The following is a 50,131-nucleotide window of genomic DNA, read 5'->3' on the forward strand; positions in this document are numbered from 1 at the left end:
CACCGATGGGCAGTTCTACTGGCCGTCAGTGGGCATTTTCGTGGCCGCCTATGGGCAGTTTTTCATGGCCGCTAACATCCGTAACGGCACAGTAAGCGCCGGCAAGATCTGCAGAGAGCGCGGGCATCGAGCCATTCTCTGAAAACCTGCCCTGGCGGCACCTTTGGATGATGTAGCGCCTCCTCATCACCTTCAACGATCTCGCCCAGTTCCGCGAGGTTCAGAGGATAACTTCACGCGTGATGCCGTACGGGACCTTCTCGGTAAGTTCAGCTGTATAGCTTCCTGGGCCATTGCGGGTAACGATGATTCCGAGCGTTCCCGACAGCTTTGCAACCGTCTGAAGGTCTCTAACGGCAGCGTTGAGCGTGTCGTCCAGGGAATTACGTTCCTGCACTTCTATGTTGATGTGCCTAAGCGTTGAGGGCATACATCATCCTTTTCTTGCCGGTACTTTAGCCATGGCGCTAACGTCTGAGAATCCTCACCTGTTAGTCCTGGCTCGTCGTAGCTCTTGAGGGAAGGGAAGCCCGTGTGGAGCGGGGCTCCGACTTTTGTGAGAGGCGCTCCAGATCTCGGGCAACCTCTGCGACCGCTAGGATCCGACGGTCTGCCCTCCGGGAGGTTGGCTTTGCGGCAGGTGGGGCTTCTGTCTTTGTCGCAACGGTACGTCTCGGAAGGGATCGCCAGGAGTCGGGACTGGCTGAGTTGGCCAGAGGATCGAAAAAGAGTGGAAAACGGGAGTCTATGCGTTCAGGCATGGGATCCTCTCCACTGGTAAAGCTATGGCGGCGTTGGTTGTTGGAGGAAGAGGCGGCGGGCAGGGGAACCGTCCCACCGGGGTGCGGGTGGGTTGTAGCCACAAGCCTCACTTCGGGGGCAGGCCTTGCTGGGATCCGCTAGTGGGCTGGCAGGTGGCCGCGGGAACGAGTTTCAGCCCAATGACGCAGGCTACGATACCGGCGAGAAATAGCACGCGAAGCACGGTCAATGTCTCGTTGCCGTGGAACATTGCCCAGCCCACTGTGAGCGCAGCCCCAATACCGGTCCAGACCGCATAGGCGGTGCTCATTGGAATTCGTTTCGACGCGTACCCCAGTCCGAGCATGCTTAGGACCAGGGCCAACGCGAATACCACTGTTGACAACGGGATGGTTAGGCCGCGGCTTTGACCAAGGGCTGTCGCCCAGACTGCTTCGAGCGCTGCGCTTGCAAGGAGGACTATCCAGTGCATTAGCTAACCACCTTCAATCCGACGACACATCCGACGAGGGCGGTCAGAAGCGCCGCACGACCGACAGAAAGTTGCTCCTGTTTGCGGACCACAGCCAGTGCTGCCGTTAACACCGCGCCGATGCCGACCCAAACTGCGTAAGACGTTCCGGTTGGAAGTTCGGTCATTGCGAAAGCAAGGCCCACCATACTGAGAGCCATCGAGGTGACGAAGATGAAGGCGGGACGTTTCCGCCTGAAGCCATTGGAGGCACCCAGCGCCGTGGCCCAAACGGCCTCCAGGACGCCGGACAGTATCAAGACGAGCCAAGCCATTGCGAGATCCCTGCTATGAGTGTTTACGGTGTTGCACACAAAGGGGCGTGCGTGCTCCTCCATAATGCAGTCTGTTGCACTAATAGTGCAACACTTTACTGATTCTTTCGCAAGCTATGTCTAGACCCTGCTTCGACGCTGGCTACTGCTGATGCCATTTCAGGCCGGCTCAGTCCAGAAGGCTAAGAAGGACATCAAGCGCTCTGGCGAGTTGAAGGTCCGTGACGGCACCGTAGCCGATCACCAAGCCATTGTCGGCCGCGCGATCCGCATAGTAGCCCGAGAGAGGCACTAGCTTCACTCCCTGCCGCAAGGCTTCCGCTGCGACTACCTCAGCGCTCGGCTGGGCAAACCGGCTCACCGCATGTAGGCCTCCGTCAAGCGCGGCGAGTTCAATATCAGGACGGTCGCCAAGTCTGGCAATCAAAAGTTCGCGCCGGTGAGCATACTCCCTTCGCGCACGGGAGATGTGTCTCGATAACCCACCTCCTTGGATGTAATGGGCCAGCGCGGACTGCAGAATGCCTGAAACTGGAGTATCAAGGGCTGCGCGGGCTTGCTTTAGGTTTTCTCCCGTTTGCCCCCTGACAACCACATACCCGCACCGCAGCCAGGGGCTGAGGTTTTTTGAAAATGTTCCAAGAAGCACGACATCGGCATTGGAGGGTAGAGAAGCGATCGCGGGAAGAGGCATCCTCTTATGCCGGAATTCGCTGTCGTAGTCGTCCTCCATAACGAGGACTCCATTTTCATCAGCCCAGCTCAACAGGCCGAGCCTTTCCTGGACCGTCATCCTTCCGCCAAGAGGATACTGGTGGCTCGGGGTGACCAGTACGGCATCAGGCATCCCGCTCAAGGAGTCGAGCTGGGAACTTCGGAGCCCGTCCTCATCCACCGGAACAGTCATCAATTCGGCACCAGCTGCCGCCAGAACCCGCCTGGCAGTGGGGTATCCAGGATCTTCAACCAGGACCCGGGGGCGGCCGTTTTGACCCTGACGCTCGCGCAGCATCGCCATTATCAGCTGTAGTCCGTCACTGGTACCGGCTGTAATAACGACGTCATCGCCATCAACGGCAACGCCCCGCGAGGCGGCGAGATGCTGAGCAACTGCCAACCTCAGTTCGTGCGTTCCTAAAACTGGCGGCAAATGTGTAGCCACGTCTGCGGAGACGGCGTTCTTCCACGCAGCGCGCCACTCGCGGTCCCGGAAGGGCGCTCCGGACGGCTGACCGGGGGCCAGATTGATGATACCGACAGCTTCCGAGGTCAGGCCCGGGAGCTTCGTTTTGACGGGCAGATTCTGGATATCCGGCCGGATCGCCACCTTGGTCCCGCCGGCACCGTTGCTCTCCAAGAAACCTTCTCCAGAAAGCTGCTCAAACGCCCGAACAACTACGCCGCGCGAGACGCCGATCTCGGCTGCCAGTCTTCGTGTGGCAGGAAGGTTTTGTTCGGGCTGCAAAATCCCTCCAAGCACCGCGCTTCGTAACTGATTTGCGAGCTGAGCGGACAACGAAGCGGGGCTCTTCCTATCGAGGGTGAAGGGAATCTCAGCCTCGCCCATTTGGACCTCCAAAATATTTGATTCTTGGATCTAGTGTAGGACCAAAGAATTGGGCAGCATAAACCTGTACGTCGTGCCCTTACTGCCTTTGGCTTTTGTAAGGGATTAGCCACATGAAAGAAGGACTTCCCGTGTTCAACGGACTCAGTGCATTCCCGCTAACGCCCATGAAGGGCGAGGACGTCGACCTGGAAGCCGTCGCCCTACTGGTTTCCCGAGCGGCCAGGGCAGGAGTGGACTCGCTGGGCATTTTGGGATCTACCGGAAATTATGCGTACTTGTCGCCCGCTGAGCGACGGGCCGTTCTCCACACTGCAGTCGACGCCGCAGATGGTGTTCCAGTTCTCGCGGGGATCGGCGCCGTGCGCACCAGGGATGTTCTGGGGATGGCTGCTGACGCCCAGACTGCCGGTGCGTCCGCGATGTTGCTGGCGCCAGTGTCTTACCAGCGCCTCAACGACGAGGAAGTTTTTGGGCTGTACGAGCGCGTCGCATCCGAATCCGAGATTCCGGTCGTTGTTTATGACAACCCTGGCACGACCGGCTTTACCTTCTCCGATGATTTCCATGCGCGAATCGCCAGGATTCCCCGCATCGCCTCCATCAAGATTCCTCCGCCCGCCCAAGGAGAAGTGTCTTCACGGATTCGTGGATTGCGTGCACAGCTTCCGCACGGAACGTCACTGGGTATCAGCGGTGACTGGGTCGCAGCCGAAGCCCTCATCGCCGGCAGTGACGTTTGGTACTCCGTACTTGGCGGTCTGCTTCCGGCGCACGCAAAGGCGATCGTTGACCATGTGCGGGCTGGCCGAAACGACCAAGCCCTCCAGGCCTCGGAAGAACTTGAGCCCCTGTGGACCCTGTTCCGAGCGTACGGCAGTCTTCGGGTCGTCTCAGCGCTGGCTGAGATTCTAGGGCTTGTCCCCGTGACGTCGTCTTTGCCACTTCCAGTGCGTGGGCTCGACAGGGAAGGACGTGAGCGTGTTGCCGGCGCGATACGCAGCATTGGCCTTGATGTCTAGGGCTGCCGGTGTTCCTAAGGCAAGGAGATTAGGGTGAGCGTGACGGAACGCTTCCCCCCAGCCTCCACCGCGTCTGGTGGTTTGGCCCGGTACGTTCTTGCCGCCACGTTGGCGCGGAGCGCAGATGGCGGTGCCGTTGTGGCGGTCGTTCTGCTGGCAACAACGAGCGGCGCTCCCGGGTGGTTGGCAGGATTGCTGGGGGCCTGTATCACGGCCCCGCATCTGTTTGGGCCCTTTATCGCCCGTTCCATGGATACAGCCCGTGATGGCCGCACCGTTATCGCGTGGGCCTGTGTCATACACGGGCTGACGCTGGCCGCAGCCGTTCTTCTCTACCGGGTGTCCTGGCCTGTCGTCCCAGCTTTGTTGCTCATCGTGTCCGGCTTGGTCGGACCGCTGCTGACAGGGGGGATCAGCAGCCGGCTGGCGGAAATTGTGGGTCGGGACAGAGCTAGCCAGCGGCGGGCTCAAGGTTGGGACGTTGCGACATACGGCATCGGTGGGACGATTGGGCCGTCACTGGTTGCAGCCGTTTCAGCATGGGCAGGCCCTGCTGTCGCTGCCCTGATTCTCGCCGCGACGACCTTCCTGGCAGCCGGTGTGGTCCGGCTGCTGCCGTTCGTGCCGCAGGCGGGAAACGCCGCAGGCATCCCACGCCCCATTCGAACCTTGACCATCATGGCTTCGAGCGGCCCCTTACGGCGAACGCTGTACATGACCGTTGTGGTCGCCCTCTCTGTGGCAGCCCTACCCATTGCAGCTGTTTCCTCGACACCCAGTCTTGGTGTGGAGTCCGCGGCGGCCGGCGTCCTGACCGCAGCCTACGGATTAGGTGGGCTTGCCGGGTCCGCAGGGGTTATGCTCCGGCCGATGCGCTCGGAAGCAGACCGCTTGATGTCCTGGTGTGCCGCAGCTGTCGGAGTTGCCCTGCTGGGCGCTGCCCTTGCAGGGGTCTTCCAGCTGGCCTTTGCCGCTTACGCTGTGGCAGGCGTCCTGAACTCGTACTTCTTCGCGGCCACCTTGGCGGCACGAAGCGAGTATGCGCCGGCCGAGGCGCGGGGACAGGTCTTTGTTTGGATAGGTGCGGTGAAGATTACTGCCGGTTCCGCAGGGACTGCGGCCGCGGGAGCCCTCGCTGCGTCCGCGGTTCAGCTCCCGCTTGTTCTGGGAGCCGGACTAATCGCAGCAACTGTCATCGTCTCGGTTCTTGAGCGGCGCTTTGTGGGGCTCGGCAGCTAGGTACCGACGGCAGTTTCCGGCTCCCATGGCTGCCGTGTCCCTGGGCCAGGGCGTCCGTGTCGCTCCCGGTTTGCGAAGAGGACTTTTCCGCTCTAGGACGGCAGCTGGTCCTGGAGAAGGGAGGCGGTGTCGCTGGTGGGGCGGAACCCATGTTCCGTTCCCAGCCCAAAGTAGTGCCGGAAGCTGTAGATAGTGGGCTGCCATGTATTCGGGTTGATGTAGTTGGTACCCGGGACAACAATCTCGGGGCTGGCGTGAACGCGGAGAACTTCAGCCTCCACCATGTAGTAGAAGTCGCCGGTGCCACGAGTTGCCTGCCGGACCTCGGCCTCGAATTGCAGGGCGCACTCCTTGATCCGGGGTGGGGATACCAGGTCGGACGCTTGAGGGGTGAGCCCAATGCGCCTGAATTTGTCCTTCTCGTGCACGTACCGCTTTGTCTTCGCTTCGGGGACGGGGCTAAGACCTGTTGTGTCTCCGATGGCTTCGATGTGCTGCCATTGGGATGGGTGGGGAAAGTTCACGGTCAGGCCCGGCCGCCTGCGAAGATTCGCGGCTGTATGACCATCCGCCAGAAGGCCCAGTACGATCATTTGATCCAGTGCCCAGTATGAGGAAGCCGGGGAGATGTTTGTGGAACCATCAGCATTTTCTGTGCAGAGCAACATGACCGGGTGCCGACGTATAGGACACTCGGTTGGATGGTGATGTGCGTTGTGGTGCTCATGATTCTTCCTGGGTGGCTGCCGGATCGGTGTTTGCTGTCATGGGTTTCCTGCTGACTTTGCTTGTGAGTGCAGTCAAGGCCTGGACGGGGGGCCCCGTTTAGGACTCCGTCCAGGCCTTGAAAGGTCTGCAGGTTCTACTTTGCGCCGAAAGTTTCGTCCAGGGCGTTGAGGATGTCGTCGATGAGGTCTTCGGGGTCTTCGAGCCCGATGGAGAGACGCAGGTGGCCGTATTTGTGGAACGAGGCGGGGTAGTTCTCGGAGCCACCGCGGGCGTCCGGGCCGACGTGGACGATGAGGGTTTCGTCGTGGCCCAGCGATACAGCTGAGGTGATGACGTTCAGGTTCTTGACGAAGCGGTTTTGGGTGTCCGAGTCGCCTTCAACAGCGAAGGCCATGACCCCGCCGTAGCCGCGGCCGCCGAACTGTTTGCCGGCCAGCTCGTGCTGCGGGTGCGAGGCCAGGCCCGGGTAAAGGACATAGGCGATGCGGGAGTCGGACTCGAGCACGGCGGCGACCTTCTCCGCGCTGGAGAATTGCTGCTTCAGGCGCAGGGGGAGGGTGACGGAGCCGCGCATGATCATCCAGGCGTTGAACGGCGAAATGACGCCGCCGGCATCGACGACAGCATCGTGTTTGATGTGCTGAACGAGCTCCCGCCGCCCGATGACGACCCCGCCCATCGCGTCGCCGTGGCCGTTGATGTACTTGGTCAGCGAATGGATGACCAGGTCGGCCCCGTCGTCAAGGGCCCGGTAGAACGGAGCGGGGGTGAATGTGGCGTCAACAGTCAGGAGGATGCCGGCTGCTTTGGCGATGCCAGCAAGGGCTGCCACGTTCGCGACTTTCGTGGTCGGGTTGGCGATGGTTTCGGCGTGGATGAGTTTGGTGGTGGGGCGGATCGCGGCCTTGACAGCTTCCAGGTCGTCGGCGTCGACGAACGTTGCCTCGATGCCGTACTTGTCTGGAAGGAGTTCACCGAACAACCGGTATACCGCTTCGTAGGTGACGTTTGAAACCACGACGTGGTCCCCGGATTTCAGAAGAGCGAAAAACACGCCGTGGAGTGCTGCAACGCCGGTGGCAAAGGCGGCGGCTGCCTCAGCACCTTCCATCGCGGCAAGTTTAGTCTCGAGAGCGACCTGGTTCGCGCCCGCGTTGCGGGTGTAAACCAGTCCGTCATCGACGCTTGACCAGTTCATGTCAGCGGGGTCGTCTGGAAGCAGGTAGGAGTTTGCCATGACCAAGGGGGTGCGCAGCGCGCCGGTGCCCTTGTCGATGGTGTTGCCGCCGTGTACGGCCCAGGTGCCGTGGTGGACCGAGGAATGGTCGTGCTTGTCAGGGGTGCGCTTCATGGTGGAGTTTCCTTTCCGAGGGCGTGATTGTCAGTACCGGATGCTGCGTGGCATGGGACGGTAGTTGAAAAGTGTTTGGGTTGTGGATGCTTCCAGTGACAGCACCGAGGACTGAACTTTGAAGAATGTGATGATTTTTTCAAGCCGCTCGTGGCTTGAGGCTTGGACCCTGATCATGATGCTGCGATCGGCTTCCAGGAGTTCGGCATTCGTAATCTCCGGTACGGATTCCATACTGCGGAGCAGGTCATGGCCGTTGCGTCCGGGCTGTTGGACTATCTTGATCAGAGCCGTGATGGGTCTCGCGGCTGGATCGGGGTAGCTACGAACGGCGGCATAGCCGGCGATGTGACCGGTCCGCTCGAGTCGTTGGATGCGCTCGGTGCATTCAGTTGCGCTGATGCCGGTCCGTTGGGCCAGGATCGTTGTCGAAAGCCGCCCTTCTTCTTCGAGGAAGCCCAGAATCAGAAAGTCGGTTTGGTCCGGGGAGAGCTCGGCCGGCGGGATGGCCTCCGTTGGGATGAGGGTCCTGCCGCGGGGTGTGGTTCCTTGCTTTGGGTTCCGGCAGACCGGGGTGTGGGGCGTCGCCGGTGGTGGGTGCAGCATGGAGCTAGCCTTTCCCTGACTCCCGATGACCCGACCCCACACCCCGTTCAAAGACGGCCAGCGAGAACCGTGCCGGTTTTTCATCGTCGTTTTGGTAGCAGTGAGGCATGTCGCCAGGAAAACTAACTGAGTCGCCGACTTGCAGCACGACCCTTTGATCAGCGGCGGTGACGATTACTACGCCTTCCTGAACCTGCAAGAGCTCCTTGGTTCCCGGGGTGTGCGCCTCGCTGGTGTGCTGGTCTCCCGGGCCCAATGTCCAGTCCCACAGCTCCACGATCTCCGGGGGTTCGGTCCCGGCGACAAGGACCCCGCGTCCGCCTGCATCACTTCGCCAGAGAACTGCTCCTTCACCCTTGCGGGTGACTTTCACCGCTTTGGGTTCGGGCGACTGCACGAGATCCGGCAGACCCACTCCCAGGGCGTCACTGATCCGAAGTAGAGTTCCAACGCTGGGATTGGCCGCCGCTTGTTCAACATTGATGATCATGCGACGGCTTACTCCAGCGGCGTCCGCAAGTTGGTCGAGCGTCCACCGCCGGCCCAAGCGCTCCTGTTTTACCCTGTCACCGATAGCGGAAGCCAGTGATGCGATGTTTTCCTCCATAAATGCATGATACTGCACCAGGAGTGCAATGTTCAAGGATTCATGGAGTGGATAACGGAGGGGGCGGGGGAAGCACTAGGAGCTCGGAACGACTACGGGCTCCTCCTTGGGCGCCGTCCGCAGCCTAGAGTGTCGCACGGAATAGGTGAAGTAGAACACGGTTGCCAACAGAATCCAGATGACGAATGCGATCAGGGTAACGGGGCGAAGATCCTTCACAATCCATAGGCAGCCCAGGATGGAAAGGATGGGCACCACCGGATAGAGCGGCACTTTGAACGGGGCCGGCTGGTGCGGGGCCCGGGAGCGTCGAATCATTACGGCCACTGACACCACGATGAAGGCGACCAGGGTTCCAATGCTGGTCATCTCGGCCAGGAAGTTAATCGGCAGCAGTCCCGCCAGCATGGCCACTGCCGCGCCGGTGATAATGGTGCCGGCGGCGGGTGTCCGGGTTTTGGTGTTGATACGGGAGAAGACTTTCGGCACGAGTCCGTCGGAACTCATCGCGAAGAAGATACGGGTCTGGCCGTACAGGACGACCAGCGTGACACTGAAGATGGAGACTATGGCCGCGAGGGCAAGCACTGTGCCAGGCCAGCTTGCATTGGTAACGGATTGCAGGATGGCCGCCAAGCCTGCTTCCTGCCCTTCAAAGGCCGCGGCATCCTGTGCGCCGATGGCGACGACGGCAACAGCAATGTACAGGGCGGTGACGACGGCAAGAGTGATGATGATGGCCAGAGGCATGGTGCGGGCAGGGTTTTTGGCCTCATCGCCTGCCGTGGAAACCGCGTCCAAGCCAATGTAGGAGAAGAAGATGATCCCGGCGGCTCCGGTGATCCCGGCGGCGCCCATCGGGGCGAAATTGGCAAAATGATCCTGGTTCCATCCGGTGACCCCGATCACGATGAACATGATCAGCACTGCGATCTTAACCAGTACCATCACCGCATTGGCCTTCGCTGACTCATTGACGCCCCGCACCAGCAGCGCGGTACACATGGCAATCAACACGATCGCTGGAACATTGACCACTCCACCAGCTTCTGGCGCGGCGGAAAGGGCCTCCGGGATACGGATCCCGAAAAGGTTGTCCAGAGCCTGATTGAGATATTCGGACCATCCAACGGCAACCGCCGCTCCCGAGACGCCATATTCCAACAGCAGACATGCCCCAACAGCCATCGCCGGCAATTCCCCCAACGTTGCATAGGCGTATGAGTACGAGGACCCTGAGGCCGGGATGACGCTGGCCATTTCCGCGTAGCACAGTGCAGTAAGCCCAGCGACAACAGCGGCGATGACAAAGGACCAGATCACTGCCGGGCCGGCGACAGGCACCGCTTGGGAAAGGACGATGAAGATGCCTGTCCCCACCGTTGCCCCAATACCGAGCATGGAGAGCTGGAAAGTGCCCATGGTGCGGGCGAGAGCCGGTTGGCCGGAGGACTGGGGCGCCCCTGGGACCGATCTGCGAAAGATTTGTTGAAGAAGTGAAGACATCTTTGTTTCCTAGCGTTTTGGCCCCGTGTTGATCAGCCATCCTCCCGGTTCGGCCGCGCCGCTGGAGGCATTGTTCTAGCCGTAAAAAATGAGTCAGGCCGATCAGTGGACGGTAATGGACTTGGCTCCAGCCCCCGACTCTTGGGACTTGTACCATGGTGCACTATTATGCCCTAATCGAGCATTAATGTGATCTTGGTCAATGCTAAGGATATTGGCTCGACAGTGCAACGTGATAGATCTTCAATATTGATTTAGGCTTGCCTTATGGATCCGTACCAGTTGAGTGTGTTGCGCGAACTAGGCGACCATGGGAGTGTGGCTGCGACGGCCCGCGCATTAGGGATAAGCCCCTCGGCAGTGTCGCAGTCCTTGGCAGTGCTTCAGCGGAAGTTCAAAGCACCGCTTACGCAGAAGCGCGGCCGAACGGTGGAGCTCACCGACGCCGGCCAGGCTCTGGCAGTTGCGGCCATTGCGGTTTCAGAGGCGATAACGCGGGCGGAGGCCACGGTTGATGAATTTGTTGGCGGCGTTGATCGTGTGGTTCGGGTCAGCGCCTTTCACAGTGCAGCCGTGACCTTCTTCCCGGAACTGGCTGCTCTGGAGCAGTCCGAAGGATTTCCTGTGGTGGAGTGCGTGGATGAGGATGTGGAGCGGGTCTCCTTTCCGGCTCTTACAGCAAGCTATGACATCGTCATCGGACACCGAATGAGTCACACACCCCCGTGGCCAAGGGACCGTCTGGCAGTCCTCTCGCTCCTGAGGGAACCCATGGACGTTGCGATGCACGCATCACATGAGCTGGCCGGCAGAAGTGTGCTCCGCCCCTCCGACCTGGTGGAGACGACGTGGATTTCTACCCATACCGGCTTTTCCCCCGCGGACACCCTGGATGCCGTGGCAGCAGCGGCGGGCCATCCGATGCGCGTCGTTCACCGAATCAATGACTTCAGCACGACGGCTGCGATGGTTTCAAAAGGGGGGCACCTGGCACTCCTGCCACGTCACACTGTTCATATTCCTGCCGCGGAGAATGTTGTCCTGCGCCCCTTGGAGGGACTGCAGACAGTCCGTCACGTAGATATGTTGATCCGCCCCGAACGGGTCGTCCACCGGGCCGTCGCTGTAGTTATCGATGCATTGCGCCGCATCGCTCAATCCCACGTCCATGAACCGACAGGCAGGAATATCAGTGTCTAAAAGTCCCCGCGATGATATTGACGCGCAGATTTTGGCGGAGCTGCGGCGTAATGCCCGGATCAGCTTGGCCCAATTGGGGGATCAGGTTCTGCTCTCGCGCAACGCGGTGCGTCAACGCATTGAGCGCCTCGAACGTGACGGGTTCATCAAGGGTTACACCATCAAGGAATCAACCGGCGATGGAAATCCCACCGTCAACGCAGTACTCCTGGTCCAGCGGCACGACAGGATGCGCGGCAGCGACGTCATAGCGGGACTGCGAGCCATTCCCGAGGTGGCAACATGCGATGTGGTCAGCGGAGAACTTGATCTTGTGGTCAGGGTGGAGGCGCCTGACGCTGCACGCATCCAGGCGATTTGGCGGCAAGTATCCGAGTTCCCCGGCGTCCGGGATATCACCACCGCACTATCGCTTTCCACCGTCATCGACAGGCACGTCCCGCGGACGGCAACGGGCCTCCCGCCGATTAGTCCACATCCAGGCGTTTAACGAGGTCCGGCCCTGGGGAACCGAATGGTTCCCCAGGGCCGGGTTGCTGCAAACACGTTGCAGGAAGAGGAGTCCGTGCTTGCAGCATGCCGGTGGTAGCTGGACCAGCTGAGGGAAGCAAGGTCAGTGCCGATCATCGCTTCTTCCCGGGCGGTCCCCTCCGGCGGTCTGGTTGCCTTGCGTCAGGTCAGGAGCAGCGCATCCACCTGGTCCTGCTGGAGCAGGCCTTCGCGCAAGGCCATATCAACGACGCTTTGGCCGGAGACCAAGGCCCGGTGAGCCAGGTCAGCCGCGGCAGAGTATCCCAGCAGGGGCAGCAACGCCGTGGCCTGCGCAGTCGAGGCACGGGACCGTGAGCGCAGCAGCGCCTCGTTCGCCTCAATCCCGTTGACGCAAAGTTCTCGCAGGACATCGCTGCCGTTGGTAAGCCATTGAACGGACTGCAGCAGCGCGTGGGCAATCACGGGTTCGAATGCGTTGAGTTGAAGTTGCCCGTTCTCCGCTGCCATGGTGACAGTGACATCGGCGCCTGCCACGAAAAAGGCAATCTGGTTCACCACTTCCGGGATCACCGGATTGACCTTTCCAGGCATAATCGACGACCCTGCCTGCCGCGAGGGAAGGCGGATTTCGGCAAGTCCTGTTTGAGGACCGCTGGAAAGTAGCCGAAGGTCGCTGCAGATTTTGGAGAGCTTAATAGCTGTCCGTTTCAAAGCACCCGAGAACGTCATGAACGCACCGGTATCCCAAGTGGCTTCAACGAAATCATGGGCCCTCGAAAAGCCAACCCCGCTGACCAGTGAAAGCTTGTCGATCACACGTTCGAGGTAGCGCGGATCCGCCGTGATGCCCGTTCCTATCGCCGTGGCCCCGAGGCTGCATTCCAGCAGCAGCGATGCAGCCTCGCGCAGCCGCCGCTGGTCCTCGTCAAGGGTCACGGAGAACGCCGTGAACTCCTGTCCCAAAGTCATCGGAACTGCATCCTGCAACTGCGTGCGTCCGACCTTCGGGACGGAGGCGAATGCATTGCCCCGTTCCGCAAAAGACGCAGAAAGGAGTGCCAGCCGGTCAAGGAGGTCCTCGAGCGCGAGGACGAGCGCCAGGCGGACCGCTGTCGGGTAGACATCATTGGTGGACTGACACTTGTTCACGTGGCCGATCGGGTCCACGACATCGTAGGCTCCCAGTGGTTGCCCCAGGGACTGCAGGGCCAGATTGGCGATAACCTCATTGGCGTTCATGTTGGTGGACGTCCCCGCACCGCCTTGGACGACGTCCACACGGAAGGCATGATCCACTTCCCCTGCGGCGACCGTGTCACAGGCGTCCGCGATGGCGCGTCCAACATCACCAGGGATAAGGCCCAGCTCCGCATTGGTCACGGCTGCGGCCTTCTTTACGTAGGCCAAGGCGCGCACGAGGTGCCGGTGCGTTCCCAGTTGAATCCCGCTGATCGGGAAATTAAGAATTGCTCGTTCGGTGTGGATGCCCCACAGCGCCGACTTGGGAACAGCGAGCGAGCCCAGACTGTCCCGCTCAATTCTTACCCCGTTCATGATGCGATAGCGATGACTTTGGGCTGGGTCATCTCCTCGTAAGCGAACCGGACACCCTCGCGCCCCATGCTGCCGTACTTCGACCCACCGAAGGGCATGGCATCGAGGCGGTAGTCCGAAGAGTCATTGATCATCACGCCTCCGGCATCGATGGCCTTGGCCGTTGCCAGGGCACGCTTCAGATCGTTAGTGAAAACGCCGGCCTGCAGCGCGTATTCACTGTCGTTCGCCAGTTCGATGGCTTCCGCTGCGGAGTCAAACGCCTCGATGAGGACAACGGGTGCGAAGAGTTCTTCACTCCATGCCTCGCAGCTGCGGGGGACACCGGTAAGGACCGTAGGAGTCATTACGGATCCGTCCACGGTGCCGCCGGTGAGAAGCCGTGCACCCGCAGCTACGGCCGCATCGATTTTGCGCTTTGCCTCGCCTGCGGCGCTTGCGCTGATCATCGGGCCGATATCAGTCTGCTCACTGCGGGGGTCACCCGTCTTCAGGTCTTTAGTCTGGGTCACGAACTCCTCAAGGAAAGCATCAAAGACCGGCCGATGAACGAGGATACGCTGTGCTCCGATGCAGTTTTGCCCTGCTGCCCAGAAGGAGCCGGACACGCTGGCTTCAACGGCGGTGGCAAGATCTGCGTCATCGAAGACGATAACCGGCGCATTTCCGCCCAGTTCCATGGAGAGCCGTTTGATGCCGGCGTTGGCGGCGATCGCCCGTCCTGTCGCGAAGCCGCCTGTAAAAGAGACCATTCGGACCAACCTGGATGAGATGATGCTTTGTGCCACGGTACGGTCGCCCAGCACTGTGATGACGAAATCGGCGGGAAGCCCTGCTTCCTTCAGCAGGTCAACGAGGAACATGGCCGTCAGCGGTGTCAGCTGGGACGGTTTGAGGATGACGGTGTTTCCACCGGCAATCGCAGGGCCCAGCTTGTGTGCCACGAGGTTAAGCGCGTCGTTGTAGGGAGTAATTGCGGCGATAAGCCCCAGGGGCTCCCGGGTAAACCAGCCCTGGCGCTTTTCCGAACCCGCAAACGAATCGAACGGGACGACTTCGCCCACGTTGCGTCGAGTCTCGGCTGCTGAGAGCTTCAGGGTGTTCACTGCCCTGGAAACTTCCTTGCGGGCCTGGGTTATGGTTTTTCCGGCTTCGGCAACGATGAGTTCAGCGGCTTTGTCCGTGCGCTGGAGCAGCAGCTCGGCGGCCGTGTCAAGGATGCGTCCGCGCTCATGCCTGGGCATGGCGGCGGCTGCCGGGGCCGCGGCAGCCGCCCGGATCAGCTCGAGTTGGACATCGGCCTCTATGCATTGGGGCAGGGTGGCCAGGACAGTCCCGTCGTACTTGTTGTGGACGACCAGTTCTCCGACTGAGGTAGCTGCTTGGGGCGTGGTGGTTGCTGTCTCAAGCACGGACGGCTCCCTTCACGAAAGCGTCGACGGCGATGATGTCAGAGACCAGGGCATAGGCGGTTTCAACGCGGCCGGCGCCAGGACCGGATACCGTCACAGGGCCAAGCAGGTCGGTATCGAAAGACACGGCGTTGGTGGCACCGCTGATTCCTGCGAGCGGGTGGTCGCCGAGAAGAGCCACGGGCTGAACGGTGGCCACGACACGGCCTTCCTCAGTGCGACGTGCTTCACCAATGAGCTTCCACCGCAGACCCTTGCCCAGTGCCTGTGCCACGTCGTCGCTGGTGATGTCCTGGATGCCTTTGGTGTCCACCTCGCTGGGCTGCAGGTTGGTGCCGAGCAGTTCGTTGGCGAGGATCGCGACCTTGAGGCGGACGTCGGATCCGCCGATGTCAGCGGTGGGGTCAGCCTCTGCGTACCCCCGTTCCTGGGCTTCGGCGATGGCTTCGTTGAGGCGCAGGCCATCTTCCATTCGGCCCAAGACGTAGTTGCTTGTCCCGTTCAGGATGCCCTGTACAGCGTTCAACTCGAGGCCTCCGAGCATCTTGTGTGCCAGGCGGATAACCGGCGTGCCGCTCATCACCGAACCTTCATATTCAAAGCGGACACCATTGCTGGCAGCCAACTGCGTCAGTTCCTGACCGTAAAGGGCAACGGGGCCCTTGTTGGTGGTTACGACGTGCTTCCCGGATTCCAAGGCCCAGCGGACATGGGATACGGCGGGTTCGCCGTCCACGGGGCTCGTGAAGGTCGCTTCGACAATAATGTCGGCAGGGCTGTTTTTGATGACTTCTTCATTGCGCGGATCGCTGCTGCCCCCGGGCAGGCCGTCGAAGGATGACCCGCGGGGCATCGCCAAGACGGCGGCGAGATCTATGCCATCGCCCTGAACCAGTGAGCCGAAGGCCAGATCCGTGATTGCGACGACGCGCAGCTCGAATCCCAGTGCGGCGAAGCGCTGCGGTTCGTCCCGAATCAATTCTGCGAGGGCACGGTTAACGCCACCGAAACCGATAAGGGCCAGGTTGTAGGTAGTCACGCAAATCTCCTTGGTTGAGCTAATAGATCCTGTCCCTTAAGCCTCGTTGCGGGCGGTGTCAGTTACCCAGAGGCAAACCGTCTGAGAAGACTGACGAAATCACCAAAAACTGGGACACAGCGCCCCAACTGTCAGTGCGGGGGATGGGGGGAGGTCCGCACGCCAAGGAGTAATGGCTGGTCACCGATTAAAGGAATGTGGCCGGTCACCCATAGAAGGGTGACCGGCCACATGTCACTGCCGAGGGTTGCGATTACCAGCCGCGTTGGGCGAGGCGGTGGGGTTGGGGGATTTCGTCGACGTTGATTCCCACCATGGCTTCGCCGAGCCCGCGGGAGGCCTTGGCGATGACGTCGGGGTCATCGTAGAAGGTGGTGGCCTTGACGACGGCGGCGGCGCGCTGGGCCGGGTTGCCGGACTTGAAGATGCCGGAGCCGACGAACACGCCGTCGGCGCCGAGCTGCATCATCATGGCAGCGTCAGCGGGGGTGGCGATGCCGCCGGCGGTGAACAACACCACCGGGAGCTTGCCGGCAGCGGCGACTTCCTTGACCAGTTCGTACGGGGCCTGCAGTTCCTTGGCGGCGACGTACAGTTCGTCCTCGGGCAGGGCGGAGAGCCTGGCGATCTCGGAGCGGATCTGGCGCATGTGCCCGGTAGCGTTAGAGACATCCCCGGTGCCTGCTTCACCCTTGGACCGGATCATTGCCGCGCCTTCGTTGATGCGGCGCAGGGCCTCACCAAGGTTGGTGGCGCCACAGACGAAGGGAACCTTGAAGTTCCACTTGTCGATGTGGTTGACGTAGTCGGCCGGGGTCAGCACCTCCGACTCGTCGATGTAATCGACACCGAGGGACTGCAGGACCTGGGCCTCGACGAAGTGGCCGATGCGGGCCTTCGCCATGACCGGGATGGACACGGCATCGATGATCTGGTCGATCATGTCCGGATCGGACATCCGGGACACGCCGCCCTGCGCGCGGATATCAGCCGGAACACGCTCCAGCGCCATCACAGCAACAGCACCGGCGTCTTCGGCGATGCGGGCCTGTTCGACGTTGACGACGTCCATGATGACGCCGCCCTTGAGCATCTCAGCCATGCCCCGCTTCACGCGGCTGCTGCCGGTTTGACCGGAAGTGGCCTGTGCCGGGGCTTCGGGGGAAGTATTCATGGTTGTTCCTTCAGTGCTGGGTTGGTATCGCCCGGCGCCATGTTTGCTACGACGGTGAACTCTTTGGTTTCGATGATTTTCCGGGTTCGTGATTGCTCATCGAAGATCCACAGCAGGGACATTTCCGGCAGGAGCTCGGTAATGGTGCCGGCATGGCAGAGCGTGTCGTCCCGCAAGGCCCGGATCCTGGTTCCCGGCGCCAGGTCAAAAATTCGGGCCGGCACGGTAAAGCCGTCGTTGGCGTGGGGTAGCAGGTGGGGAGGGATGAAGCCGCTGGGGGCGGGTTTTTTCGGGGTCATGTCAGTCCTTCTTCGCAGCATTGCTGGGGGAGGGAGGATGCAGTTTCGGGGCGGTGGTCACCCGCAAAATTTTCGATGGCCGGCGGGAAAGCGGCTTGCCTCGCCGGTGTGGATGTATGTGGTGATCTTTGTCCGCCGCGTTGGGCCGCGGCTCCTGCGGCAACAACCAGGAGCAGACCCAGCAGTTGCAGCGGTGATGGCAGCTGCTGGAGGACAATTGCCCCCAAGAGCAGTCCGATGGCTGGTTCCAGTGCCATCAGGGTGCCGAAAGCAGTGTGGTTCATCTGGCGCAGCGCGGTCATTTCCATGATGTACGGCAGGACAGGTATGAGGAGCGCCAGCCCAGCGGCGACACCGATAACGTTCCAACTGATGCTTCCCAGCGCCTGGGGCACGCCGAACGGGGCGACAGCCGCTGCAGCAATAGGAATTGTCAGCGCCAGGGCACCTATGCCGTTAAACCGGTCTCCAACCCGTTGGGTCAGCAGAATGTAGCTTGCCCATCCCACCGCTCCGAGCCCTGCATAGCCCACCCCGATCAGGTCGACGCTTCCCAACCAAGGCTCCGTCAGCAGAAGAACACCGGCAAGTGCTGTCCCGGGCAACACGAGGGAGCGGGCACCGCGTCCTCGGATGGCGGCAACGCTCAGGGGGCCGAGGAACTCAATAGCTACCGCTGTGCCCATGGGCAGCCGTTCCATGGCTGCCAGAAACGTCACCGACATGAGCCCGGTTGCGATGCCGAGGCCGACCACCGCCGGGATGTCACTCAGCCGCAGTGTTCTCAAAGGTGGACGCGCCAGAACCAGCAATATCAATGCGCCCATCGTGAGGCGCAGCCAGGCAGTGCCAATCGGGCCCAGCGTGGTCATCATCCCTGCAGAAAGAGCAGAGCCCAGCTGTATGGAGAACATGGCCGCGATCGTCAATACCCAGGGCGGGATGGTGGGCAGACGCAGAGCGGTCACAGGGAACTCCTCGTCGGCTGGACGCAGCCTCTTCGCGTTCGCGAAGAAATGCTCACAGTTGCCCGTTGCCTAAGAGGTGCTGCGCGATGGCAATGTCTGGTCCAAGGCCCGAGAGATGCGTGGAGAGTTCGTTGGCTGCTTCTCGCAGGGCTTCAGTGCTGAGCGGGTCCAGAGCATCAAGAATGAACAACGCGGTTGTCGTCTCGTCCTGAAGTTGCGTTCGCCGGCCCTGGCGCCAGTTCCACCGGCGGCACGTAACTCCTTCCTCGTCACACCAGACGACCTCGCCCGGTTCGGGGTGTTCGATGACAATTTCGCCGTTGGCTGCAGTGTCGAAGGGTTCTTGCCCGGTGGCACGGACCAGGCGGGGGGCACCACTGTAGCGCGAAAGATCCTCACCTCCGAGGGGGATCTGATGAAGCACAGAGATGGCGTTGTAAATATCCGTCAACCGGTTCACCCGGGGCAGGCCGGTGGCTGCCCTGCGCAACAGAGCCTCCAGGCTGTTACGGGTGCGGTTGGGCTTCGCGCCGAAGGCCTGATAAGCCTGGCGCCAGGCAGCGACGTGGGAAAGAGTATCCACTTTTTGCTCGGCCAGTGCCCGGCGGGCAGAAGCCTCAGCCTCTGCGAGCAGGGCGTCACTGGCCTCATCACTGGGCCCGGGCACAAGCCCATCAACGGCGAGAAGCAGGGCCCGGTAGTCCGGGCGCAACTCAAAGACGGCAGCGTCAATGCTGGTGCCGTCGAGGACTTCCTGAAGCTGTGCGGTTGTGGACATCTGCTGTCTCCCGGGGTTGTGCTGTTTCGCGGCTTACGTAACTTAAGAGAACTGTTCTGCGCGTACCTGTAAAGGCATCATACTGCACTTTGAGTGCAAAAGAAAAGGGAAATCACGATTGATGGAGCTGCTGGCTTGCTCTTCGAATGGCTCTGCTGACCCGTTCCAACCGTGAGCTGGAGATTGACCAGCAGTGCCAGAAGAGTTCTACGTCGATGTAAAGCGGGGGCTCAAGTCGGGCAAGACCGGTCGCCTTTCCGGTGCTGTAGAACTGCAGTTCCGGAATCAGACCCCACCCAAGGCCTGCGCGGGCAGCCTCAAGAACGCTGTCAGGAGTGGGTATGGTGTGCGTGGGCGGGGGATCTGAAACGGCCCGCATGCCCAGCACGCGGTCGTGCAGGTCGTCGTCCGTGCAGCGGATCATGGGCATCTTCTGCCAGTCAGGGCCCTGTCCATTACTGAAACGCCGGATCAATGCCGGAGCAGCGACAGGAATGTAACGCATGATGCCCAGCCGTTCCACACGACACCCTCCAATAGGATTCGGATGGGTGCTTACAGCTCCCAGGACATCTCCTTTGCCCAGCAAACCGGCCCTGTCGCTGTTCTGTTCCGTGATGCGCAGGTCCAGCTCAATATCGGCCCAATCAGCCATGTCTGCCAGTACGGGGGAGAACCACGTGGCCAGCGAATAGGAGTCAACTGCTATGGATGCCGCAGCTCGCCGTTGCGGTCCCTGTCCCAACCCCTCCAGGGTGTCCGCCTCCAGCTCCTGCACCTGGCGGGCCATCTTGAGCAGGACTCTGCCGGCAGCTGTTGCGGTGGCGGGCGGCCCTCTCCGGACGACCACCTGCCCCACCGAGGACTCAAGGGCTTTGATCCGCTGGCTGACTGCAGACGCGGTGACTCCCACGAGGCGTGCGGCCGCTTCAAACGATCCCGTTTCAACAACGGCACTGAGGGCGCGCAAATATTCAAAGTTCATGATCAGACAGAAAGTACATAGGCTGGGCCGACGTTACGGCGCGGGCAGCTTCCTCGAAGCGTCCCGCCCCGCACGCCGAAGCAGTCAAAGGACTTTGCTGAGGAAGCCTTTCGTACGCTCGTGTTGGGGATTGGCGATGACCTCGCGCGGAATGCCGGACTCCACGACAACCCCACCGTCCATAAAGGTAAGGGTGTCCCCGACCTCGCGGGCGAATCCGATCTCGTGAGTCACAACAACCATTGTCATCCCAGACTTGGCCAGATCCTTCATGACATCCAGCACATCCCCGACCAATTCTGGATCCAGCGCCGAAGTTGGTTCGTCAAAGAGCATAAGCTCAGGGTCCATGGCCAGGGCCCGTGCGATGGCAACCCGCTGCTGTTGGCCGCCCGACAGCTGTGCGGGGTAAAAGTCGGCTCGGTTCGCGAGACCGACCCTGTCCAGGAGTTCAAGTGCCCGCCGTTCCGCACGGACGCGCTTCTGGCCTTTCACCTGGACCGGCGCCTCGATGATGTTCTGCAGGGCAGTCTTGTGACCGAAAAGGTTGAACTTTTGGAACACCATGCCAATATCGCGTCGTTGCCTGGCAATGTCCTTGGCATGGAGTTCATGGAGTTTGCGATCCTTCTCCCTGTAGCCGATGAGTTCCTCGTTGACCTTGATGCGGCCGGCGCTGATGGATTCGAGGTGGTTGATGCACCGCAGTAACGTTGACTTGCCTGAGCCGGAAGGTCCAATAAGTACCGCTACCTCTCCCCGTTTGACGCTCATATCGATGCCTCGCAGGACATGGTGGTCCCCATAAAACTTGTGGACGCCTTCGATATTCACCAGTTCCGGCTGGGACGATGCATTTTCGGCAGCGGGCGGAAGGACACGGGCTGAAGATTTCATCGACCGCTCTCCTCAATTCTGGTCTCGACGTCGACTGAAGGGGCTTGGGTTGCCCCGGACGCTCTCAGTGCAGCCGGATTGAACGCTGTCCGCGCCATGGTTTCAACTCCGCGGCCGTAGTGCTTCTCAATGAAATGCTGTCCGACCATCAGGAAGCTCGTAACCACCAAGTACCAGAACGCTGCCACGATCAGCAGTGGAATCGGCAGATAGCTGCGGTTGGCCAGCGTGTTGGTGACAAATGTCAGATCAAGAGTGAAAGGCACGGCGAGAACCAGTGAGGTCGTCTTGAGCATGCCAATGGTTTCGTTGCCGGTAGGGGGAACGATGACTCGCATAGCCTGGGGAAGGATGATCCGCCACATTATTCTTGTCCCTCGCATCCCCAGTGCTTCGGCAGCTTCAATTTGGCCCTTGTCCACTGACTTCAGGCCTGCCCTGAATATTTCCGCCAAGTAAGCAGACTCATTCAATCCAAGCCCGAGGACAGCGGCCCAGAATGCGTTCAGCAGATCCTGGGTATTCAGGTCCAGGAGGTCAGGGCCGAAGGGGACACCCAGAGTGATTTTGGGGTACAGCACAGCGACGAGACCCCAGAAAATCAGCTGGGTGTAGACGGGGGTGCCACGGAAGAACCAAACCCAGCACCAGCTTGACCACCGGAATATGGGGTTCTCTGATTGCCGCATGAAGGCGAGTAGAACGGCCAAGCTGACCGCAATAACCATCGACAGTACGGTCAGCAGTAAGGTCCAGCCGACCCCCTGAATGACATTCGCGTCCAGCGCGTAAAGAGCGAAGGTCTCCCAATGAAAATTAGGGTTGGTCGCGAGGCTTTGGACGGCCCCGGCCGCGAGCACGACTATGGCCGCGGCACCCACCCATCGTCCAGGATGCCGTACCGGCACCGCTTTTATAAGATCGGGCTTTTTGCCCGTCACGGAGCTGTTCCGGCTGCTGGTGGAGATGCTCATGATTTGACGGTTGGGTTCACTTCAGGCGTGGTGATGGCGCCGTCGGAATTGTTCCATGCGTCGAGAATTTTCTTGTAGGTGCCGTCGGCAATTAGCTTGGCTACCGTCTTCTGGATCAGTTCCGCAAAGGCAGGATCATTTTTGGGTACGGCGATTCCCACCGAAGTGGTGTTGTAAATGCCGCCGATCTTTTCCACCGCACCGTTGGTTTGCTGGACGGCGTAACCGATGAGGGTGGATTCGGCGATCATGGCGTCGATGCTGCCATTGACCAGACGGGTGGTCACATCTGTTTGGTTTTTCAACGTCACGATGTCGATCGGCGCTTTGCCCGCCTTGAGGCATTCCTCGTTGCGGGTTTTCAGGTCCGGATCTTCCTGTGTTGTTCCGGTCTGAACCCCCACAGACTTGCCGCAGACGTCGTCGGGAGAGAAGTTCTTGGGGTTGCCCTTACGAACAGCCCATGCGGTGCCGGCGCTCAGGTAGCTGACAAAGTTCACGGCCTTTAAGCGCTCATTGGTGATGCTGAAGGAACTGATCCCGAGATCGTATTTCGGTCCAAGTGCCGGGAGAATGCCGGTGAATTCCGCAGTCTGAACATCCACTTTGAGGTCCAGTGTCGCCCCGATGGCCTTAGCAAGGTCAATGCCATAGCCCATAGGGGTGCGGTTGTCAGCCCCGCCGAGGAATTCGGCCGGCGCGTAGGTTGTGTCCGAACCGATGATGAGGGTACCCCTGGACTTGATTGTTGCGGGCACCTCGGCGGCTAATGTCCCGTCCGCCTTAACCGTTGCGGGGTCGAAGCTGGTGGCGGACTCCGGAGTCGACCCGGCGCCTGTCGATGAGCCCGAGACGGTAGAGCATGCTGAAAGTGCAAAAATGCCGGCCGTCAGCAGGACGGCTGTTGTTGCCGTGAGGCTCAGACGGGTACGTGCCGTGGGCTTGTGGGGCTGTGTTGTACGTTGCCTGGAAACAGGCCTGATCGTCGACTTCGACATTTTTGCCTCCTGAAGATGCGGTGCCGGAACGGCGGAAGATGATGTGCGCTCATGGCTAATGCCACCAGCGCCTGCGGCGATTGAAGCTGCGACGGACACGGAAGGTCCGGAAAGGCGGTAACAGTTGAGGATCCACTCGCACATAGGTCACCGCCATCACTTCCGCCTTAGTGTGGCGTCGGTACGTGGCCTCAATGGTATGAATCACACCCCGTCGGACCAACGGCCTATTCCCGAATGAAGGGTTAAGGCTTGACTTATGAAAAATGCACCAAACGTGCAGTATCATGCATTTCATAGTCGGGGATCGCCAGGGTTGGTGTCCACAATCGGTGGGAGCAGACAGGAGCGCGAGCCCCTCGCGCTTTACCTCTGGGCGAAGGCGAAAAACTTGCCCGCATCGGCCCGTGGCTGCTCGCGAAGATTCGCGGAGGCCACGAAAGCCGGGGTCTGAGTAATGAACCGGCGCGACTCGGTCACCTTTGGCTCGCACCATATCTGACTGGGAACGTCGGTCAACTGGTGACCGGCAGCCTGACAACCCACCCCAGATGTTAGAGAAAATAGAAAGGCTGAAGCATGACCGTGATAATTGTTGGTGTGGACGGCAGTCCCACTGCATTGAAGGCAGCAGAATCCGCCCGCGATACGGCCGTGGCTCTAAACGCACGTCTCCATGTGGTAACCGCCTTTGACACAGGCCGCACCGAATTTTATGGCAGCGGAAAGGACACCTGGGTCGCCCCCGACGCCTACAGCGCGCAGCAAGTTGCCCAAAACGCTGCAACGAGTCTGGAAGCGCCAGGGCTGACGGTGACATTCTCGGCCGCCCGCGGTACGCCGGCCGATGCGCTGATTGAAGAGGCGGAACGCCAAGCAGCCCAAATGATCGTGGTTGGAAACGTCCGAATGCGAGGCATTGGACGGGTCATGGGAAGTGTTGCCAATAGCGTCGCGCACAACGCCCCCTGTGACGTACTCATCGTAAAAACTGACGATCTTCAAGCGTGAGCAGTCGGCGGCCAGTGGAGCAGACCGAAATCTATGAGCTAAGGAGCAAATTGTTGACTGAGATTATCGGTGGAGTAGAAGTCCCGAACAGTGTCCTAGTCCGCGAGGCAACACTGCTCGCCCGAGAGGCATCCGAGACGTCTGTCTTTGATCACTCGCGAAGGGTCTACTTCTGGGGAATCCTGAAACTGCGAGCACTTGCCCGTGAGGTGGATCCTGAACTTGCCTACGTTGGCAGTCTCTTTCATGATCTTGGGCTAAGTGCCAAGTATCGGACCAGCAGCGAACGCTTTGAAGTGGACGGCGCGAATGCTGCATATGACTTCCTCCGAGAGCACGGCCGCTCAGATCAGGACGCACGTAACGTCTGGCTTGGAATAGGCCTGCATACAACACCTGGAATCACCGAGCACCTGGCACCTGAGGTCGCCGTTGTAACCTTGGGTGTTGAAACTGACGTACTCGGGCTGCATCTTGAGGGGTTGCCCTCCGAGGCGCGCGAAGAAGTGGTTTCAGCTCACCCTCGGCCGGATTTCAAGCAGAACATCCTAAGGGCCTTTTACGACGGAATGCGAGATCGCCCGGAAACGACGTTCGGAACCATGAATGATGACGTTCTTGCCCATTTCGATCCTTCGTTCAAGCGGCAGAACTTCGTTGACATTATCCAGAAGAACGACTGGCCGGAATAGGTTACGAAATTAGGTCCGTTTGGTCCACAGCGCCGAGGATCCAGACCAAGGCTTGTTTAGACAAACCTGCTCCCTTTGAAACCCGAGGGCTTGCAACTACTTCTACTCCCATGTTTCGAGCGCCGATAAAGAAGATTCCGTCAACCTGCCGAAGGCTTTCGGGAGAAGCAGCCCTGACTATGTGTTGTCCTCGGTTTCAGCCCTGATTCAAGCGGGGTGGTGGGGTCTCCCACTGCCCTGTCGCGCTGCTCGCGGGGCCGGCCATTGGCCCAGGACTTCGTGAATGCAGAGCTCCTCGGCCGCCGCCACCAGTTGGGCGGCGAGGATTGCGACTTTGATGTTGGTGTTTTGGCTTTGCTCGGCGAGCCGGTCGAAGGCCTCGCCGGGGCTGACGTTGAAGTAACCCATGATGATGCCTTTGGCTTGTTCGATAATGCCCCGGGTGGCGTAGGCGTTGACAAGGGCCTCCGCGGCGGCACGCCCGCTCTCGACGGCGATCGCGCGGGTCAGATCGATGGTCAGACCATGAATGGCCGAAACTTTCCCGGTTTCGTCCCGTTCCGCCTCAGCGACGGTCAGGACGCGGTGTTCATGACCCTTGCTATCCAAGATCCTGTGAAAGTTCGAACCTTGGCCACCCTCACGGGTGAGGGTTTGAATGAGTTGGCGGGCCGCATCCCGGTCCCGCGGGTGCTTGTGGGAGAGAACGAGCTCTACAGTGGGCACGACCTCACCCTTGGTATATCCGTGGATGAGGTACATGCCCTCGGACCACTCAGTCAGGCCGGTACTCATCGACAGCCTGAAGGTCCCGGTAGGGCATCCCTCGCCAGCGGGAAGGGGAAAGCCGTACGACACACGATCCTCGGACAAACGTCATACTCCTCGGCACGATCAGGGCCGCTGGCACGGCCTCCTCACGATACCAACGCCCTGCCCGCCTGCGAACACTCCGGCAAGCATTCACGAATCACATGCCTCCACGGGGCCGGTATCTTGAATATTTCGGCCCGTAGACTCCTGTCAGTTTGACCAGGCACAACAGCAGAGGAGAAAGTATGGGCAGCCGTTAAGCAGCAGCGGTGTTTTGGCTGGACAACTCCTGCAGCAGCTCGGGAGCCCGCCAGAACTCAGCGGTCCGCGGTGAGCTTCCCGCACATCGGACAGAACCCTTGTCGGCAGCTAAAAAAAGCCCTTTTCGAACTCTCCCCCGCGCACCCCAAAGCGCCGATAGCTTATATTCCGTCAACCTGAGGAGTGAGAAGGGCGCCACCCACGCCAAGTCCATATCCACCGTGATCGAAGACATCCCAGGGTCTACCGCGGCACGCCCTAAGCCCCTTCGTACATGCGCGCAGCTGAAGCGTCTAAGGAGCTTTCCTGACCGGCTTCGATCAAGAACTGCTTGGTCACGTGGCTCTTCAGTTTGTCCACAATCTTGGCGATTCTTGCTGATCGTCGTGCATCGTCCAACGATTCCGCTTCGGCAACTTGGTCCATAACTTCTTGGAAGGCCGAGCCCTCCATCCTGCGACCAAGAGAAACACCGAGAAGACTCGGGAATACGTTTCGATAGGTCGTCCGGACATCTGCCGCGGCAGGAGCGAGCGTTAAGAAGTTCAGTAAGAAGTCCGGGCGCATCACATATCTAGATCCATGCTTAGCGACCAAGTCGCGCGTATGACGCAGAATCGACGTTTCACCAGTCAGCCACCACGTACTCAATCCAAACTCAGTCGCTGCATGAGTCTCCTTACGTTGGATCCGCCGCCCGTACACAGCAGATGCCAAAATGGCGTCGTTCCGGGCTAGGTCTTCATTCTTCTTGAACGGAGCCAGAGCCGAAGCAACTCGATCAACTTCCTCTTCATCGTAGTGCTGGGCGAGATCATCCGTAGATCTGTAAATCATATTGAACGCACTGCACAGGTATTTCCGGAGATCTTCATATACTGTTTCGGTATTTAAATCCTCATAATCACAAAACTGCTGAACGTAACCCTGCCAGCTGCGAGGTCGTCGCAAGCCCAGCTCGGTATTGATGTGTGCATACAAGTAGGCCCGCAAAAGTATTCGAGGCACATCCCGGATGATTTCGTATGGAAGATTATCTCGCAGACGTGAAATATAACTCTTATGGTCCCAATCGCAAACACGAAGGTGATGCGCAATTTCCTCGAGAACAGGACGTGTTAGGACCAGTTTGGCTCCATGCTGCGCTGCCATTCGGAGAGTGTTGCGAGTCATTTGATCCGCATCAGGAAGGAAATACTCGCTGAGCGCACGGATCAGGATGTCGCTGCCAACATAGAGATAGAAGTCTCCGGCGAGATTCTGGAAGTAGTCCACCAATCGCGGCTCAGCATTAAGCGTAAACAGTAACGAGTAGGTGAGGGAAAGTTTATGGAGGTATAACCGCTCCTTTTCATGAGATTCATAAAGAACGCCCCGTAAAGCACCGAGGGCAGCGTCGCCGATCAGGGCGCCTCTGCTTCCGGTGAGTCCTAGCTCAACAAGGGCGGCTCGAATTGCTTCAGTGATGGTAGGAAAGGATCGCGTATCGTCTTTACCTCGGCTTACAAAACTTGCAAATTCGAGGCCCTGCGTTTCGAATGCTAATTGAACGGCGCGGTTGGCAACCTTTGCTGCGTCACGGGCTCCGACCGGCCCCAAGCCCGGGCGGGGCGTGCTTTGAATCCGAGCTTCAAGGCTTCCCAGGAACTCGATTCTGAGGGCTTCGTCAGAGGCGCTTTCCTCCTCTATACGTTGCCTCGTTTCGAATGGCAGACAGTAGAGCCCCTCCTTGTTATGAGCGCGGATGGCCCGGCCACCGGGGTAGTGCTTTGAAGACAGGCTTGTGAGGCGTCTTTCGATCCTGCGTTCAACGTGCGGCAGGACACCCGGGAGTTTTGCCCCAATGCGGTTACGAATCTCCGCACTGCTTCGAAGCAGTGCCCGATCTGGATCAGTACCTTCTAGGGCCCACAAAATCAGCGCGTCCGTCATGGCATGCACGAGTTGAAAGTCGCCGTCCTGGCGGTTGAGCTCTTGCGCCAAGAAGACATACACCGCGGGTGATTGGACATGCCTGGATATCGGCACGATTGTGGACTTTCCCACACCCTTTAGAAAGTCGGTATGGGTCCTGAGATAAGCATCAAATGCCGAGATGGTCTGGGGCCCATCATTCACATGCGATTTGATGTAGTTGCCGTCGCGAATCGTGATCGTGACATCAAGTTCGTCAGTTAGCGATCGTTCCACTCGATCCACGTATCGGACTTCACGGGGTGACAGATAGACGAGGCTTTTGGGCTTTCTCCCAAACTCAAAGAGCCTCGCAACCGTTCGACGGATCTTCCCTTCAATGTCCGCCTCGATGCTGGCCTGGTAGTAGCGCTCGGCAAAGTTGACATCCTCGTAGACGGGTGACTCGTAGGCATCCGCGCCCCCGTCTTTATATCCGCCAAGGGGAACAAAGTTCCCACCAGCAATTGCTGGATAGAAAGAGTTGACGAATTTTTCAAAAGAGGTGCCATCAGCGCGGTCCAAGGCAATCGGGACAAGGTCGGCGTGGACCGGTTCCAAGCTCTCCACCTTTCTGTAATGAGGTCTTGGATCCCAAGCCTAGCTTTACGCTCTGACATCCCCGGGAGGAGAACGCCGCGAACCGGGCACCGGCCGCCCCCTAATTCCCGGAGCCGCGAGAAAACTGATGGAATTGGCAGTGAGTCGCAGCCCTCCCCAAACCTGCTTTAAGAGCCTATAGTTGATCTTCCGTCAACCTACAGCTCAAAGGGGGAGAGGCCCTCCGTCTTACTGGTAGGGCTGTGGCGCTGTAAGAATGAACTGCATGGGCAAAGCTGAGGATGGCGTTGGGTTGGGACAGGACGCGTTTCTGGAGATTCGTGTCCAGCTCGTCGACAGCGACCCCGAGATTTGGCGCCAGCTCGAGATCCGAAGCACCATGACGCTGGATAGGGTGCACCAGGTCTTGCAGGCGGCCTTTGGCTGGGAGGACATGCATCTGCACAGGTTCATAGCATTGGAGCCCTTTGTGCGGCTGCGGCCGGTCGATGGCGAGATTCCCGACGACCTGCAGTGGCTCCCGAAGCAGGATTGCTGTGATCCGGAGGACAGGCCCGAGGAGGATCTTTCTCTGGCCCAGCTGTTCGCGCTGGGGTCCGGGATGGCGTTTTACGAATACGACTTCGGCGACAGCTGGCTTCACCGGCTCGAGCTGGTGTCCCGACGGTCCGTCGACGAAGGGGCGCCGCAGGCCCGGCTGATCGACGGCGCCCGACGCGGCCCCCTCGAGGACTCGGGAGGGTTGCCTGGGTACGAGGAGATCATGGAGGCCTTGGCCGACCCGTCTCATCCTGACCATGACGAGTACTCCGCGTGGGTGGCTGATATGACCGGTTCCACTGAGCTTTTTGACCCGTCCTTTCTGGACGTCGCCGGTGTGAACGGAACCCTGGCCAGGCTGCTTTGACATGAGGATCCGGGCGAAATCGGCATGAATGACGGGCCGGAAACAGCCCCTTCTGAAGCTTCTCCCCCACCTGTTTTTAACAGCCGATAACCGACGTTATGTAAAGCTGTAATGACTCTAAGTGCGAATCGTGCACATCGTGAGCTTTCGGGGTGCAATAGTGAAGGTGCGTTCTACCGGCGCGGTATCTGCGCCGCTGCGCTCTCCGGGACGACCTCAACGACCTCCTGCTCAGAGACCCGCTGATCCGAAAACGACCGGCAGAATCGTTGATGTTCTATGCAAGGAAGACTGGCCTGTTCATTCATCGCGGCCTCCTCCCCCAACCAGGCCCCTTACCTGGCCCATTCCTTCTGAAAGGAGCCTCAGTGAGCGCACGGAAAAGCACTCTCGACAGCAGAATCCTTGGGCCATGTATGGCTTTTGGGTGAATGTCGGGCGGCTGCACTTCACGCTTCTGCACACCCCCGGTCTGTAGTCGGCATCTGTCCAAGCACAAAGAAGCAGCCCCGGAAAACCATTGGTTTCCGGGGCTCCGTGCTATCTCTAGCAGCAGCTTTTAGATAATGCCGTTGACCTTCAAAACGAAGGCAAATATTGCCACCCCGGCGGCAGTAACGCCGCAGGAAATCGTGATGAGCGGCATTATTCGCTTCATCCGAACTGCAATGTCGCCAGGTGATTGAACCGCATGCACTCCAAAGAGTGCCACGAACGCCACATATAGACCAGCAAGCCATGTCTTTGCCTCGTATCCAAGTTGGTTCTGCCCATACGCAAAAGCCCCCATTGCCACCGGAATTACCAGCCCGCTCAGGATGGCAAGCCAAGCTCGGCGGTCCCCTGCCTTTGTCGGTTCCGGGTATCGTCGCCCTGAGAACAGCCCGCAAATCACGCCAAAAGCCTAAATCTTCTGGCCCCCCGGCGTTGTCGCCGCCCTCCCGTTGTTGTTATCCAGCACGGTCATTTTTGTACCTTCTTTCATTTCTAGATGATTTAAATATGAGGTTGAGCGTTGCCACTTTTTCCTCATAAAACTACTTTATCACCAGTTCAAGTCAGGGGGTAGCATTTTGGGGGAATTAATTTATTGATTCACTAACTTTCCACTAATGCCGCGGATTACAAACTCGAATTCCCTACATAACCTCACCGCTGAGGAATTGCCAGAATTACTTTGGGTGCGAATAAGCCGCACCTCCTGAATGCCGGCTCAGGAGGTGCGGCTAGTTTTCAAGCTATTCCATCTGATGCGCCGACGCCTGCACCTACTACATGTGCGCATCGAAGGCATCGAATACAGCGTCATCATCCCAAGTGGGGTTGTCCATTCTCGCAGGAGCAGCTAACGAACGTTGCACGGTAGTAACGCGCGGCCGTCTCTTCGTCGTCGGCACGGAGTACCCGCCGATGCGCCGCCCTACCCACCAAGCCGCCGGGCAATGCACCCTCAGCCGGGACAGAATCAACGGCTTTTGCCAGGGCCAGCGGTACGGGTGGGCTCAGGGATTCCGGCACGTCTTCCGTCACGTCACGCTACCCTCGCCCGGGCGCTGTCACCCTGGCGTATCAGCCGCACACACAGTAAGCGACGGCCTGAAACGGCCTTCCCCGTGCGGCTGGGCCTGCCGCTTGTTCTACGGAGCTTTATGGATACCCTCGCATTCTTCTTGCTGATCCTCCTGGCTGGAGTCCTGTTCGGCGGCGCGTTCGGCCTTTGGTGGCTGGCCGTGCCGTTGGTTAGCCGTTGCGGCCTGACCGTAACCACCCTGGGCGGGCTGATCGCCTGGGCGTTCGTTGCCGCCGTCGCGGCGCTCTTGGTGGGCGGCCTGGCCGCTCTGATGGCGGCCATTTCCTAGCCCGCGAATGGTGCGGCGTCTTCCCTTGGGGAGGCGCCGTACCCGAGGGGCCGGCTGCCGTGTCCGGTACCTAAAATTGACTGGTGGAACAGGTTTTAGTGGATGCGACAGCGGCGGGTGTGCCGATGCGTTTCCATCACCAGGCGCGAACCTGAACGGTGGCCGCCGGGACTGTGCGCTGCTACGAGCGGATCTACTGGTGGCGTGAGTTCAGGCGCGCCTACCCCGGCAGGATGTACCGCGGATTGATGTTGAAGTCTGGCGCGTGCAGGCCCGGCTTGGTAAGCGGGGCGGCCCGTTTCGCCCCCATACATCTCGTTGTAGACGATCGCTCTGGCTGCTGGCCGTATGCATTTAATGCCTCTACCGACAACTGTCCCTCACGGTTCTGAATTGCAGCGATATAAGCCAGCACAAGGTGCGAAAGATCATCAATCAATATTCTCCGCATCCACCACCTTCCCGCTAAGTTTGGATCAGTCCAGTCGAGGGTTGCTTACCCCGCTTAAGCGGGGTTTTCATGGACAAAGGGGGACTTGGGCCGTGGATTCCCCTATGTATGTCCTCCATTCTGCAGGGGTAAAGTCGGATCCAACGATGCCGCATAGTTCAGCTTGAGTCGGCTGTGGTTCTACTGGCCAGAGTCGAGCGCCCCTGGCAATGTACTTTCCGTCGGCACTCCAAGTCACCTGACCGAGTGGATAGCGGACAAGTCGAGAGATTACGTCAAAAGTTGCTGCATCGAGTAGTGTCACCTGGCCGTCCATCGTTTCGACGGCCAATGTAACACCTGTGGGACTCGAGGAAACCTCTTGTATTCCAGAATCGAATTTGGACTCATGGATGACCTCTTTACCGTCAGGGGACCTCAGGGTGAGTGTCTTCCGCAAATTGTCGACGATTGCAATTCTGTGGCTTTCGGCCAAGACTTCAGGGGTAGAGTAACGCTGAAGCGCCACCGTGCTGAGCACCGTACCGTTGGACGGGTCGAGTTCAAGCAGTTGATTTTCACGCCAGGCATCGACTGGTCCGTCAGAAGAGGGTGAGCCGGCTATATTGAGCTTTGCTGCGCTGCCACTTGTCTTCCAGTCGACAGTGGAGATGAATCTACTTGTGCTGAGACCTTGTACAAGTAGAGTTTTTCCCCTGTTGATGAAGTAGATAGGACCAGGGATCGCATGCATGCCGGGAGGATCTTGCTGTGACGGTTTCACGTCTTCGGGTTGTAAAACCTGTACTACTTCCGCGCTTTTTACATTCCAGACAATGATGTCGCCCGCATATGTCAACGCCGCAAGAACTTCACCATTTGTAGCAACACTGGCAATTTGGCGGGACTTGGCGTTATTGGGCAGAACGTATGTTTGTTCAGCTGAGTGGTGAGGCGTATTCAGGCTATCAAGGCTCCATTTTTCCACTTGATCTTCGCTCGAATAGACAACTTTAGCGAGTACGTCATTCCGGTAGACGGCTTCGATGCGCCGCCAGTACCCCAGGTTTCCCTTGTTTCCGTTAAAGGGGTCAATGAGCAGTACCTCACCATCTTTTGTTCCCGCGGCAATCAGCGAAGAATTGGGAATGCTGCTGATGGATTGGATATCTGTGCGTCGCAGGGTAAATGAATCGTTGATTCCGGAGACGGTCAGCCCGTTGTCTCCCAAGACTGCGACATCGTAGTTTGCTGTGCCATCCCACTCGCTTTGGTTCAGGGAAATCATGGACAAAAGGGTGCCGTTTACTGACCGGCGGACGCTCGGGCTACTGACTCCGTTTCGTGTCCAGTCGATGACCCCGGCAGGGCTCGCTGTCGTGACAAGGCCAGAAGTCGAACTCAAGCCGCCGGCCACGAAATAGTCTTGAACAGATGTAAGAAGCGGACTCAAGGTACTTGGCTGCTGGGGGCGCCAATACTGGACCGTTCCGTTTGTAAACCCAATGAGCAGCCCATCTCCGAGCGTGAAATCATGTTCCCATGGTGAAGCGCTTACGGCTGTGAGACCCTGTTCACCGGAACCCCGGAACAGGAAGTCTTGGTGATCGACGCCGTCGAGTCTGAACATCTGAATCCCGCTCGATGTGACCGCGACCAAGCGAGGCCCTCCATCCGTTCCTGCGTTGGCGATGAAAAATTGCAGGGTAGTAACCTGACGGGTGTTGTTCGAACCGGTCAGCTGTTCGGTACGCACCAAAGAAGGAGATTTTCCAGACAGTGCATAAATGGCAACATTGTCGTAGTAGTCGATCAGCGCCATCGTCTTGCCGTCAGGGGAGATAGCCAGATCTCTTGCCGGGGCTTGCAGCGACCAAAGCTGCTCGGTAGTTGACGTATCAAAGCCAATAACGTGACCGTCACGGGTGCCTACGACGACAGTTCCCTTTGATGCCGCAATTTTCCAGATCTCATCGTTGGTGGCGTGGAAGGACCCAGCGACCATGTCATTGTCATCCGCGATGGCCTGCATGCTCTTTGTGGCGTCCAAGCTGGGTGCAATCTTCTGGCTCGCCATCGACAAGAGCCCAGCGAGCCTCGGGTCCGAGTTGCGTAGGGTACCGGCTTTGATCAACAAGTTGGCCGCTGTACTTTTGGCGTTCGCGGCCTCAAGCTGCGTCGTGAGAGTTGCCATCAGCGCTGATGCCAGAACCGTGATAATTGCCCAGACCACGATCCCCTTTCTGTTGGTCCTTGTTCGGACTGCTTTCACGGCCTCGGCGGCGTCCTTGGCAGGCGTTGCCGTGGCGGCATAATGGGTGGCCGCCGGGTCTGCTTCGTCGAAATCCACTGCGGGATAGACCACGCGCAAGTTGTTGCTGGCAGCCGCTCGAAACTTGTTGTCGTAGCCTGTCACCGAGGCCAAAGCCGTGTTGTCGAGGGCACCTGTTGCCGCGCAGTGTGGATCCAGGCTTTTTAACGCTAGGAATTTTTTGTACTTGAGAGCATCAAATGCGACGTACCAAGCCGCTCCGAGGGAGGATCCGCTTACGTTCCGTAAGGGGCGGCGTTCCTGCTGATCGATCAACTCCCACATGAACGAGCGCTGCGATGAGCGAAGCTTGGGTGAAATGGCCCAAGCATCGCGCATTGCCTGGACGAAGGCTTGATCGCCGGCGAAGAACACCATTGATCGCGGGGACGGGTGAACTCCTGGCGGCCCTTGCCGGATTTCGTTGATTCTAAGTCGTCCGACACTGCCTCCCGTCATCTGGTCGAAGAGAACGGGCACCTCGACCGTTCGTATTCCTTTCAGTTGTTCGCCCGAAAGATACCGCGCCAACAGTGAGGTGAACGCCGCAGAGGGGTGATCAGGACTGGCTTTTTCAATCGCAACAAGGACTGCTTCCAGCTTCGTCCGAGCTGTATTCCCCGTGGTCAATGACGGACGATAGCCGGAAGGACTTCCTAGGCCGCTTCTGTCAAACCGCTCCATCGCGCTCAGGACGGCAGTGCCGGCAGGTTCTTCACCGGCAAGCGCGCGCGCCAGGCTTAGAACGGCCCGGGCAGGGCCTACTAGCGTAGAAGAGTCTTCGTCCGCAAAATTCAGGAAGGGGCCGCTGACCTCAGATTCGAAAGCGTCCCATGTTTTCGAGTCGCACTCCAAAGAGGCCAGGGTGCCTTCCGCCAGGGCTTCCCGGCACATGTCTACCCATCCACCATCAATCCCGAGGAGTTGTCTGCTAAGACGATGCCGGGCGGCTGCGTGCTCGTGCCCGGTCATTTTTCTCGCCCGAGCAAAAAGTTCAACGCTGTTACGGGGGCAGAATCGCTCGGGAGCGACGCGGCGATCCGCTTCCATGCGCGGCGTCCCTCCACCTTGCAGCCAAGGATACTGAGGACGATGTCGTTGGTGGCATCCGGCTCCAAATCATTCGCTTGGATCGGGGTGACATCGAGCAAGATATCGGGCCGCTGGATCGGCAGTTGGGTGTTGAATTCGGCGAAGAGCAGGTCTTCGTCAGTTGAGTGGAAAACAATGTAGTAGGTGCTGGTTTCCCCGTTGGCCGTAACCCGCAGCCGTACCAGCGAAAGATCAGGGTACGTTCTTCTTGGTGCATTCATTGCAACGTGGAACAAAGCTCCGGCGCCACTGGAATCAACACTCCAAGACCCTGTGATCTCGCCCTGCTCGACCGTACCCGTCAGGACCGTTTGGTCGGAGGCTGCTGCCAGCACGAACTGGTCCCGGGAAAGGAGCTGCTTGAAAGCGTCCTTGGGCACGGCCGGAGCTCGAAGCTCCTCGAGGGTTTTGCCTCCTCCATGTGGTGATTCTTCGTCTTGCGGATCGACCGCGGCCTCAATCAAGGGGCTGCCTACGCTCGTCGTCAGGGGGGCCTCACTGCTGGTTTCAAGGAGGCGTCCGCTAAGTGCGAGCTCGGCCAGTGTTAAGTGGATCGCTCCTTCATCTGTTGAGTGGACCAGTCTGCCGGCAACGTATTTTCTGACTGTCTCCCGTTTTAAGCGGTCTGCGCTGCGCTGCTCGGGGCTGGGTTCAGGGTGGGACAAGAGTTCGGGGTGCCGGATATCGACATGATCCGTCGGACGGATGGGCCGTACGGGGATGGTATGGCCTCGGAAGAGTCCGCGGGGGCCCGGGCGGAGGGTGGCGTGAGCAATGAGATTCCCGGTGTAAGGCTCGGTGATGGTGGCGTCATACGTCGATTCGGTGCCAGGCGTGGGTTTGATGGGCACTGTGATGGTAATAGCATCGGGGTTTCGAATATGAGATGAAACGTGGATGGTGTCCTCGGCGCTGGCTGCAGAACCATGTCCTGTTAGTCTCCAGTCAGGCGATCCGATGACCAGTAATTCCTGTCCAGGGGTGGAAGCAGGCGCATCGAGAATGGCTTTTATTCCGTCGTTGGTTAGAGGCAGCGGGAGCGTATAAGAGGTTTCGGGCTCCGGGGTCTTGGGTAGCGGATAGTGGCGCAGTGCTTCCAAGGCGAGGCGCACAGGCACCACCGCAGCTTTAGCTATCGCGTCAACTTCAAGCATTCGTTCTAGCGCACGGGCAGCCGGTATTGCCTCGGCCGCTTTGACTCTGGTTGTTTTGAAGTCATCGAACGCGTAGTTCCTGTGAGCTGCGGCAATGGTGTCAAGGGCGACCAAGGGCCCATCTAGTGGCAGCGGATTCCAGTAGAGCGACCATTCTTGATATGCGGCGGCCAGTAACCCGTCCCATGCTGAGGACGGTTCGAAGGCCAGTGGGGCGTTGTTGTCCGCCTGTCCGGGGCGACTAAAGGTTCCACGACGTAGGATTTCGCGGGCGGTGCCAGTACCGAAAAGGTCGCAGAGACTGACAACGGCGCGCTCAGTGTCGTGGATGGTGACCGAGACAGGGGCTATGGTTCGGGTTACGTCGATCTCGACCGTGATGTAGTCGCCTGCGCTAACGGAGACCGTCGGAGCAGGGCCCGACTCGAGACACTCCACCCGGAACGAGTCGATACCCGGTTCTATCTTCAGTAGGTGTTTTTGGTCGGTAGTCATTTTCCGGCCTCCTTGTTTGTGGCCCGGACCGTCTCTTCCAGGAGGATGGACAGAGTTGTCGAGTGGGACGGGTGAATCAAGTCGTCGAGGTCCTCTGCAAGAGCGTTGAGTCTTTCGACTTGTTCATCGATCCATTCCCCGATCCCTTGGCCGTCCGCTGGTTGACTCTCCGGATTGCCAGCGGCCACTCCGAGGATGTTAAGCAATCGGTCTGCTGCGGATCGCGCTTCACCGCGGCGTATTCCGCGGTCGGAGCCGAGGGTGGGGTCTTTTCGCAGCAAAGCGATGGCCTCGCTCCCGGTGGCGATACTGAACCAGTCGCTGGATGTTTGGCTGTGCGCGACCTTCCGTCTGGCCTGAGCTGCAACCGCCAGATCACTTTGTGACGCCTTACTCTGTCCGAGGCCGCGTACCTTCCCGTAAAGAGCGTTCTTCTCGTTTTTCACCCGCTTGAAAAACGAGGCGGCCTGAAGCCCCCCTTGCTTCCAAAGCCATTTATTGGTCGCTTCAACGGATTGACGGGTGAAGTGCCCTCGGTCTTCTTTGCCCCTGATGGTTTGCGGGAAACTGCTCTCGGCGCGTACGAGGTTGCTTCGTAGCTCAGTAAGCCGGGTTAATGCCAGGGTTTGGCTCGCGTGAGCCCGAAGGTCCTCCAGGTCCGCCTCGCTCATGGTGTAGTCAAAGGTGGCGATTCGCTGCAGGATACGGCTGCCGACGGTGTTCCATTGAAGTGATGGCTCCCACCAGTCCACTTCGTCACCTTCGGGCCTCGCCAACGAAAAGGCATCCTTCAAGAGCTCGGCTGCCATTGGAATCTCATCGTCGTTGACCCCGTAGTGGCGAAGCACCTCATCCATCAAGCCGTCCGGCCAGACAGCATTTTTGGGGTCGACAGCCGCCTGGGCGGCTGTGGCGCTCAGGAGCCGAAGCAGGTCTACGGCACTGGGGCGGACTTGTACCTTTTGCATCCAGCGGACAGCATTTTTCCTCAACGTTTTGTCCAGCGAAGCCAGGACGGATGTGACGAGCTGTTCGTAGTTACCTGCTTGAAGGTGGTGCGCAGCGTCGGACGCGTTGACGTAGGCCCATGCACGCTTGATGGCAGTGTGCGGGGCTTCACCGGCGTACAGATATAGGGCAGTGACCATATCCGCGTGGCCGGCAGTATTGAGCAGACCGAAGGGGTGGTGGATTCGTCGGGCTACTTCATCGGAGAGCCGGTCGAGTTCCTCCAGGCTGAGGTAGTCCATGCTCGCGCATTGCTTGGCGAGTTCCGTAGCGTCATGCCGGGCCTGCGAGTCTCCGTTCCCCAAGGAATCGCTCCACCGCAGCAGGTATTCCAGGGGCCCTCCATTGTCGTAGTGCAGACTTGCTATTCGCACACTGTGCTCCGCTGGGAGAGCAGCCGCAGCGACCGAGGTGAGTTCCAGATCAGCCGTGTAGGACTCGGCAGCCCTGGCAGCTTCAATCCGCGAAAGGATATCCGGCGCGAGTGTCGGCGGGCGGCCGCGGTCGGCGGCAATTGCAACCCTGTCGATCACATGTTGAATTGCGTCGGCCACGGTAAAGGCGTTGCCGGCGCCGATCTTGTTGTAGTTGATCTTCTTGTCATTGAAAAAGGTCAACTGTTGCCGCAGTTTCCGCCTGCCAGCTTCGTCCCGATGGGCGGATATCTTTGCCATAGCTTCTTTTATGCCTGCCCGGATCCGCTGAGTGCGTAGTTTTCCGAGCGTTGCCTCGAAGGCCACATTGCAGGGAAGTACCTTTGCTCCGGACTTGGCCCTGTCTCCCTCGGTGGCCTTGATGCGAATTTCCCCCGGCAGTTCGGTGTAGATTCCGTGCGGGTGTCCTTGCCCGGCGAAATATTCCGCCAGCGCCCTTGCCATGAGGTCAGCGGCTTCGTGAAAGGTCAGGTCCAAAGCTCCTGCCTCGATGTCGGCTAGTGCCTTGTCCCGCCGATCTTGTCTAAGATCGTGTTCCGCAATTTTTCGGAAGGTACTGGTATCGATCTGTGTGACGCGACCCTTCGGACTCTTCGCCGGGCCTAGCGGCTCCGGCAACTGCGAGTCTGATTCATCGCTGAGCTGAACATCGTCTCTCAGCGCCATTTCGTCCCCCGTTTCTGTGCTGCTTGCTGCGATTGTAATTGACTGTTTTGCGTGGTCGCCTGATGTCGGCCCATCGCGCGACGTGAGCCCCCGTTGCCGGCAGTGAAGGCTCGGGGGCTACTTGGTCGTGTTTAGGAAGAGGATGGTCGCAGCGGTTGCGGTCAAGGTGATGCCATCAGTGATGGCGCGGGCGTCGGCGTGAGATAGCAGGACGCCGTGGCGGATGGCGATGCCATTTCCGAATTGGATAAGACCGACGGCCGGGACATGGCGAAGGGACCATCCAGCTGCTTCCCAAATGGGGCCTTCTGGGCTGACTGAGATAGCGACGAGGAGTTGGAGCCAAAGTTGATTAGCGCCGTTTTCGATGATCATGGTCACGTCGCCGTGGCCTTCCGTCGTCACAGTGGCCTGCACTGTGCGGGAAGCTTCGGACAGGTGGATCCAGGATCGGATGGCTGAGTCGTACTCGAGGACATTCAAGACGTCGTTCCAATCGGACATGGTGGAAAGTCTCCTTCTGAAAGGACGTGCGGGGTTTGTTGGTGCGCTTCCAGGACACTGCTGCTGTTTCGCACTGTTCAGTTGACGTTGGACGCTTGTAATCTCCTTGTGGCACGTCGCCCGCGGGGCGACGTGCCACAAGGAGACGGACGGGTCTGCTTTGACGGTTATTTCCAGTGGGCTCCGTGTTCGGGACACTGCTGGCCAGTGTTGTTGCACTTCGAGCAGGTCAGGCGTCCTACGATGCCGTGGGTGTTGCGGCCGCCGTTGCAGCCGGGGCAATCGGTGGTGGTGCGGTGGCACTTCTTGCAGCTGGCCATGGTTCGTTCCTTTTCGTTTTGTTGTTACGGCTCGGTGGTTGGTGCTCGAGGCCCCGGCGGTTATGGGGCTTTGGTTCCGGCCGGGGCCACTTTGGGGGCCGGGTGCCTCCCCCAAGTTGCGAGGCACCCGGCCGGTTCTGGGATTTAGGCGATGACGGGGGTGAAGTACTGGGCTCCCCACCACATGCGCATCCACCATCCGATGGGTCCGACGCTGTACATGGCATCCTCCTTTTCTTGCTCTGGTTTCGTCTCTTTGGTGTTGGTGCCCTGCCGGCTGCAGGGTGTGTCTACGTCTGATACAGGCTTTCCCCCTTTTTTGCCTGTGTTGTGGTGGGCCGGGACCGTGACGAAAGCGCCGCTCTGCGGGCATGGCTCCGTCCCCGGGAGGACGCAGCACGGCCAGTAGAACCGGGAGTGGGACTTTTGACGGCTACGTCGTGAAGAATGACCGGGCCGCGGAAACAGCGTGTCGGCGAGTTGCGGCCCGCCCCGGGATCGTGTCATCAGGGTTCACCGTGGCGCCTCACACAGTGCTGTTTGCTCCGTTTGGGGGCGGGTACCGGCAGGATTTCCTGGCACCCGCGGAGGTGCCAGCAGCAGCGTTCCCGCGAGGTTTTAGGGGCGGCCGAAGCGCTCGTGAATGACACCTTCGCCGCATGATCACCACCGCCAAGGTGCGCCAGTGCGACTTGACGGGACTGACTCTTGTGAGGGCTGCCGGGGAGATTTCGTTCCGGGCGGCCAAGGACCACTACGGCGGGTTGTCGGTCAGGAAGAACTCCTTCGTTGGCCCGCTGCCCATCAGAGCCGTCGCCGGCAGCGGTTCCAGGGGCCGATACGACAGCATCGGCTCAACGATCTATCTCGCTGAATCCTGCCAATGCGCCTACGCCGAGGTACTGCTCGGCTTCCGGCAGCAGCGCGCGTCCGTGGCCAAGGCCGCTGAGTCTATCGGATGGACGGTCGAGGACTACATCGCCAGTGTGCGGGCGCAGGCCGGGGAGAAAGGCTGTCGTCCGTTGGCAAAGGGCCCCGGCTAAAAGAATCAGCCCTCGGGTTCTTCAGTGCTTCGCGGCTGCCAGGGGTGATGCGCGACAGCAGCTCATTATGGGCTTCTTGGAGTGCCTTGCGCGGGCCTGGGCGGCCGCCGCGCAAGTGGCTGCTGGCTTCGGCCGTTGCTTCATGCCAACCGACCCGGCCTGTTCGGTCTGTCAACGACAGTTGTTAGCTGGCGTTCAAGATCCTCGATCTTTGACCCCCAGCTCGGAGACGGCGGACTCCTTTTCGGTTGTCATGTTGCCGAGGCGGGCGACGAGTTCGGCCACCTCTTCATTCAGTTCCTTTTCCCGCCCGAGAGCTCTTCGGTGGCGGCATGGCGCTCATTCGCAAAGGATTAGGCTTCGGCCCAGACCGCGCCGGCCAGACTCGCTGGCTGCTCGAGTGTAGCCGGCAGGGTCGCCACGACCTGTCCTCCCGCAGCCTGTTTCTCCTCGGCCCGTTCCTTTACATAGCGGGTGAGTCGGCGCTGTTGACGACACCTCCGTGGTGACGCCCGCAGCCGCGCGGACGGTAGACACGCTGGGACGTCGTTCGGCGCTGATCTCTGCTCGGCAGCATTAATTCCCGATCTAGCGGTCGAGCTCATCGGAGCCTCCCCCACACACATCACCGCCACCATCCGCTAGGCCAAAACCCATTTCGGACAACGCCTGCCTTACCGGGAGTGCCGGGAAACCCTGCAACAGGTACACGGGCGCCTAAAAGGACGGGGCCCGCAAGGGAAGGAACCACCATGCAGCAGCCCAAGCGATCCATCGCTGTTCACGACGCCTTTTCCGCCATTGCCCGGTGGACGGCCAGGGCACTCCGGGCCCTGGCCATCCGTCCGGTCCTTCCCGCCGTGCCCTGCCTCTGGGACGGCTCCGGTGCCTACACCGCAGTGATCCGCGGCGGGGGAACCACACACATGGCAACCGCGGCCCTGGCCTATACCGGACCGGATGGCAAAATCTGCCTCGAGCTGTTCCGGGGATACAGCCCTACCGGCAACGCACGTCACGCCGCTGCCGCCGCCCGCATCGATGCCCTCGCTTACATCCTGCAGCACTCCAACGCCAGCCTGATCTACCTGTTCATCGATGATCAGGAGCTCCGCCGGGAAGTCACCGCAGTGCAGGGATCATTCCACCGCCTGAAACTCACCGCAACCGCCGACCCCGAGCTGTCCATCACGGCCTCCCAAGCAGCCTGCCGCGCCAACAGCGTCACGCTTAACGCCAGCGCTGCCGCTGCACGGCTGGCCCTCCACCAGTTCACCGGCGAGCACCGGACCGTCATCGCTACCGATGCCTCTATCGTCCCTGGAAAGGCCGGGGCTGGGATCGCCGCGGTCGCCAGCGACGGGACTGTATGGCAAGACCAACTCCCTGGAACCGCGGACATCACCTGGGCCGAGATGAATGCCATCCATGCTGCGATCACTCATCGCCCTGGCAAGGACGTTCTCGTGCTCTCTGACAGCCAGGGTGCGGTCGCCTTTGCCAATGGTACTGCCGTCCCCGCCCAGGCGCGGATGCGGCGTCTTGCCGCCCGGATCCATGCCGAGCGGAGCGGGCGTGCCATTGACATTAGGTGGGTGCGCGCACATAACGGGCACCCGTTGAACCAAGCCGTGGACGCCATGGCGCGTCAGGCCCGACACGCCACCATCACTGCTTCCCGGGCCGCCTGAGCCGCCCCCTTTCGGGTTCTGGCCCAGTCCTGGGCAGCACCCGAAGGGTGGAAGCGCCTGACAGGGAAACCCTGTCAGGGGCACAGCAGGAAAAACCGGCACGGGGAAACCCTGATCCGGGCACAGAAAGAAACTACGAAGGAGAAACCGAACCATGAGCAATCCCGAGACCCTCTCGTACCAGCTGCCCGGCCCCCTCCCGCCGCACCTGCGCGGAAAGACAGCGACGCAGCGCAGGGCGGCCATCATCTTCGTCACGGGTGCGGTGCTGCTGCTGGTAGCACTGCTGGCCCTCGTACTGCTCCTCCTGGCCCCCACAACCGGAGCCGGCAACGGCCAGCAGACCCCGACCCCTGCCACCGCGACCACCCCCACAACCCCAGCCCTGACACCGACACTGGCCACTACGACCGGTCTCTGACCACGCCCACAAGAAAAGGACACCTGCCATGACCACCACTGCCCTCGCACCCCGTCCTGAAGAACCCCGGGAAGTCCCCGCCATCCCGCCCCCGAGAAATCACCGTCGCCATTTGGCCAGCTGGACCCAGAAGGACTGGTATGTTGCCGCCGCCGTCGCGCTGGCCATCACAGTCCTCGGAGCGGCAACCGATGCGATCTTCGCCGCCGATGTCCTGAAACTGTTGGTCGGGGTCACCTTCCTGGCGTATCTCGCCGCCGTCGGTGCGGTCTCCGTCGCCAGCGCCTGCGCGTTCTTCGCCGGCCACGTCATCCACCACGCCCCCCGCAAACGCTGGGGTTGGATCCTGGCAGGGGTCTGGGCCCTCATCGGCATCGGACTGGCGCTCATGCGGATGGTGCATTCACAAATAAAGATTCCCGAAATCCCCGATGGAGCCACACCCGAGGAGATTGACAGGATCATGCGGAACGCCACGCTCTCCGATCTCGGCCTCGGAGCGGTGATGCTCGTGATCTTCCTGGCCACCGGGATCTTGCTCATCCACAAGGCCAAGGACCTTGGAGATCCCGACCTGCGCCGCATGCTCAAAGGACTCAGCGAACGCACCCGCCTTTTGAAGCTCTGGTCAAACGCAGCGGCGCAGTCTGTCCTGCATGGAAACCTGCTCGCCCGCCGCGTGCACCACATCAGCAACACGCTGGAGCAGGAGCGGAAAAACGCTCACGAGGGGACCCTGGCGATCTGCGACGCCGCCAAGGAAGCCTCCATCGTCGCTCAGGCCGAGATCATCGGAGATCCCACTGCGACTCTCATGACCCTGATCCCGCACGAGGACACGCGTTACCGCCCCGGCGCGGCCCATCGCGACAACAACGGGGCTGAAAACTCTGGCACCGCTGGCACCGAGGCGTCGGCTCCTGCTTCCTCTGAGGACAAGAAATGACCGGCCCCGGCCCGGCCTGCCGGCACTGCGGCGCCGCCACAACACGGTGTCCCTTAGGCGAAGGCTGCCCGGGGGTATGGCCCACCTACGGTACCAGCGCCTGTGCCCGCTGCACCCACGGCTACACCTGTACCTTCCACGGACGCTGCTGGACCGGCACGCAACCCACCCACCAGAACTGACCAACCAGAAAGGCACCGCCATGAACACCGCACCGAACACCGGCCTGACCGACATCGAGCTCTACCTGCGCGAAAGGACCCCCTCCCCCGCGTACACCCTCGTGGAGCGCATCCTGGATTACTGGGCCGGGAGAGCGGACTCCCGCCACCTATCCACTACACAGGCGGAACCCCCCACCGACGAAGTCATCCGGACGGTGCTGTTAACGCCGTGGGCAGTGGCCCGCCGTAACGAGTACCGGGCGTCCAAGGATCTGGAGACCATTACGCATAACCGCATTGTGGATCCACTGCGTACCGAGAAAGCCGCCCTGCAGGCCCGTATCCCCCGGCTGAAGGAGGCTATAGGCATCGCGCAGGAGGAAGCCGCTGCTGCCGAGGAGGCTGCCCAGGAAAGTGCTGCCGCTCCTCCGGCCCCGGCCGTGCCGCGCGGACCGGGTGAACAGCAGGCAGATCCGGTCGCACTGGCCGCCCGGCGGAAGCGGGAAAAGGACATCCTCGACGCAACCGCCAAGGCCGGCGCCGCTGCAGCAGCCTCAGCAGCCGGGGCTGCTGCCAAAACGTACAACGACGCGTTGGAGCGACTTGCTGTGCTCGGCGAGCGTCTTGTCCTTGCCGAGTCCGTTCTTGAGGACCGGGTCGCCGAATGCCGTCGGCACACCAACCGCCGGATCAACGTCTATGCCCGGGCCATTACCCGCCGTCACCCGGATGCTCCTGTCATTGCCGAACTGACCGAGCACCTCGATCTTGACCAGGACGCCGCCCGGCCCGGCACATCCGTGGCCGGTGGGCCGCCGGTTTGGGCGCCGGAGCAGTGGGAGGGCCGGCCCTCCAGGCTCAGCATCGTGGACCCCGACCCCGGCCCCGAGCCGGTCTGATCCACGCGTCGGCACCTGGCCCGTGCTGACAGGGGGCCAGGTGCCAGCGGACCGGCTGGCACCACCGGGGGGAAACCCTGAACCGGTACCAGCGCAACACACCCACCGAAAGATAAAGGAGTCCCCTCGTGAGCATCTTCGACAACCTGTTTGGCCAGCGTCCATCCAACGAACCACCCAAACCCGGCTATGAGCACTTCGGCGGTGAACCCGCCGACCCGCACAACAGCCGCTACTGGCGCTCTTCGCCCCATCTGGCCAGGATTGCGATCCCGACTATGGCCGACTACCTCATCGAAATCGTCCGACAGGTCCGTGCCCACGCGGCCGGGATCGATGACGCAACCGGACAGTTCCTGTTCCGGAAGATCGAGGCCGAAGCCAACGCCGTCGGGGTCGCCGTCGAAGAACGTTATTTAGACCAGGTCCGAACCGAACAAGGGCTCTGGGCAGACGAGGACGCCTTGGCCTACGCACAACAGCTGCAGGCCGAGATCTTCAAAACCCAGCTGGAAATCGCCGACGCCGACTACCGGACCGGGAAAGACGCCCTGCTGGGCGAACCCGGCGCCACACCGGCCTGGAACGCAGCCATAAGCGACACACGCCACGCCCCAGCGCTCCCCCGCCCCGGGATATCCCTGCCTGGCATCCCGGTACCCGGCACCACGGCCACCGAAGAAGCCGCCCCCACCAGCGCCTCCCCGGCATCCGAAACAACGGTGCTTCCTGCGGAAGGTTCCGGGCCACTTGCCCAAGACCAACACGCGGACACCGCCACCGGGCTCGCCCCTTCAGCAGTGCACGGCGAACTCGACGAAAAAGCTGCATAAGCCCCAGAGGTCCGGCCCGGGACGCCACCCGGGCCGGACCCAAGGCAGCCCGCGCCTCACCAAGCAGGGGAAACCCCTCCCCAGTGACAGGGCCCACCAGACGCGTCAGCTACACAGATGAAGAGGACACCACCGTGCATATCTCCCCCGATGATCACCAGATCAACAACGCGAAAAAAGCACTCGCCCGCGCTGTCTCCACCACCACAAGGGAGAAGGAAAATCTCCTCGCGGCCTTGGACCGCGCTGTCCTGCAGTCCGCCGACAACCCCTGCACCGTCATCACTGTCATCAGCCATGGACTCTCCAACCCGGCACCTCTGGATACGACGGCTCCCAGCGAAGAAATCACCACCGCTGCCGAAACCCCCGAAGCCTCCCCGAGCCTCCTAGAAGACCGCACCGTGCGCTGGTTCCGGCCCGCGTAAACCAATCCGAACGCGCACAGATTCGGGGGAAACCCTAAAAGAATCACCAGCACCACAAACCCTGATGAAAGAAGGAACATCATGCGCACCACCCCCGCAGCCCTCACCGTCACCGGAATCCTGGCCGCGTTCGCTCTCACGGCATGTGATGGGCCCGCCATCGGCGCCCAGACCGACTGCGACCAGCCCACGGCCTTGTCCATCATTGTCGCCGCGCACTCCAATGCCGCCCCGGCCCTGCCGGCCGAGGTCGCCTGCATGGTCCGTAAGAGCATCGAGGCAGGCAAACCCATCAGCATCATCCGCGAAGACGGAGAGCCCTCCGTTATCCAGGCACCGCGCGTCTACACGATCGGAGCCGCCAGCAAGGACAATGACATCAACAACGCTAAGATCACCGTCAGCCGCACCATCTCCGGCATCGAGGCCCAGGCCAACGGCGACAATCCCATCGCAGCCCTGGAAGAGGCCAGCCGGCTCACCGCCGACACGCCTGACGCAACCATTGCGGCCATCGGCCCGGGGCTTTCCGACCAGGCGCCCCTGGACCTGACCGACGTGTCCTTGGCCACCGCCGTCCCGGCAGAAGTGACAGCGAAACTCGTAGCCTTCAAGGCCATGCCGGCCCTGGCCGGGCGTACCGTGCACTGGTACGGACTGGGCGAACAACATGGGACCCAGCCCGCCCTGACCGGGCCGCAGCGGCAGAACTACCAGGACATCTACAACAGCATCCTCACCACCGCGGGCGCCAAGGCATCCTTCCACCCCGGACCCGCCAGCGGGGCTACCGAAACCCGTGCCGCCGGAGGGCACAGCATCCGGCCCGTCCCCCGCGCTGACCAGCCTGCCGTGCACTTCCCCACGGCAGGAGGAACCCAGACATTCAATAACGCCAGCGCACTCGGTTTCCTCCCGGACAGCACAGCATTCCGCGACCTCGCCGCAGCCCAAGCGACCGGCGAGCAGCTGAAAAAGTGGTTGGACGACAACCCCGGGGGGACCGTAACCGTGACCGGAACGACCGCATCAGCCGGGACCCAGGATTCTCGCGAAAAGCTCTCCCTCGCCCGCGCCCAAGCCGTTTGTGCCCTGGCCGTGACGGCCGGGGCCGATCCCGCACGGCTCAAGCCCATCGGGGCCGGAAACGACTTTCCCGGATTCAAGGAAGACCGCCTGCCCAACGGAGCCCTTGACCCCGGCGTTGCTGAAGGCAACCGCACGATCACACTCCACTTCGACGCCTAGGAACGAACGATGACGACCAAGACCGCGTGGGCAGCCCTTATCACCCGCCTGCCCGCCGCCGATGACCTGCCCCTCACAACGCTCCTGGAGCTCATCGAATCCTCCCACGCAGACGTCGAAGCCCGCACCGGCACCGAGATCGCCCACGACCTCAACCCCCGGGAACAGGCCCGCTGCCACACCGCAGCAGCCCTCTCCCACGTCCAACCGCGCCTAATGAACTCCGCGGGACACAACGCCTGTCAGGCCTGGGCCAGCCACCGCGTCACAGCAGCCGGGCAGGTATACCAGCGCCACGCCCGCCACGTCCTCAGTGAAATCGCAGCCAACCCCTTTACCTACCTCCGCAACCACCCTCCCAGGAAGCCAGACACCACCGACCCCACAACCGACGAGGCCGCCGTTCATACCGTTGCTCCATTGAGCTCAGATTCGACGGAGCCACCGGCATGAGCGTTCTCCTGCACCCGCTTGGGCCGTTCCGCAAATGCGACACCGCAACTCCGAGTACCTGGAACCCAAGAAGGCCCCAGGGTGGTTCCCAGACGTTCTCACCCAGCAGCCAAGCCTAGAAGTAAGGCCAAGGAGTGCGGCAGCTGTTCGCGGAAAGAAAAGAGGGGCGGGAGGTGGAAACCCATCTCCCGCCCCTCTTTTGTGAGAAGGCGAATCTAAAAGCCGGGAATACCGGCGTAACGGCAAGCCCACTGTGCGTAGGCTACCCACCGTGCCACCGAGCCGCCAACCGTAGGGGGCATAGGACCACGCTTCATTGCCCAGGCGGCGACTGCAGGGTTGAAAGCTATCTCCCAGGCAATACCGACCGGAATCCCGACTGCGAAGATGCACCCCGTGAACGCTGCTGTCTTCTGCAACGTGTCGTTCGTAGGCACTGACTGCGCCACGGAGTATCCAACGCTAGCGGCCGCCGGCGCCGCTTGGGACGGGGCTGCCCCCGTGAGGGCCACTCCCGTCACGATAACCATGGCGACAAGCGCCGCCACGAGACGCTGAAGCCATGGTGAAGTAAGCGTGGGTTGCACCGACTCTCGCTGGATCTCTGTCAACTCAGACATTTTGTTCCCTCTTTCATCCCCGGAAGTGCGACCCGCTCGCACCCCTGAGAATATTAGAGCAGTAATGCCGCATTATTGCAATGCGGCATTACTTCACATCTGCTCTAGTACAGACGAAAGCCCCGGAGTCGTAACTCCAGGGCTTTCCGTGACCGCACTAGCTAGTTAGTAGGCAGTGCATTCTTCAGCTCAGCTTGCTTTCGCTCGAGATTCTCCCTGTGGGCGTTCATCATCTTTTCGACAGCCTCAGGCCTGGTCATCTCCTTAAACAAGGCATCCAATGCTTGTCGATGGATGTCAGCCTTAGTGCGCCCAGTTAATTGCGAAACGAGTTCCAGCGATCGAGCCTGGTTCTTCGTGATCCTCAGAGATGTCATCACCGTTTCCTCCGCATCGTCACCAGCGGCATCTTTGGTGTTCCCCTTGTCATCCCTAGCCATTTTCAACACCTCTTCTTCTAGCTGAGCTGACCAAATCCCATGCATTCACACGTTCGCGACACGGTTGGATGCGGCGGTGTGGCGGATTGGAGCCTGTACGAGTGCAACGTTACTGCAATGCACGCAATACGCCAATACGCGAACTTCAGAATCTTGAAACACGCGAAAGCAGCTAGTACTGTTGGACTGCCGCTTTCGTATGAAGTGGCGACCAACCTATAGGGAGGTCTCCTGTGGCCTTGTGCACCAACTGCGCTGAACAAGCAACAGGACCGTGTGCCGCTTGTGGCATAACGGAACAGGGCAAGCTCGTCATTATGTACTGCGTCGACATGTATACGGACCATCGCCCACAGATGATGGACTCAAGGTGGGCGGAGACGCTTCTTCTTGAGCTCGTATCCCTCAATGGCGTACCGGCCAAAGAAGGAACTCCCGACAACGGCTGAGAGACAGTTCAACCGCCCGCCAGTCAGTCTTCGGACAATAATCTGACACCGGGTCGAGGGGTGCGGTAACTGGCGATCATGCCTGGATGGCCCCCAATGTGACAGCATCTATGCATGGGCATTTTTGATGGCACTAAACGCGCATTTGGTGACCTCGGTCCGCTGTCCGACAGGGAACTCGACGAACAGCACGAGGCGCTACGACAGCGTTACGTCTCCGGTGAAGCCCACCTCTACAACGAGTTGCACCGCTACAACGCCGAGATAGCGGACCGTATGAACAATGCCTACATCCGCGAAAACCCAGAGCCACAGGAACTCAGGCATCGCGAGCATGGCTGGCATCTACCGAACGACGACTAGCACGTCGGACTGGATCCACGCCAAACTGCTGCGTGTGGCCGAATGGCCGGAGACATCGCGTGGGCGGTAAGCGTTGACTCGATGGTCAACCGCGCCCACTGCCACGGCCCAACGGCTAGGAGATACACCTAGTGTGGCGCCTCTCCTCTACCTCATTGCAGCACTAACGAGACAGTCCTCCCCTGCCTCGTTCAGCGCCCCCTCGGTGAAACTAGTCCGAAGAAATCTTTACGGACCCGCGAGCGTGACGGAAGAACTCACCCGTCCTCGTCCAGCACCCAGACCTGCGTCAACGGGATCTGTGAACGAGTAATCTGCGGGCACCCGGTCGTACGTCTCGAAAAGCTTGTCCAAGAGTGTTTCAGCGTCCCACACCCGAAAGACTGTTCTGTCCCGTTGGAACTCCCACCCGTGATGGAGTGTCAGGCAGTGCCTCCGTCCGGTCCACCCAATTCCACTCCGAGCGTTACTTCCCAGCCATCATGTGAAACAGGGCTACACCCCAACCTGACGTCACGATAGAAGGTAAAAGCCGTCAGAATAGGGTCGGGATAGCAGTTCTACACACCTTCATCGCGTGCTCTTAGACTCAACCCTGACAGTTGGCCAGGGCAGGTTGAGGCTTGCACAGTGTCACCCCATGTCAATGGCCATTAGTTTCTGCCCACGGGCGGCCAGTTGATGTGCCCGCTGGTGGCCAGTAAAACTGCCCGGTGA

General features: G+C 60.2%; 45 protein-coding genes. 18 read left to right on the forward strand and 27 right to left on the reverse strand.

The window, feature by feature from the left end; genetic code table 11:
- Positions 1-220: 220 nt before the first annotated feature.
- The 4 genes from PV772_RS18995 to PV772_RS19010 all read right to left on the reverse strand — a co-directional run bounded on the left by PV772_RS18995 (position 221) and on the right by PV772_RS19010 (position 3,115).
- Positions 221-430 (reverse strand): hypothetical protein, encoded by a 210-nt coding sequence (locus PV772_RS18995; protein ID WP_347887173.1) that lies wholly within the window; start codon positions 428-430, stop codon positions 221-223.
- A 438-nt stretch (positions 431-868) separates the two neighbouring features.
- A complete protein-coding gene (locus PV772_RS19000) occupies positions 869-1,234 on the reverse strand; it encodes a multidrug efflux SMR transporter (protein ID WP_347887174.1) in 366 nt (121 codons plus the stop codon).
- Positions 1,234-1,548: a multidrug efflux SMR transporter gene (locus PV772_RS19005; protein WP_347887175.1), complete on the reverse strand. Its 315-nt coding sequence runs from the start codon at positions 1,546-1,548 to the stop codon at positions 1,234-1,236. Before PV772_RS19005 ends, PV772_RS19000 begins: the two co-directional genes overlap by 1 nt.
- A 169-nt stretch (positions 1,549-1,717) precedes the next feature.
- Complete coding sequence (locus PV772_RS19010) at positions 1,718-3,115, reverse strand: PLP-dependent aminotransferase family protein (RefSeq protein ID WP_347887176.1); 1,398 nt, start codon at positions 3,113-3,115, stop codon at positions 1,718-1,720.
- Between the two features lie 113 nt (positions 3,116-3,228).
- Between PV772_RS19010 and PV772_RS19015 the strand changes: the two genes are divergently transcribed.
- Complete coding sequence (locus PV772_RS19015; RefSeq protein WP_347887177.1) at positions 3,229-4,137, forward strand: dihydrodipicolinate synthase family protein; 909 nt, start codon at positions 3,229-3,231, stop codon at positions 4,135-4,137.
- An 870-nt stretch (positions 4,138-5,007) separates the two neighbouring features.
- Positions 5,008-5,376, forward strand: a complete 369-nt coding sequence (locus tag PV772_RS19020) for a hypothetical protein (RefSeq protein WP_347887178.1) — start codon at positions 5,008-5,010, stop codon at positions 5,374-5,376.
- A gap of 92 nt (positions 5,377-5,468) precedes the next feature.
- On the opposite strand, the gene PV772_RS19025 is transcribed toward PV772_RS19020, so the two are convergent.
- The 5 genes from PV772_RS19025 to PV772_RS19045 form a co-directional block, all read right to left on the reverse strand.
- Positions 5,469-6,128, reverse strand: a complete 660-nt coding sequence (locus PV772_RS19025; RefSeq protein ID WP_347887217.1) for a flavin reductase family protein — start codon at positions 6,126-6,128, stop codon at positions 5,469-5,471.
- Positions 6,129-6,238: 110 nt separating this feature from the next.
- On the reverse strand, positions 6,239-7,456 hold the full coding sequence (locus tag PV772_RS19030; RefSeq protein ID WP_347887179.1) for an aminotransferase class I/II-fold pyridoxal phosphate-dependent enzyme: 1,218 nt from the start codon (positions 7,454-7,456) through the stop codon (positions 6,239-6,241).
- A gap of 30 nt (positions 7,457-7,486) precedes the next feature.
- Positions 7,487-8,062, reverse strand: coding sequence for an Lrp/AsnC family transcriptional regulator (locus PV772_RS19035; protein ID WP_347887180.1), 576 nt, complete (start codon positions 8,060-8,062; stop codon positions 7,487-7,489).
- Between the two features lie 4 nt (positions 8,063-8,066).
- A complete protein-coding gene (locus tag PV772_RS19040) occupies positions 8,067-8,669 on the reverse strand; it encodes an XRE family transcriptional regulator (protein WP_347887181.1) in 603 nt (200 codons plus the stop codon).
- Positions 8,670-8,744: 75 nt separating this feature from the next.
- Positions 8,745-10,175: an amino acid permease gene (locus PV772_RS19045; protein ID WP_347887182.1), complete on the reverse strand. Its 1,431-nt coding sequence runs from the start codon at positions 10,173-10,175 to the stop codon at positions 8,745-8,747.
- Between the two features lie 267 nt (positions 10,176-10,442).
- On the opposite strand from PV772_RS19045, the gene PV772_RS19050 reads away from it, so the two are divergent.
- Together PV772_RS19050 and PV772_RS19055 are read left to right on the forward strand one after the other, a co-directional pair.
- Positions 10,443-11,375: a LysR family transcriptional regulator gene (locus tag PV772_RS19050; protein WP_347887183.1), complete on the forward strand. Its 933-nt coding sequence runs from the start codon at positions 10,443-10,445 to the stop codon at positions 11,373-11,375.
- Positions 11,344-11,865, forward strand: a complete 522-nt coding sequence (locus tag PV772_RS19055) for an Lrp/AsnC family transcriptional regulator (RefSeq protein WP_347887184.1) — start codon at positions 11,344-11,346, stop codon at positions 11,863-11,865. The genes PV772_RS19050 and PV772_RS19055 overlap by 32 nt, the downstream gene beginning before the upstream one ends.
- 182 nt (positions 11,866-12,047) lie before the next feature.
- Here the strand turns inward: PV772_RS19055 and PV772_RS19060 are convergent, their stop codons facing one another.
- The 11 genes from PV772_RS19060 to PV772_RS19110 all read right to left on the reverse strand — a co-directional run bounded on the left by PV772_RS19060 (position 12,048) and on the right by PV772_RS19110 (position 23,044).
- Positions 12,048-13,421, reverse strand: a complete 1,374-nt coding sequence (locus PV772_RS19060; RefSeq protein ID WP_347887185.1) for an aspartate ammonia-lyase — start codon at positions 13,419-13,421, stop codon at positions 12,048-12,050.
- A complete protein-coding gene (locus PV772_RS19065) occupies positions 13,418-14,833 on the reverse strand; it encodes an aldehyde dehydrogenase family protein (RefSeq protein WP_347887186.1) in 1,416 nt (471 codons plus the stop codon). The genes PV772_RS19060 and PV772_RS19065 overlap by 4 nt, the downstream gene beginning before the upstream one ends.
- Positions 14,826-15,872, reverse strand: coding sequence for a homoserine dehydrogenase (locus PV772_RS19070; protein WP_347887187.1), 1,047 nt, complete (start codon positions 15,870-15,872; stop codon positions 14,826-14,828). Before PV772_RS19070 ends, PV772_RS19065 begins: the two co-directional genes overlap by 8 nt.
- Before the next feature lie 253 nt (positions 15,873-16,125).
- Entirely contained in the window at positions 16,126-17,046 is a 921-nt protein-coding gene (gene pdxS / locus PV772_RS19075) for a pyridoxal 5'-phosphate synthase lyase subunit PdxS (protein ID WP_347887188.1), read from the reverse strand.
- Positions 17,043-17,345 (reverse strand): hypothetical protein, encoded by a 303-nt coding sequence (locus PV772_RS19080; RefSeq protein WP_347887189.1) that lies wholly within the window; start codon positions 17,343-17,345, stop codon positions 17,043-17,045. The genes pdxS and PV772_RS19080 overlap by 4 nt, the downstream gene beginning before the upstream one ends.
- Positions 17,342-18,313 (reverse strand): EamA family transporter, encoded by a 972-nt coding sequence (locus tag PV772_RS19085; protein WP_347887190.1) that lies wholly within the window; start codon positions 18,311-18,313, stop codon positions 17,342-17,344. The genes PV772_RS19080 and PV772_RS19085 overlap by 4 nt, the downstream gene beginning before the upstream one ends.
- Before the next feature lie 52 nt (positions 18,314-18,365).
- A complete protein-coding gene (locus PV772_RS19090) occupies positions 18,366-19,091 on the reverse strand; it encodes a phenylalanine--tRNA ligase beta subunit-related protein (RefSeq protein WP_347887191.1) in 726 nt (241 codons plus the stop codon).
- Positions 19,092-19,203: 112 nt separating this feature from the next.
- Positions 19,204-20,076 carry an ArgP/LysG family DNA-binding transcriptional regulator gene (locus tag PV772_RS19095; RefSeq protein WP_347887192.1) on the reverse strand — a complete coding sequence of 291 codons (873 nt, stop codon included), beginning with the start codon at positions 20,074-20,076 and terminating at the stop codon, positions 19,204-19,206.
- An 84-nt stretch (positions 20,077-20,160) separates the two neighbouring features.
- On the reverse strand, positions 20,161-20,973 hold the full coding sequence (locus tag PV772_RS19100; protein WP_347887193.1) for an amino acid ABC transporter ATP-binding protein: 813 nt from the start codon (positions 20,971-20,973) through the stop codon (positions 20,161-20,163).
- On the reverse strand, positions 20,970-21,947 hold the full coding sequence (locus tag PV772_RS19105; protein ID WP_347887194.1) for an amino acid ABC transporter permease: 978 nt from the start codon (positions 21,945-21,947) through the stop codon (positions 20,970-20,972). Before PV772_RS19105 ends, PV772_RS19100 begins: the two co-directional genes overlap by 4 nt.
- Complete coding sequence (locus PV772_RS19110) at positions 21,944-23,044, reverse strand: ABC transporter substrate-binding protein (RefSeq protein WP_347887195.1); 1,101 nt, start codon at positions 23,042-23,044, stop codon at positions 21,944-21,946. Before PV772_RS19110 ends, PV772_RS19105 begins: the two co-directional genes overlap by 4 nt.
- Before the next feature lie 480 nt (positions 23,045-23,524).
- On the opposite strand from PV772_RS19110, the gene PV772_RS19115 reads away from it, so the two are divergent.
- On the forward strand, positions 23,525-23,956 hold the full coding sequence (locus PV772_RS19115) for a universal stress protein (protein WP_347887196.1): 432 nt from the start codon (positions 23,525-23,527) through the stop codon (positions 23,954-23,956).
- Positions 23,957-24,009: 53 nt separating this feature from the next.
- The gene (locus PV772_RS19120) at positions 24,010-24,648 is read left to right on the forward strand and encodes an HD domain-containing protein (protein ID WP_347887197.1); all 639 of its coding nucleotides are present in this window, start codon (positions 24,010-24,012) and stop codon (positions 24,646-24,648) included.
- Positions 24,649-24,855: 207 nt separating this feature from the next.
- Here PV772_RS19120 and PV772_RS19125 read toward each other — a convergent pair whose 3' ends face one another.
- Positions 24,856-25,443, reverse strand: a complete 588-nt coding sequence (locus PV772_RS19125; RefSeq protein ID WP_347887198.1) for a PAS and ANTAR domain-containing protein — start codon at positions 25,441-25,443, stop codon at positions 24,856-24,858.
- A gap of 537 nt (positions 25,444-25,980) precedes the next feature.
- Positions 25,981-28,236, reverse strand: a complete 2,256-nt coding sequence (locus tag PV772_RS19130) for a hypothetical protein (protein ID WP_347887199.1) — start codon at positions 28,234-28,236, stop codon at positions 25,981-25,983.
- Between the two features lie 265 nt (positions 28,237-28,501).
- Here PV772_RS19130 and PV772_RS19135 point away from each other — a divergent pair, with 265 nt between their 5' ends.
- Positions 28,502-29,143 carry a plasmid pRiA4b ORF-3 family protein gene (locus PV772_RS19135; protein ID WP_347887200.1) on the forward strand — a complete coding sequence of 214 codons (642 nt, stop codon included), beginning with the start codon at positions 28,502-28,504 and terminating at the stop codon, positions 29,141-29,143.
- A gap of 1,649 nt (positions 29,144-30,792) precedes the next feature.
- Positions 30,793-31,002 (forward strand): hypothetical protein, encoded by a 210-nt coding sequence (locus tag PV772_RS19140; RefSeq protein ID WP_347887201.1) that lies wholly within the window; start codon positions 30,793-30,795, stop codon positions 31,000-31,002.
- 518 nt (positions 31,003-31,520) lie between these two features.
- Here the strand turns inward: PV772_RS19140 and PV772_RS19145 are convergent.
- The 4 genes from PV772_RS19145 to PV772_RS19160 form a co-directional block, all read right to left on the reverse strand.
- Positions 31,521-34,793 carry a PQQ-binding-like beta-propeller repeat protein gene (locus tag PV772_RS19145; RefSeq protein ID WP_347887202.1) on the reverse strand — a complete coding sequence of 1,091 codons (3,273 nt, stop codon included), beginning with the start codon at positions 34,791-34,793 and terminating at the stop codon, positions 31,521-31,523.
- Positions 34,712-36,484 (reverse strand): hypothetical protein, encoded by a 1,773-nt coding sequence (locus PV772_RS19150; protein WP_347887203.1) that lies wholly within the window; start codon positions 36,482-36,484, stop codon positions 34,712-34,714. Before PV772_RS19150 ends, PV772_RS19145 begins: the two co-directional genes overlap by 82 nt.
- A complete protein-coding gene (locus PV772_RS19155) occupies positions 36,481-38,592 on the reverse strand; it encodes a hypothetical protein (protein WP_347887204.1) in 2,112 nt (703 codons plus the stop codon). The genes PV772_RS19150 and PV772_RS19155 overlap by 4 nt, the downstream gene beginning before the upstream one ends.
- Before the next feature lie 117 nt (positions 38,593-38,709).
- Positions 38,710-39,096, reverse strand: a complete 387-nt coding sequence (locus PV772_RS19160; protein ID WP_347887205.1) for a hypothetical protein — start codon at positions 39,094-39,096, stop codon at positions 38,710-38,712.
- A 979-nt stretch (positions 39,097-40,075) separates the two neighbouring features.
- Between PV772_RS19160 and PV772_RS19165 the strand changes: the two genes are divergently transcribed.
- The 9 genes from PV772_RS19165 to PV772_RS19205 all read left to right on the forward strand — a co-directional run bounded on the left by PV772_RS19165 (position 40,076) and on the right by PV772_RS19205 (position 47,542).
- A complete protein-coding gene (locus PV772_RS19165; protein ID WP_347887206.1) occupies positions 40,076-40,459 on the forward strand; it encodes a hypothetical protein in 384 nt (127 codons plus the stop codon).
- A 752-nt stretch (positions 40,460-41,211) separates the two neighbouring features.
- Positions 41,212-42,150 (forward strand): RNase H family protein, encoded by a 939-nt coding sequence (locus tag PV772_RS19170; RefSeq protein ID WP_347887207.1) that lies wholly within the window; start codon positions 41,212-41,214, stop codon positions 42,148-42,150.
- Positions 42,151-42,304: 154 nt separating this feature from the next.
- On the forward strand, positions 42,305-42,571 hold the full coding sequence (locus PV772_RS19175) for a hypothetical protein (protein WP_347887208.1): 267 nt from the start codon (positions 42,305-42,307) through the stop codon (positions 42,569-42,571).
- A 28-nt stretch (positions 42,572-42,599) separates the two neighbouring features.
- Positions 42,600-43,517, forward strand: coding sequence for a hypothetical protein (locus PV772_RS19180; protein ID WP_347887209.1), 918 nt, complete (start codon positions 42,600-42,602; stop codon positions 43,515-43,517).
- A 76-nt stretch (positions 43,518-43,593) separates the two neighbouring features.
- Positions 43,594-44,580: a hypothetical protein gene (locus PV772_RS19185; RefSeq protein ID WP_347887210.1), complete on the forward strand. Its 987-nt coding sequence runs from the start codon at positions 43,594-43,596 to the stop codon at positions 44,578-44,580.
- Positions 44,581-44,708: 128 nt separating this feature from the next.
- The gene (locus PV772_RS19190; protein WP_347887211.1) at positions 44,709-45,413 is read left to right on the forward strand and encodes a hypothetical protein; all 705 of its coding nucleotides are present in this window, start codon (positions 44,709-44,711) and stop codon (positions 45,411-45,413) included.
- Between the two features lie 134 nt (positions 45,414-45,547).
- The gene (locus PV772_RS19195; RefSeq protein WP_347887212.1) at positions 45,548-45,841 is read left to right on the forward strand and encodes a hypothetical protein; all 294 of its coding nucleotides are present in this window, start codon (positions 45,548-45,550) and stop codon (positions 45,839-45,841) included.
- Positions 45,842-45,922: 81 nt separating this feature from the next.
- Positions 45,923-47,089: an OmpA family protein gene (locus tag PV772_RS19200; RefSeq protein ID WP_347887213.1), complete on the forward strand. Its 1,167-nt coding sequence runs from the start codon at positions 45,923-45,925 to the stop codon at positions 47,087-47,089.
- Between the two features lie 9 nt (positions 47,090-47,098).
- Positions 47,099-47,542 carry a hypothetical protein gene (locus PV772_RS19205; RefSeq protein ID WP_347887214.1) on the forward strand — a complete coding sequence of 148 codons (444 nt, stop codon included), beginning with the start codon at positions 47,099-47,101 and terminating at the stop codon, positions 47,540-47,542.
- A gap of 781 nt (positions 47,543-48,323) precedes the next feature.
- On the opposite strand, the gene PV772_RS19210 is transcribed toward PV772_RS19205, so the two are convergent.
- Positions 48,324-48,602, reverse strand: a complete 279-nt coding sequence (locus PV772_RS19210) for a hypothetical protein (RefSeq protein ID WP_347887215.1) — start codon at positions 48,600-48,602, stop codon at positions 48,324-48,326.
- 563 nt (positions 48,603-49,165) lie between these two features.
- On the opposite strand from PV772_RS19210, the gene PV772_RS19215 reads away from it, so the two are divergent.
- Entirely contained in the window at positions 49,166-49,414 is a 249-nt protein-coding gene (locus PV772_RS19215; RefSeq protein WP_347887216.1) for a hypothetical protein, read from the forward strand.
- Positions 49,415-50,131 lie beyond the last annotated feature (717 nt).

Source organism: Pseudarthrobacter sp. CC12 (assembly GCF_039907755.1).
Classification (GTDB): Bacteria; Actinomycetota; Actinomycetes; order Actinomycetales; family Micrococcaceae; genus Arthrobacter; species Arthrobacter niigatensis.

Excerpts from the sequence above, each read along its gene's own strand:
- PV772_RS19010 (WP_347887176.1), bottom strand. The coding sequence starts at position 3,115 with ATGGGCGAGGCTGAGATTCCCTTCACCCTCGATAGGAAGAGCCCCGCT.
- PV772_RS19175 (WP_347887208.1), top strand. The coding sequence starts at position 42,305 with ATGAGCAATCCCGAGACCCTCTCGTACCAGCTGCCCGGCCCCCTCCCG.
- PV772_RS19040 (WP_347887181.1), bottom strand. The coding sequence starts at position 8,669 with ATGGAGGAAAACATCGCATCACTGGCTTCCGCTATCGGTGACAGGGTA.
- PV772_RS19150 (WP_347887203.1), bottom strand. The coding sequence starts at position 36,484 with ATGACTACCGACCAAAAACACCTACTGAAGATAGAACCGGGTATCGAC.
- PV772_RS19050 (WP_347887183.1), top strand. The coding sequence starts at position 10,443 with ATGGATCCGTACCAGTTGAGTGTGTTGCGCGAACTAGGCGACCATGGG.
- PV772_RS19140 (WP_347887201.1), top strand. The coding sequence starts at position 30,793 with ATGGATACCCTCGCATTCTTCTTGCTGATCCTCCTGGCTGGAGTCCTG.
- PV772_RS19145 (WP_347887202.1), bottom strand. The coding sequence starts at position 34,793 with ATGGAAGCGGATCGCCGCGTCGCTCCCGAGCGATTCTGCCCCCGTAAC.
- PV772_RS19030 (WP_347887179.1), bottom strand. The coding sequence starts at position 7,456 with ATGAAGCGCACCCCTGACAAGCACGACCATTCCTCGGTCCACCACGGC.
- PV772_RS19005 (WP_347887175.1), bottom strand. The coding sequence starts at position 1,548 with ATGGCTTGGCTCGTCTTGATACTGTCCGGCGTCCTGGAGGCCGTTTGG.
- PV772_RS19205 (WP_347887214.1), top strand. The coding sequence starts at position 47,099 with ATGACGACCAAGACCGCGTGGGCAGCCCTTATCACCCGCCTGCCCGCC.
- PV772_RS19215 (WP_347887216.1), top strand. The coding sequence starts at position 49,166 with ATGGGCATTTTTGATGGCACTAAACGCGCATTTGGTGACCTCGGTCCG.
- PV772_RS19165 (WP_347887206.1), top strand. The coding sequence starts at position 40,076 with ATGATCACCACCGCCAAGGTGCGCCAGTGCGACTTGACGGGACTGACT.
- PV772_RS19095 (WP_347887192.1), bottom strand. The coding sequence starts at position 20,076 with ATGAACTTTGAATATTTGCGCGCCCTCAGTGCCGTTGTTGAAACGGGA.
- PV772_RS19045 (WP_347887182.1), bottom strand. The coding sequence starts at position 10,175 with ATGTCTTCACTTCTTCAACAAATCTTTCGCAGATCGGTCCCAGGGGCG.
- PV772_RS19105 (WP_347887194.1), bottom strand. The coding sequence starts at position 21,947 with ATGAGCATCTCCACCAGCAGCCGGAACAGCTCCGTGACGGGCAAAAAG.
- PV772_RS19200 (WP_347887213.1), top strand. The coding sequence starts at position 45,923 with ATGCGCACCACCCCCGCAGCCCTCACCGTCACCGGAATCCTGGCCGCG.
- PV772_RS19060 (WP_347887185.1), bottom strand. The coding sequence starts at position 13,421 with ATGAACGGGGTAAGAATTGAGCGGGACAGTCTGGGCTCGCTCGCTGTT.
- PV772_RS19135 (WP_347887200.1), top strand. The coding sequence starts at position 28,502 with ATGGGCAAAGCTGAGGATGGCGTTGGGTTGGGACAGGACGCGTTTCTG.
- PV772_RS19035 (WP_347887180.1), bottom strand. The coding sequence starts at position 8,062 with ATGCTGCACCCACCACCGGCGACGCCCCACACCCCGGTCTGCCGGAAC.
- PV772_RS19155 (WP_347887204.1), bottom strand. The coding sequence starts at position 38,592 with ATGGCGCTGAGAGACGATGTTCAGCTCAGCGATGAATCAGACTCGCAG.
- PV772_RS19125 (WP_347887198.1), bottom strand. The coding sequence starts at position 25,443 with ATGAGTACCGGCCTGACTGAGTGGTCCGAGGGCATGTACCTCATCCAC.
- PV772_RS19170 (WP_347887207.1), top strand. The coding sequence starts at position 41,212 with ATGCAGCAGCCCAAGCGATCCATCGCTGTTCACGACGCCTTTTCCGCC.
- pdxS (WP_347887188.1), bottom strand. The coding sequence starts at position 17,046 with ATGAATACTTCCCCCGAAGCCCCGGCACAGGCCACTTCCGGTCAAACC.
- PV772_RS19080 (WP_347887189.1), bottom strand. The coding sequence starts at position 17,345 with ATGACCCCGAAAAAACCCGCCCCCAGCGGCTTCATCCCTCCCCACCTG.
- PV772_RS18995 (WP_347887173.1), bottom strand. The coding sequence starts at position 430 with ATGCCCTCAACGCTTAGGCACATCAACATAGAAGTGCAGGAACGTAAT.
- PV772_RS19015 (WP_347887177.1), top strand. The coding sequence starts at position 3,229 with ATGAAAGAAGGACTTCCCGTGTTCAACGGACTCAGTGCATTCCCGCTA.
- PV772_RS19000 (WP_347887174.1), bottom strand. The coding sequence starts at position 1,234 with ATGCACTGGATAGTCCTCCTTGCAAGCGCAGCGCTCGAAGCAGTCTGG.
- PV772_RS19160 (WP_347887205.1), bottom strand. The coding sequence starts at position 39,096 with ATGTCCGATTGGAACGACGTCTTGAATGTCCTCGAGTACGACTCAGCC.
- PV772_RS19180 (WP_347887209.1), top strand. The coding sequence starts at position 42,600 with ATGACCACCACTGCCCTCGCACCCCGTCCTGAAGAACCCCGGGAAGTC.
- PV772_RS19090 (WP_347887191.1), bottom strand. The coding sequence starts at position 19,091 with ATGTCCACAACCGCACAGCTTCAGGAAGTCCTCGACGGCACCAGCATT.
- PV772_RS19055 (WP_347887184.1), top strand. The coding sequence starts at position 11,344 with ATGAACCGACAGGCAGGAATATCAGTGTCTAAAAGTCCCCGCGATGAT.
- PV772_RS19185 (WP_347887210.1), top strand. The coding sequence starts at position 43,594 with ATGGCCCACCTACGGTACCAGCGCCTGTGCCCGCTGCACCCACGGCTA.
- PV772_RS19100 (WP_347887193.1), bottom strand. The coding sequence starts at position 20,973 with ATGAAATCTTCAGCCCGTGTCCTTCCGCCCGCTGCCGAAAATGCATCG.
- PV772_RS19210 (WP_347887215.1), bottom strand. The coding sequence starts at position 48,602 with ATGGCTAGGGATGACAAGGGGAACACCAAAGATGCCGCTGGTGACGAT.
- PV772_RS19020 (WP_347887178.1), top strand. The coding sequence starts at position 5,008 with ATGCGCTCGGAAGCAGACCGCTTGATGTCCTGGTGTGCCGCAGCTGTC.
- PV772_RS19115 (WP_347887196.1), top strand. The coding sequence starts at position 23,525 with ATGACCGTGATAATTGTTGGTGTGGACGGCAGTCCCACTGCATTGAAG.